48 protein-coding genes, 1 tRNA gene, 2 pseudogenes and 1 riboswitch are annotated in these 56,817 nt (G+C 35.3%); of the genes and pseudogenes, 11 read left to right on the top strand and 40 right to left on the bottom strand.

Translation table 11 applies throughout. From position 1 onward, the window contains the following. Positions 1-953: 953 nt before the first annotated feature. Positions 954-2,869: pseudogene (locus BM212_RS04890) on the top strand (heavy metal translocating P-type ATPase). A gap of 62 nt (positions 2,870-2,931) precedes the next feature. Here the strand turns inward: BM212_RS04890 and BM212_RS04885 are convergent. The 8 genes and pseudogenes from BM212_RS04885 to BM212_RS04850 form a co-directional block, all read right to left on the bottom strand. Continuing rightward, positions 2,932-3,243, bottom strand: coding sequence for an ArsR/SmtB family transcription factor (locus tag BM212_RS04885; protein ID WP_072695267.1), 312 nt, complete (start codon positions 3,241-3,243; stop codon positions 2,932-2,934). A gap of 269 nt (positions 3,244-3,512) precedes the next feature. Beyond that, a complete protein-coding gene (locus BM212_RS04880; protein ID WP_091896833.1) occupies positions 3,513-4,928 on the bottom strand; it encodes a glycoside hydrolase family 1 protein in 1,416 nt (471 codons plus the stop codon). A gap of 51 nt (positions 4,929-4,979) precedes the next feature. After that, a pseudogene (locus tag BM212_RS04875) lies at positions 4,980-6,317 on the bottom strand (PTS sugar transporter subunit IIC). Between the two features lie 166 nt (positions 6,318-6,483). Next, a complete protein-coding gene (locus tag BM212_RS04870; RefSeq protein WP_091896830.1) occupies positions 6,484-7,200 on the bottom strand; it encodes a GntR family transcriptional regulator in 717 nt (238 codons plus the stop codon). 226 nt (positions 7,201-7,426) lie between these two features. Then, positions 7,427-7,960 (bottom strand): metal-dependent hydrolase, encoded by a 534-nt coding sequence (locus BM212_RS04865; RefSeq protein ID WP_091896827.1) that lies wholly within the window; start codon positions 7,958-7,960, stop codon positions 7,427-7,429. A 39-nt stretch (positions 7,961-7,999) separates the two neighbouring features. Then, positions 8,000-9,067 (bottom strand): acyltransferase, encoded by a 1,068-nt coding sequence (locus tag BM212_RS04860; RefSeq protein WP_091896824.1) that lies wholly within the window; start codon positions 9,065-9,067, stop codon positions 8,000-8,002. Positions 9,068-9,263: 196 nt separating this feature from the next. Continuing rightward, complete coding sequence (map, locus tag BM212_RS04855; protein ID WP_072695277.1) at positions 9,264-10,019, bottom strand: type I methionyl aminopeptidase; 756 nt, start codon at positions 10,017-10,019, stop codon at positions 9,264-9,266. A gap of 110 nt (positions 10,020-10,129) precedes the next feature. Beyond that, positions 10,130-10,747, bottom strand: a complete 618-nt coding sequence (locus BM212_RS04850) for a hypothetical protein (protein WP_091896821.1) — start codon at positions 10,745-10,747, stop codon at positions 10,130-10,132. Positions 10,748-11,008: 261 nt separating this feature from the next. On the opposite strand from BM212_RS04850, the gene BM212_RS04845 reads away from it, so the two are divergent. From BM212_RS04845 to BM212_RS04830, 4 genes are all read left to right on the top strand, one after another. After that, entirely contained in the window at positions 11,009-11,947 is a 939-nt protein-coding gene (locus BM212_RS04845; RefSeq protein ID WP_091896817.1) for an NADP-dependent oxidoreductase, read from the top strand. An 862-nt stretch (positions 11,948-12,809) separates the two neighbouring features. After that, the gene (locus tag BM212_RS04840) at positions 12,810-13,064 is read left to right on the top strand and encodes a kinase to dihydroxyacetone kinase (protein WP_072695284.1); all 255 of its coding nucleotides are present in this window, start codon (positions 12,810-12,812) and stop codon (positions 13,062-13,064) included. 89 nt (positions 13,065-13,153) lie between these two features. Continuing rightward, positions 13,154-13,606 carry a flavodoxin gene (locus BM212_RS04835; RefSeq protein WP_177206330.1) on the top strand — a complete coding sequence of 151 codons (453 nt, stop codon included), beginning with the start codon at positions 13,154-13,156 and terminating at the stop codon, positions 13,604-13,606. Positions 13,607-13,724: 118 nt separating this feature from the next. Continuing rightward, positions 13,725-14,573: an aldo/keto reductase gene (locus tag BM212_RS04830; RefSeq protein WP_281244380.1), complete on the top strand. Its 849-nt coding sequence runs from the start codon at positions 13,725-13,727 to the stop codon at positions 14,571-14,573. Positions 14,574-14,626: 53 nt separating this feature from the next. Here the strand turns inward: BM212_RS04830 and BM212_RS04825 are convergent, their stop codons facing one another. From BM212_RS04825 to BM212_RS04805, 5 genes are all read right to left on the bottom strand, one after another. Next, a complete protein-coding gene (locus BM212_RS04825) occupies positions 14,627-17,350 on the bottom strand; it encodes a YfhO family protein (protein WP_177206328.1) in 2,724 nt (907 codons plus the stop codon). Next, the gene (locus tag BM212_RS04820; protein WP_083540568.1) at positions 17,343-17,774 is read right to left on the bottom strand and encodes a GtrA family protein; all 432 of its coding nucleotides are present in this window, start codon (positions 17,772-17,774) and stop codon (positions 17,343-17,345) included. The genes BM212_RS04825 and BM212_RS04820 overlap by 8 nt, the downstream gene beginning before the upstream one ends. Beyond that, positions 17,771-18,727 carry a glycosyltransferase family 2 protein gene (locus BM212_RS04815; RefSeq protein WP_072695290.1) on the bottom strand — a complete coding sequence of 319 codons (957 nt, stop codon included), beginning with the start codon at positions 18,725-18,727 and terminating at the stop codon, positions 17,771-17,773. The genes BM212_RS04820 and BM212_RS04815 overlap by 4 nt, the downstream gene beginning before the upstream one ends. Positions 18,728-18,761: 34 nt before the next feature. Further along, a complete protein-coding gene (locus tag BM212_RS04810) occupies positions 18,762-19,790 on the bottom strand; it encodes an NADH:flavin oxidoreductase/NADH oxidase (RefSeq protein ID WP_072695292.1) in 1,029 nt (342 codons plus the stop codon). Positions 19,791-19,980: 190 nt separating this feature from the next. Then, positions 19,981-20,532: a TetR/AcrR family transcriptional regulator gene (locus BM212_RS04805; RefSeq protein WP_072695294.1), complete on the bottom strand. Its 552-nt coding sequence runs from the start codon at positions 20,530-20,532 to the stop codon at positions 19,981-19,983. Positions 20,533-20,897: 365 nt separating this feature from the next. Here BM212_RS04805 and BM212_RS04800 point away from each other — a divergent pair, with 365 nt between their 5' ends. Beyond that, positions 20,898-22,136: an aminopeptidase gene (locus BM212_RS04800; RefSeq protein ID WP_072695296.1), complete on the top strand. Its 1,239-nt coding sequence runs from the start codon at positions 20,898-20,900 to the stop codon at positions 22,134-22,136. 102 nt (positions 22,137-22,238) lie between these two features. On the opposite strand, the gene BM212_RS04795 is transcribed toward BM212_RS04800, so the two are convergent. The 12 genes from BM212_RS04795 to BM212_RS04740 form a co-directional block, all read right to left on the bottom strand. After that, complete coding sequence (locus BM212_RS04795; protein ID WP_091896807.1) at positions 22,239-22,700, bottom strand: GNAT family N-acetyltransferase; 462 nt, start codon at positions 22,698-22,700, stop codon at positions 22,239-22,241. 203 nt (positions 22,701-22,903) lie between these two features. Beyond that, positions 22,904-24,523 (bottom strand): glycoside hydrolase family 13 protein, encoded by a 1,620-nt coding sequence (locus tag BM212_RS04790; protein ID WP_091896805.1) that lies wholly within the window; start codon positions 24,521-24,523, stop codon positions 22,904-22,906. 17 nt (positions 24,524-24,540) lie between these two features. Beyond that, on the bottom strand, positions 24,541-25,509 hold the full coding sequence (locus tag BM212_RS04785; RefSeq protein WP_091896802.1) for a LacI family DNA-binding transcriptional regulator: 969 nt from the start codon (positions 25,507-25,509) through the stop codon (positions 24,541-24,543). 110 nt (positions 25,510-25,619) lie between these two features. Further along, on the bottom strand, positions 25,620-27,086 hold the full coding sequence (locus BM212_RS04780; protein ID WP_091896800.1) for a sulfatase family protein: 1,467 nt from the start codon (positions 27,084-27,086) through the stop codon (positions 25,620-25,622). A gap of 68 nt (positions 27,087-27,154) precedes the next feature. After that, positions 27,155-30,514 (bottom strand): GH36-type glycosyl hydrolase domain-containing protein, encoded by a 3,360-nt coding sequence (locus BM212_RS04775; protein ID WP_218149687.1) that lies wholly within the window; start codon positions 30,512-30,514, stop codon positions 27,155-27,157. Positions 30,515-30,556: 42 nt separating this feature from the next. Continuing rightward, on the bottom strand, positions 30,557-32,707 hold the full coding sequence (locus tag BM212_RS04770) for a glycoside hydrolase family 3 N-terminal domain-containing protein (protein WP_091896797.1): 2,151 nt from the start codon (positions 32,705-32,707) through the stop codon (positions 30,557-30,559). Between the two features lie 25 nt (positions 32,708-32,732). Next, entirely contained in the window at positions 32,733-33,554 is an 822-nt protein-coding gene (locus tag BM212_RS04765) for a carbohydrate ABC transporter permease (RefSeq protein ID WP_072695310.1), read from the bottom strand. 15 nt (positions 33,555-33,569) lie between these two features. Further along, complete coding sequence (locus BM212_RS04760; protein WP_177206326.1) at positions 33,570-34,448, bottom strand: carbohydrate ABC transporter permease; 879 nt, start codon at positions 34,446-34,448, stop codon at positions 33,570-33,572. 77 nt (positions 34,449-34,525) lie between these two features. Then, positions 34,526-35,773, bottom strand: a complete 1,248-nt coding sequence (locus tag BM212_RS04755) for a sugar ABC transporter substrate-binding protein (protein ID WP_072695314.1) — start codon at positions 35,771-35,773, stop codon at positions 34,526-34,528. A 126-nt stretch (positions 35,774-35,899) separates the two neighbouring features. Further along, complete coding sequence (locus BM212_RS04750) at positions 35,900-36,640, bottom strand: alpha/beta hydrolase (protein ID WP_091896791.1); 741 nt, start codon at positions 36,638-36,640, stop codon at positions 35,900-35,902. 142 nt (positions 36,641-36,782) lie between these two features. Then, a complete protein-coding gene (locus BM212_RS04745; protein ID WP_091896788.1) occupies positions 36,783-37,562 on the bottom strand; it encodes an alpha/beta hydrolase in 780 nt (259 codons plus the stop codon). 174 nt (positions 37,563-37,736) lie between these two features. Further along, positions 37,737-38,159, bottom strand: coding sequence for an OsmC family protein (locus BM212_RS04740; RefSeq protein WP_072695322.1), 423 nt, complete (start codon positions 38,157-38,159; stop codon positions 37,737-37,739). Positions 38,160-38,340: 181 nt separating this feature from the next. Between BM212_RS04740 and BM212_RS04735 the strand changes: the two genes are divergently transcribed. Next, positions 38,341-38,856, top strand: coding sequence for a GNAT family N-acetyltransferase (locus BM212_RS04735; RefSeq protein ID WP_072695324.1), 516 nt, complete (start codon positions 38,341-38,343; stop codon positions 38,854-38,856). 63 nt (positions 38,857-38,919) lie between these two features. Beyond that, positions 38,920-38,993: transfer RNA gene (locus BM212_RS04730), tRNA-Arg, on the top strand. 69 nt (positions 38,994-39,062) lie between these two features. Here BM212_RS04730 and BM212_RS04725 read toward each other — a convergent pair. The 5 genes from BM212_RS04725 to BM212_RS04705 all read right to left on the bottom strand — a co-directional run bounded on the left by BM212_RS04725 (position 39,063) and on the right by BM212_RS04705 (position 45,439). Then, positions 39,063-40,820, bottom strand: coding sequence for an ABC transporter ATP-binding protein (locus BM212_RS04725; protein ID WP_072695326.1), 1,758 nt, complete (start codon positions 40,818-40,820; stop codon positions 39,063-39,065). After that, positions 40,820-42,580, bottom strand: coding sequence for an ABC transporter ATP-binding protein (locus BM212_RS04720; protein WP_177206324.1), 1,761 nt, complete (start codon positions 42,578-42,580; stop codon positions 40,820-40,822). Before BM212_RS04720 ends, BM212_RS04725 begins: the two co-directional genes overlap by 1 nt. 593 nt (positions 42,581-43,173) lie before the next feature. Continuing rightward, positions 43,174-43,503 (bottom strand): PTS sugar transporter subunit IIB, encoded by a 330-nt coding sequence (locus BM212_RS04715; protein ID WP_072695328.1) that lies wholly within the window; start codon positions 43,501-43,503, stop codon positions 43,174-43,176. Between the two features lie 57 nt (positions 43,504-43,560). Further along, positions 43,561-44,568 (bottom strand): Gfo/Idh/MocA family protein, encoded by a 1,008-nt coding sequence (locus BM212_RS04710; RefSeq protein WP_091896783.1) that lies wholly within the window; start codon positions 44,566-44,568, stop codon positions 43,561-43,563. 19 nt (positions 44,569-44,587) lie between these two features. Further along, a complete protein-coding gene (locus BM212_RS04705; RefSeq protein WP_072695332.1) occupies positions 44,588-45,439 on the bottom strand; it encodes a metallophosphoesterase in 852 nt (283 codons plus the stop codon). A 199-nt stretch (positions 45,440-45,638) separates the two neighbouring features. On the opposite strand from BM212_RS04705, the gene BM212_RS04700 reads away from it, so the two are divergent. After that, the gene (locus BM212_RS04700) at positions 45,639-45,845 is read left to right on the top strand and encodes a hypothetical protein (RefSeq protein ID WP_072695334.1); all 207 of its coding nucleotides are present in this window, start codon (positions 45,639-45,641) and stop codon (positions 45,843-45,845) included. Positions 45,846-46,022: 177 nt separating this feature from the next. Here the strand turns inward: BM212_RS04700 and BM212_RS04695 are convergent, their stop codons facing one another. Next, a complete protein-coding gene (locus BM212_RS04695) occupies positions 46,023-46,286 on the bottom strand; it encodes a hypothetical protein (protein ID WP_091896779.1) in 264 nt (87 codons plus the stop codon). A 666-nt stretch (positions 46,287-46,952) separates the two neighbouring features. Between BM212_RS04695 and BM212_RS04690 the strand changes: the two genes are divergently transcribed. Continuing rightward, a complete protein-coding gene (locus BM212_RS04690) occupies positions 46,953-48,281 on the top strand; it encodes a sodium-dependent transporter (RefSeq protein WP_091896776.1) in 1,329 nt (442 codons plus the stop codon). 91 nt (positions 48,282-48,372) lie between these two features. Here BM212_RS04690 and BM212_RS04685 read toward each other — a convergent pair whose 3' ends face one another. The 4 genes from BM212_RS04685 to BM212_RS04670 all read right to left on the bottom strand — a co-directional run bounded on the left by BM212_RS04685 (position 48,373) and on the right by BM212_RS04670 (position 51,615). Next, complete coding sequence (locus BM212_RS04685; RefSeq protein ID WP_091896773.1) at positions 48,373-49,626, bottom strand: mechanosensitive ion channel; 1,254 nt, start codon at positions 49,624-49,626, stop codon at positions 48,373-48,375. 143 nt (positions 49,627-49,769) lie between these two features. Continuing rightward, complete coding sequence (locus tag BM212_RS04680) at positions 49,770-50,651, bottom strand: DegV family protein (RefSeq protein ID WP_091896771.1); 882 nt, start codon at positions 50,649-50,651, stop codon at positions 49,770-49,772. 35 nt (positions 50,652-50,686) lie between these two features. Further along, positions 50,687-51,319, bottom strand: a complete 633-nt coding sequence (locus tag BM212_RS04675; protein WP_091896768.1) for a hypothetical protein — start codon at positions 51,317-51,319, stop codon at positions 50,687-50,689. Positions 51,320-51,333: 14 nt separating this feature from the next. Further along, positions 51,334-51,615 (bottom strand): DUF503 domain-containing protein, encoded by a 282-nt coding sequence (locus BM212_RS04670; RefSeq protein WP_072695343.1) that lies wholly within the window; start codon positions 51,613-51,615, stop codon positions 51,334-51,336. A 346-nt stretch (positions 51,616-51,961) separates the two neighbouring features. On the opposite strand from BM212_RS04670, the gene BM212_RS04665 reads away from it, so the two are divergent. Continuing rightward, positions 51,962-52,876 (top strand): DUF368 domain-containing protein, encoded by a 915-nt coding sequence (locus tag BM212_RS04665; RefSeq protein WP_091896765.1) that lies wholly within the window; start codon positions 51,962-51,964, stop codon positions 52,874-52,876. 62 nt (positions 52,877-52,938) lie between these two features. Here BM212_RS04665 and BM212_RS04660 read toward each other — a convergent pair whose 3' ends face one another. The 5 genes from BM212_RS04660 to BM212_RS04640 form a co-directional block, all read right to left on the bottom strand. Then, entirely contained in the window at positions 52,939-53,136 is a 198-nt protein-coding gene (locus BM212_RS04660) for a YwbE family protein (protein WP_091896762.1), read from the bottom strand. Between the two features lie 21 nt (positions 53,137-53,157). Beyond that, on the bottom strand, positions 53,158-53,664 hold the full coding sequence (locus BM212_RS04655; RefSeq protein WP_091896759.1) for a DUF305 domain-containing protein: 507 nt from the start codon (positions 53,662-53,664) through the stop codon (positions 53,158-53,160). A gap of 21 nt (positions 53,665-53,685) precedes the next feature. Further along, complete coding sequence (locus BM212_RS04650; protein WP_091896756.1) at positions 53,686-54,210, bottom strand: O-acetyl-ADP-ribose deacetylase; 525 nt, start codon at positions 54,208-54,210, stop codon at positions 53,686-53,688. A gap of 108 nt (positions 54,211-54,318) precedes the next feature. Beyond that, entirely contained in the window at positions 54,319-56,040 is a 1,722-nt protein-coding gene (locus BM212_RS04645; protein WP_091896753.1) for a Na+/H+ antiporter NhaC family protein, read from the bottom strand. Between the two features lie 120 nt (positions 56,041-56,160). Next, a riboswitch (Lysine riboswitch) is annotated at positions 56,161-56,334 on the bottom strand. 189 nt (positions 56,335-56,523) lie between these two features. Further along, the coding region (locus BM212_RS04640) for a transposase (RefSeq protein ID WP_177206322.1) at positions 56,524-56,817 on the bottom strand (294 nt) is incomplete at its 5' end.

Below are 56,817 nucleotides of genomic sequence, written 5' to 3'. Positions count from 1 at the left end.
TAGTACTCACTTTTTCAAAAGCAAAAAAACTCTCTAAATCCCTGAAAAATAAGGGGTTAGAGAGTTTTTGTTTTAATTAAGTGTCAAACTCGAGATTTAAACTTGTCAACGCATGAAAAATAACTTACTCCCCCCTAGTATACTTATTTATCTATAGCAAAATTGCCTATCAGACTCGTATTTAGAATAATTGTTTTAAAAGTAGATTTATTTGATTGTGCCTCCTAATTAAGTTACCGCCTAATAGCTATTCTCTTACGACTCATCTTGCTTTCTTGTTCCAGTTGATACATAAAGGTTGCCTCTCTTACCTCTTACCTAGTTTTTCTATTCCAGTTAGTACATAAACACTATTTCTCTTACGACTCACCTAGCCTTTCTATTCCAGTTGGTACATATACACTGTTTATCTTTCAACTGATCCAACTTCCCTGTTTCAGTTGATATATAAACATTGTTTCCCTTTCGACTCATCTAGCTTTTTCATGCCAGTTAGTACATTAGAGTCTGATTTACTGAAGGTTCAATGCATATAGTAACTATGAAGGGGTAAAAATTCACTTTTCCTTACCATCTCAATTCTGAAATGAGATCTTTTCTTTCTTTTTTCTTCTATAATAATAGATTTTCTTATTTAAGATATTGTCCGTTCATTTATCTATATTAATCAAACCGTTTTAATACGGGTATAGAAATTTTTCTACAATAAAGACCTATATAAGAGTCAGTTTCCCTTGTGATTCAATGCTTATTTATTGCTCCGCCATTATACGTTCACTGTATCTGAAAATGTAATAGGTACAGGTATTTTGAATCAATAAATTTCAATTAAAATCTAGAATTCTCTTGACAAATGAATGATGATTCATATATATACTCTAACCATACATATGAGCGGATATTCATTTGTTAAAAATGATTGATCTAAAAATTCAACTAAAGGGTGTTTTACTATGGAAACTCATCAACAGGCTAAAATAGCACATAATCATGCTGAACATGCGCATGATCACGGAAATATGCCGGTCTTTTTTTTTTCATTGGTTTAATTATCTATTTGATTGCACTGATAGGTTCTTTTAACTATATCTTGGAAGATATTTTCTTCGTCATTACTATGATTACTGCTGGTTACCATGTAATGATAGAGGGAGTAGGCGAAACGATTACCGAGTCGCTGCGCTTGAAAAGATTTCATCCTAATGTTCATATCCTAATGACGCTTGCCGCACTGGGTGCTGCGATCACCGGTAACTTTGACGAAGGTGCCTTGTTAATTTTGATTTTCGCTGGTGCCCATTTTCTTGAGGAATACGCAGAAGGTAAAAGCAAACGTGAAATTACTCATTTACTTGAAATGAACCCTACTGAAGCTAGGCTCATTCTTCCTACAGGAGAAACTAAATTAGTTAAAGTAGAAACCTTGACAATTGGGGATCATTTGCAGGTCTTACCAGGAGACAAGATTCCTACAGATGGTTCGATTATTGAAGGATCTAGTGATATTGATGAAGCTTCTATTAGCGGCGAAAGTATTCCTCGAGAAAAAATTACCGGCGATGAAGTATTCGGTAGTACGATAAATGGTAAAGGTTCTTTCAAAATGGAAGTTACTAAAAATAATGAAGATACCGTATTTTCTAAAATTATTGAACTTGTCAATCAGTCACAATCCAATCTTTCGAAAACAGCTACAACGATTAAAAAATTAGAACCAAAATATGTAACGATCGTAATGATTGTTGTTCCAGTATTTATCTTACTTACACCATTCTTAGTAGGATGGAGCTGGAATACTAGTTTTTACCGCGGAATGATTATGTTAATCTCTGCTTCACCTTGTGCTTTGGCTGCTAGTGCAGTACCAACAACCCTATCAGGTATCTCTAATTTAGCGAAACAAGGCGTTCTTTTCAAAGGCGGATCTTATCTTTCGAATTTAGCTAAAATCAAAGCCATTGCATTCGACAAAACGGGTACATTGACTGAAGGTAAACCCGCTGTTACTGACCACTATTTTGTCAACGAAGAAAATACTGAATACTGGAAAGATGTTATTGTAGCCATGGAAAAAAGTGCAAATCATCCGTTAGCTGATGCTATACTGGATGCCTTCACTTCTGCTTCTTCAATAAAAATGGATGCAGAAAATGAAATTGGCAAAGGCTTAGTTGCTGAACATCAAAATAAACAGTACCGTATTGGAAAACCTTCTACGTTTACGAATGTCCCAGCAGAAATCGAAAGACAAAATGAAACATTAGCCAAAGAAGGAAAAACCGTTGTGTATTTCAGTGAGAATGACAGCGTGGTGGGACTGATCGCAATGATGGACTTACCGAATAAAGATGCTAAAACTGTCATTCAATACTTTAAAGATCAAGGAATTCACACGGCTATGATTACTGGAGACTCAAAACTTACTGGAGAAGCTGTCGGTAAGCTAGTTGCGATTGACGAAGTCATTGGTAATGTACTGCCAGAAAACAAATCAGAAATTATTCATTCCACTCAAAAACAATATGGGGAAACCGTCATGCTTGGAGATGGGATCAATGATGCACCAGCTCTAGTGGCATCAGATATTGGTTTCGCTATGGGGAACGGAACGGATGTTGCAATTGATGTAGCAGATGCTGTGATTATGCAAAATGACTTAACTAAGTTCCAATATGCTCATAAAGTTTCTAAAAAAGTAGATAAAGTGGTCTGGCAGAATATTTTGTTCTCTATGTTCATTGTTTTACTTTTAAATGGATTAAATTTAGTAGGCAAGGTTGACATTGGTATCGGGGTATTAGCTCACGAAGGAAGTACACTGCTGGTTATTTTAAATGGTTTGAGATTGTTATTACCGGTCAAAGACTGATTCTATAGACACAATAAAACAAGCATGGAAAGCTGAGATTATTAAAGCTTTCCATGCTTGTTTTAGCATTCTTCTCTAGTATGTGTGATCACTTGATCTAGTATTTTCAGGACGTGATCATCATCCAGACTATAATAGACCGTTTTCCCACTTCTTCTTGGTTTGACTAGACGTTTCGCTTTTAAGGTACTCAGCTGATGTGAGATTGCAGACTGATTCATGTCGAGTGCTGTTGCTATATCGCCGACACTTAACTCTCTGTCATGTAACAGAAAGACGATGGAAATCCTGGTTGGATCGCTGATTGCTTTAAAAAACTGACTGACAAGCTGAATCGTATTTTTATCTACTGCCGATGTTAAGTTATCTTCCATTTCTTCTCTCCTCGATCCTTTATGTAAAGATTATTAAATGTAATAATCTTACGAATCATTTGCCTATTTTTGAGTAAACCATAATCTGTCCGATTTGTCAAAATAGCTACTCTATTTTAATTTGAATTTGAGTATAAATCAAGTGCTCTATTCCCAAGGATAGTAGGATTTGAATTTGATTATCCAAGTTTTGCGAGTCAAAAGGAAAGAATATAGAAAAACGATATCTCAACAAGCTTTAAATAACTTGTTGAGATATCGTATACTATTTATTTATATTGAATGTCTTCACTAACGAGCTCTCTCTGTTCGATAATCTGTTTATACCATTGACCAGATTTTTTAAGTGAACGGCCGCGGTCGTTTTCAAGATCAATTCTAACTAGGCCGTAACGATTTTTGAAAGCATTCATTGGTGAAACGCAATCTGTAAAGGCCCATAACATGTATCCCTCACAACTGGAACCTGCTTTAACAGCTTTCAGCAACCATGACAGATGTTCGCCGATAAAGTCGATTCTGTAGTCATCTTGGACCTCTCCTTTATCGTTCATGAAGCGTTCTTCTGCTTCTATTCCCATGCCATTTTCTGTAATGAGCCAAGGAATATTGTTGTATTCATCTTTGATACGCATAGCCATATCGTACATTAATTTCGGATAAATTTCCCATCCTCTGGATTTATTCATTCTACGTCCTGGTAATTCAAAAGCATCATAGTACATTTCCGGATGGAATGGAGCGTTCTCATTCCACGAATGTTTTGGTGCTTGTACTCTTTTCGGAAAATATAGATTAATGCCCAGGAAGTCGACGGTATTCTTTTTAATTATTTCCAGCTCGTTTTCATCATGTTCAAAAAGAATATCATGCTTTTTCAGTAAAGAAAGCAACTCCTTTGGATACTCTCCTTTAACAGCAGGATCTAAAAATACCCGATTGTAGAATAAGTCAAATATGTGTGCTGCTTTCTGATCAGCTTTTGAAGTCGAACGTGCATAAGTCACTTCTGGATTCAAAATCGTACCGATACGTCCATCAAATCCGCCATTTCGATAAGCAGCAACTACTTTAGCTGTAGCTAACACTTTATGATGATTCCACTGCATCCATTTCGCTGCATTTTGTTCATGGGGCCATCTGATCGCATCTAGATAAACTCTTGTTTGAACTACCACTGGTTCATTAAAAACAAACCAGCTCTTCACACGGTCTCCAAAACGATCAAAAGCGATTTTAGCATACTCGACAAACAATTCGACTACTTTCTTAGAACTCCAGCCATCATATTTTTCTAGTAAATAGGCAGGTAATTCATAATGTTCAAGACATAGCATCGGTTCTACATTCGCTTTGATCAAAGCATTGATTACATTATTTACATGCTCAACGTAATCTTCATCTACGACCAGTTCTTCGTAATCTGTAAAGAATCTTGACCAGTTGATGCTGGTGCGATAATGTGTTAAGCCGATTTCTTGCATGTGGTCAATATCATCTTGATATTTTTCCATAAAATTCGTTGCTACAGCTGGTCCGTATCCTTCGTGCCAGACAAAGTTTTCTTTCTTATACCAAGCGTCTAGATAGGAATCTTGTCCTTCTTTTTTTCCTTGCCAGCCTTCAGTCTGCCAAGCAGAAGATCCGGCTCCAAGTATGAAGTTTTCTGGAATTGTTTGTTTCATTTAATAAACCCCTTTTATACTTTTTAATTCTAATGATTCTTATAGTTCTAATTATCCGTTAACGACTTCTTCGCCGTATTCTTCTTTTTCAATATCTTCTACCTTCGCTTCTTTATTCGCTACTCTAATGAACGGTAGATAAATCAGCACTGCAACTGCTATACATATGATTTGAGTAACAACTGCTCCTAAGTCCCCTGCTGTTGCAATCCAGGCACTAATGATGGGCGGCGTTGTCCAAGGAATCATAACTACCGCTTTGCCTGCAAATCCAATTGCTGTTAAGAAATAAGCGATTGTTCCTGTTACTAAAGGTGTAAGAACAAAAGGAATTGCCATAATCGGATTTAATACAATCGGTAATCCAAAAATAACCGGCTCATTAACATTGAAGATTCCAGGTGGAAAAGAAAGCTTGCCAATCGAACGATAATCTTCTCTTTTACTTCCAATAAAGACTGCGATTAGTAGACCAAGCGTTAAGCCAGATCCGCCTACTGTCATATAGATATCCCAGAAAGGCATGTTTATAATATTAGGAATTTCTTCCCCTGCTTGAAAAGCTTGTGTATTTTCAGCTATAGCTACTAATAAAATTGGTTCGCGAATTGGCTTGATGATCTGGTTCCCGTGAATACCAATAACCCAGAATAATTGTGAAACCAGCATTAAAATCAATATACCCGGCAGTCCTTGTACAACATTTTCTAATGGAGCTTGAACCAGGTTGTAAATAATATCGTAAATATGCATGCCTGTTACAGCATTGATCAGAAATGCGATTGATGCAACGGCTACGATTGTGATGACAGTCGGTATTAATGCTGAAAATGATCTCGATACATTTGTCGGTACAGAATCAGGCATTTTTATTTTTAACTTGTCCTGATTTCCTAACCAAGTGTAAAGTTCAATTGATCCAATCGCCACGATCATACCTAAGAACAACCCGCTTGCTCCGGTGTATTCGCTGGAGATTACATCGCTGACATTTACGGTTTCCGTGTCAATTACTGCATCAATCGGTGTGGGAATTACTGCGATATAAGACAAGGCTGCTAATAGTCCCGGGAAATGGCCATCTAATTTATTCAGTTTACCCATTTCATTCCCGATGAGAAATACTGCACCTAACGCCATCATATCCATAGTAGCGTAATTGATCATCTGAGATAACGGTTTCAAATTCTCCAACCAGCTTAACTAGCTAATCTGAGCTAATCCATTGGTACTATCAAAAACCATACTTGAAAATAACGTTGCAAACGCACCAGTAATAATAATCGGTAATAATAGCGTAAAGGAATTTTTTATAGCAATAATATACTTGTAACTGTTAATTTTGTACGCTATTTGATTTAATGCATTGATGAATCGATTGTTTTCCATCCTACATCCTCCTTGTTCTTTCCGTTTTTGTAATTGCTTACATAAGAAGTTTACCTTTTTATTTTCTAAATGTAAAGTTAAATATAAAATTTGTATTTACAAATTTTATATTTAAAAAAGAACCCCATATCCAATGGGGTTAACCACCTTACATAACTATAATATTTTAAGAATCTTGATTGATAAAAGACATTTCTACCATGTCAAAACGATGATGCACTTTTGAATACTCAAATGGTGTTCCTGTTTTTAGAAACATAACTTTTTCCACTTCTAGGATAGGATCATCATCTTTACAATCAAGATATTTTTTATCTAGCTGATTAGGCTTGGCAGCACGGACTATTTGACGATTGTCTCCAAATACAATCCCCAGTTCTCTTCTTATATATCTATAAACGGAATCTTTAAGGACTTCTTCCGTTATACCGGGAATAATATGCACTGGGACTACTGTATTCTCTAAAGAATAAGGTTTTCCTCCAAGAATCCTTAAGCGCTGATAATGATAAACCGGTGTTTCTTTGTTGATCATTAACTGCTGCCTTTCTTGTTCATCTGGAAAACGCACATTGAATTTAATGATTTCGCTTTGTAATTCAACTTCATCTTGTACAGCTGTTGTCAGTCCTACATTATGTCCAATCTGAATACTGGATTGAGCTTGCAGAAGCGCATTTCTCTTCACGTATGTTCCTGAACCCTGAATCGTATAAACAAGACCTGCAGTCGTTAAAAGGTCTAAAGCTCTTTTAACCGTTACGCGACTTGTATTGAATTCATCAGCTAAAGAATTTTGATCAGGCAATTTTTCATCTACTGTATATGTATTATTTTTGATCCGCTCTCTAATCATCTCGGCAACCTTTTTATATTTAGGCATCTAATTTCCTCCTTTACTTCTGCTTTTATCTATTGTTTCCATAGTACTTTATCTTTTCATTTTAAATTAAAAAGCGTTTTATTACAAACTTTGTAATAAAATATCTTAAGTTTACCTTTATACGCTACTAAAAACGGAAGCCACATTATTTTCATGGCTCCCGTTGATCTCAGTCTATTTTTATTGCTATGATTCTGCAGTAAAGTTTCTATCCAAAGTTATGTGCTCAATGGAGAAACTGATTGATATATTCAAAAGAAAAGTCGCTAAAATTCAGCTGCAAAACTTCCTGAATCAAAATTAAAGTGGCTGTAACAAAGAGAATATTTTCGATTATTCCGCCAGTATTATAATAAATCCTATTGAATCCGGACTGAAACCGTTTCTTAGAAAGTGGCTGCAGCCAGGCAATTCCCTTTTTAGAAAAAGAGTCTTCTATTAAGTGGGCTAAATAGCCAAAAGCAAACCAGTGGACGAGTTCCAGAGGTAAACCAAATGTAGTATGCCCTAAATAAAAAATAAATGTTACTGCAATTAGCCCTGTTAGACTATGTGTAAGTCCGCGATGTCCAAAAACTACTTTCATGCTGTTACTAATTCCGATCATTCTACGTCCAATATAGGAGTGTGGTTCATCGATGTCTGGAAAGACGGCGCCTAAAGCTACAATAGATAAACTCTCCACTGAAAGAGAATCCGAGGTAACCATTAGCGGTAAAGAAATCGCTAATGTAGTTGCCAGATGTGTTCTATATCTCAATTCTTACTTCTCCTTCAATATAGAAAGCAAAAGAGTAGATCATGTTGCTTTCTGGTTTTTTTCATTAACTAAATTCATTATCCACTCCCAGACCTTCATTAGACCCCAGATAATAAAATAACTGATTCCACCAACAAGTAAAGCAATAAGTGGAATCGATAATAATGGAGTGAATAGTGTCGTATTCAAACCAAGATCCCAAAGCAGATCACGAATCAGCACATGGACAAGGTAAACACCAAATGAATATTTAGAAATATGGATAATCATTTTCTGAACTTTTTCAGATAAAGTTATATTCTGCATCGAATGTTTCACGAATACAAATGTCGCTAGACTTGCAAAAAAAACATTGGGTGTCAGATACTCATAAAATAATGAATACATTGCCCCATCTTGTGCCGACCTTAATGCTGTTCCAATAACCGTTACAGCAAAGCCTATAATGCCCAATCCATAAAGTGTTCTGCGCCAGTTTTTTGGCAAAGTATATCGGCTCAATAAATAACCGGCCATAAAATATCCGGCATAGCCGAGTGTAATATCTACATTAAGTCCATTGTCTGCGACTGTATCAGTAGATCTGACAGGGAACTGATTGATGGTGGGAATCAAAAACCCTACAACAAAGCTTATAAGTACAAAATAAATAGCTAAGTGCTTTTCTTTGGTCAATGGTCTTAAAAGTGGCACCATTACATAAATTTCAGTCAACCTATATAAGAACCAGAGGTGAAAGTACCCTTGAACGATCTGAAGGATTGTACGATCTACTTCTTCAGTAAGAGCAACTTCAGGCTGTTTGTATTGATCAAAAAATACATAGATAACTGACCAGACAAAAAACGCACGAACGAGCCGCCAGATATATTTCGTATACATCGTTTTAGGTTCTAGGTTTTTCTTTGGATCAAGAAAAAACATGCCACTTACCATAAACAATAAAGGTACACAGATTCTAGACATTCCATTGATGAAATTAAGCCATTGCCAGCCCATTGTATCTAGTTCATATCGATGAGTATCTTTAGATACGATATGAATCAATATAACCATGACAATTGCTAATATTCTCAATACATCTGCATACCATATTCGCTGCTTCATATTTTTTTAATCCTCTCAAATAACATAGTCACTGAATATCATATCAGAAACTGTTTTAAACGAGTATTCAGATGCTTATATGTGTTTACACCACTTCTGCTATCAACAAAAAAACTAGAAGGATGGAAAGAGAATTGGTAAAACTCAGTCTCTTTTCAACACTTCTAGATTGAATTGTTTAGTTTCCTAACATAAGTTACTCATCTTTTTGTTTAGTCAGGATTCTAGGACCGTCTTTTGTGATAGCGATGGTATGCTCGTACTGGCAGCTTAATCCACCGTCTTTTGTACGGGCTGTCCAGCCATTATCATCCATTTTCGACTTCCAGGTACCTGTATTAATCATGGGTTCAATGGTAATAACCATACCTTCTTTTAAGCGCATTCCTTTACCTGCTTGACCGTAGTGAGGTACACTTGGGCCTTCATGTAATGTAGGGCCGATACCATGTCCGACAAATTCACGGACAACACCGAAACCAAAAGGTTCAACATAGCTTTGGATCGCATGACCGATATCGCCGATTCTGTTTCCGATTTTTGCTGCGGCGATTCCTTTATATAAAGAAGTCAGTGTGACGTCCATGAGCTTTTTGACTTCATCAGTTGCCTCTCCTACTGAATAACTCCAGCAGGAATCAGATAATGCACCATTTAAATTGATGACCATATCAACTTTGATCAGATCCCCCTCTTTTAATTTCTCACTTCTAGGGAACCCATGACAAATTTCATCGTTTACACTGACACAAGTCGCATATTCGTAACCTTCGAATCCTTTTTGTTCGGCACTTGCGCCATGTTCGTCTATAAGTTTTTCTACATATTGATCGATATCTGATCCAGATATACCTGGTTTGATAAACCCACGTAATTTCTCATGGATATCAGCCAGCACTGCGCCGGATCGTTCCATAGCATCTATTTCTCTAGGTGATTTTAGCGTAATCACGTAATCAGTCTCCTTAAAGTATCAAATTATTATCTATTATACAGAAATTTTAATGATTCTGGAACCTTTACGAGGAAGGTTTAATAAATCAAAAGGTTCTTACTCATAAATTATTCAGACTTCTGAATCTTCAGGCTTATTCCCTGTTTTTGAAAGAAAACTATCGTTTCCGGGTTTCTGGTCGAATTTTTTGGTACTAACGCAATTAAACCGGAAGTCACTTCGTGTTCTGAAAAATATGGAATAGCATTTGATTCAATTCCGATTATCTTATTATCTTCTGGAACAGTAAAAAGATTTGAGCTTTCAATATCATCTACTTGTAAAACATCCATCGATTCACTATCGGCAAAGTTCTCAAAGGCCGTTTTGTCTACTAGTAATAGATCGTACTCCGCGGCTGCCAATTGGGCAAAAAACCGTTCCGCTCCTTGTCCTGCTTGAGTAACGGTCACTAGCATATCCCCTTTTTGATCTTCTGGATCTAATAATGCCTTCAAATCGTTCGATAAAATCTCCATTTGTTCTGTTGTCGTTTCAGGACCTAATACACCTATATGATAATCCACTTGTGGCCGGTTAAATAATTGTATCGTAAAGTAAATGGATAAGAGTAGCACGAGGATGATACCCATTAAGTGCCATTTATAATATTCCCATAGATAGGCAGCTTTTTCTTTGTTGGAATCATTTGATTGTAATACATTTTTCATTTGCGTTTTAGCCATTACATACTTCCTATTGATTTATTTGGTAGACTATTCTATTTTCTCCTTATCATAACATCTATTCGTTAAAAATATAAAAGAATAATGAGATGATTCAAATTTGATTTTGCACAATTTAATTTGTATAATACATTAGATTCTGATGGTCTAAAGTAAAGATGCAAATCTTTTGTTGATCACTATTTTTTTGATATGCTTATTTTGTAAAGTAAAGGTCAGAATAAGTCATCATTATTATTTAAATGAAAGAAGGACGAACAAATGAAAGCTATTGTTATAGAAGAATATGGGTCTGCTGATCAGTTAGTCGAAAGAGAAGTTCCTACACCGGAAATTAAAGATAATCAAGTTCTAGTAGAATTACATGCTACTTCTATTAATCCGGTAGATTGGAAAGTAAGAGAAGGTTATCTTAAAGATAACTTGCCTTTTCAGTTTCCTGTCATATTAGGATGGGATGCTGCAGGAATCATTAAAGAAGTGGGTGAAGCTGTAACTGGATTTTCTGTGGGAGACAACGTATTTGCTAGACCTGCTACTAATGCTTTCGGAACATATGCTGAATATACTGCTATTGATAGTAATCTGCTAGCACATATGCCAGAAAATGTATCCTTTGCAGAAGCAGCTTCTATTCCACTTGTCGGCGAAACCGCTTGGACTGCTTTAGTAGAAATCGCTAAAATCAAAGAGGGCGATAAAGTACTGATTCATGCAGGAGCTGGCGGAGTTGGTAGTTTAGCCATTCAGATTGCCAAAAGTTTTGGCGCAACTGTTGCTGCTACTGCAAGCTCTGATAATGATGATTATTTAAATGATTTAGGTGTAGATGTCTTTATTGATTACAAAAAACAAGACTTCGAATCAGAACTTAATGACTATGATATTGTTTTCGATACAATGGGTGGTGAGATTCAGGAAAAAAGCTTTAACGTATTGAAAAAAGGTGGCATAATTGTTTCCATTACGAATCCGCCAAGTGAAGAACTAGCTAAAACAAATGAAGTCAAAACAGGTTACTTTTTCTTAGAACCTGATGGTAAGCGTTTGGCCAAATTAGGTGAATTGATGAAAAATAATCAGCTTAAAGCCACTATAGGCAGTCAGTTCCCTTTTACTGAAAATGGTATGAGAGAAGCTCACCGTTTGAGTGAAACTCATCATGCTAAAGGCAAAATCGTTATTAATATTAAATCTTAAAATAAATGATTGAATCATTACAAAGCGGCAGGAACAAAAGTTTCTATTGAGCAATAATTTGAAGTGTATAACAACCAAAAACCCGTCAAATCAAGGAGTGAATTTCCTGGATTTGATGGGATTTTACATTCTATCTAGTTTTGTCCCAGTTTCTTTGATTTGTATCTGTTTGTTTTGGTTCTGGATTAATCTACATATGGCTTTTGTTTTTACACAGTTATATGAACTTTACCACATAAGAGTAGTTCATCACTTAACTTACTAAGAGATCTCCACTCAGTTACCAGATAAAAGCAGCATATCAAGCAACTCACTAAGAGATCTCCATTCAGTTTCCAGATAAAAGCAGCATATCAATCAACTCACTAAGAGATCTCCATTCAGTTGCCAGATAAAAGCAGCATATCAATCAACTCAATAAGAGATCTCCATTCAGTTGCCAGATAAAAGCAGTATATCAATCAACTCACTAAGAGATCTCCATTCAGTTTCCAGATAAGAGCAGTTCCTCACACCATTCAGCTCATCTCAGTCAGGTTTCTATACTCAAGCAAAGTATCTATTTTTAGAGAAATTGGCATGCGTAACAATAAAGATAGAGACTGAGAGCAAACGAGCTAGAAAGTAAAACGCCGTCAAATCAAAATAAAATCCTTGATTTTCCGATACTTCAAATTTTTAGACAATGAAGACTTTTGTCCCAGCTGCTTTGTTTTATATAAATTTCCTTAATTTCCTCTCATAAATCAAAGATAGCATTCCGATTTCAATTCAAACGATTGCTTATCTTCTGTATATCAGATATATTATATTCATATTTAAAAATCGTATACTATACGATTTACATTAAAGGAGAATTCTTATGGACAACGAATTTAGATATGACACTCAATTACTGATAGAAGGAGAAAATTTATCTGAAGATGCTATTTCTACTTACTTTAATCAACATTTTGCTGGTGATTGTCTTCTAGCAGTTGGAGATGAAAATTTGATTAAAATTCATTTTCATACTAACCAGCCTTGGGAGATTTTAGAATACTGTTCTACATTAGGTGAGATTTTTGATATTGTTGTGGAAGATATGTTCCGTCAGTCCAAAGGGTTAAAAGGCTAAAATGAAATATACTTCACACTACTTTTTTTGTTGTTCTTTCTTTGCTATACTGTCTTAATGAGATGAGTATACAGAAAGGATGGAAGTCCGTGCCTAAAGTAATGATCGTGTATGCCAGTCTGACTGGAAATACAGAACAATGTGCTGAAATCATTGAACAAGCTTTTAGAGAATTAGGGGCCGAAGTTGAACTGGTCGAGAGTTACTCAGCTGATCCAACAGACTTTGAAGATGTAGATATCGCAATAGTCGGAACTTACACATATGGTACCGATGCTAATCTTCCAGATGAGATTGTAGACTTTTATGAAGAATTAGAAGAACTCGATCTATCTGGAAAGATTTACGGTACATTTGGTTCAGGTGATACTTTTTATGAGAAATATTGTAAATCAGTCGATGACTTCAATGACCAATTTGATAAAACAGGCGCTATAAAAGGGGCTGAAAGCGTCAAAGTTGACCTTGATCCTGAAGAAGAGGACACTAAAAATCTTCAAGCATTCGCTAAGTCTTTGATCGAAGCATTTAATAAACAATAAAAAAACTGACATTCTATGAGAAATTTTCAAAGAATGTCAGTTTTTCGCTTCCTTTTATTCGCACTATTTGGATATATGATGTATAATTTTACTTATTAAAGATTAGGAAAGAGGGATTATTTTGTCATTAACAGATACGTATACTTTGAAAAATGGTGTCGAGATTCCAGTAGTTGGTTTCGGTACTTGGCAATCTACAGACGAAGAAGCTGAAAAGTCTGTACTTTGGGCTTTAGAAGCAGGCTATCGTCATATTGATACTGCGGCTGCTTATAAAAATGAAACAGGTGTTGGTCGCGGCATCAAAAAAAGTGGTTTGAATCGTGAAGAAATCTTCATTACTACTAAGCTCAGCAATCAGGAACATGGCTATGAAGAAGCTAAAAAAGCAATTCAAGACTCATTGGATAAACTAGATACTGACTATATTGACTTATATATTATCCATTGGCCAAATCCTATTAAATATAGAGATAATTGGAAAGAAGCAAATGCTCAGAGCTGGCGAGCTATGGAAGAAGCTGTTGAAGCTGGAAAAATTCGTGCAATAGGCGTATCAAACTTCCATCCACATCACTTAGAAGCATTAGCTGAAACAGCTAAAATCGAGCCTACTTTGAATCAGATCTTATTGAATCCTAGTGATATGCAGACAGAAGTCGTGAAGTATAACCAGGTTCATGATATTGTTTCTGAAGCTTATAGTCCTCTAGGAACAGGTAAAATCTTCGAGGTTGAAGAACTTAAAGAATTAGCTGCTAAATACAACAAATCAATTGCACAGTTAGTACTGCGCTGGAGTTTACAGCACGGATTCTTGCCTTTACCAAAATCTGTTCATGAAGAACGCGTTCATGAGAACGCAGATATTTTTGATTTTGAAATCGAAGAAGAAGATATGAAAAAAATCGATAGTCTAAAAGGTCGCGCAGGTTCTGCCCAAGATCCAGATCAGACTTCTTTCTAATTCTTAAACTAAAGACCCGTTCTGATTAATTTCAGAACGGGTCTATTATTTTTTTAGAGCTTATCTTTTTGTAAAATAAAGTGATTTACCCCAAGTAGTCCTAATCCTAGTAAAGTTACTAGACATCCAGTTAGTAGATAAGGTGTCCGATACGTTAGTGTCACATTATTATCCCCTTTGTTCAAAGGTAATCCCACAAAACCAAGATCCGCTTTTACAGGTTCAACGGCTTTTCCATTAATCTCAGCTTTCCAGCCTTCAGAATAAGGGATCGTCGTCACGAGCCATTCATCATTTGTGTCTTCAATTTCTCCTTTAATTATCTGATCAGCGAAGGTAGTAATTTTCAAAGCTTTTTCATCTCTGCTAGCAGCGGCTTCAGAAATCTGTGCTTCATCTATCGGCTTAGCATATAATTTTACTGAATCAATGGAGTATTTTCCAAAGCGATTAAAGTTGAGCGTAATCTGATCATTTATATCTTGATCCTGTTCTATATATCCAAGATTAATCAGCATGGAGTCTCTAGGGTAATACGAACTGAAACTATACCGATCTGCTTGATATACATTTTTTTCAATATCGCCATAAGCTGCAGTTAATGTATAGTTTGTTGGTTGTCTGAGTAGAATATTTTCTTCAATCGGATAATATTTTAATCCTTCTAATCTAACATATAATTCTGAACCAATTAATTCTTCTGGACGATCAATCGTTAGTTCCAAAGTCATTTGTTCTGATTTTGTCGTATACAAATGATTTTCTTGTGTCACTGGTGTTTCATCAGAAATATTTAGTTCAAACGATACTTCTTCTATTTCAGTTTGAAGGTCAGCTGGCAGTAGACTACTTTCTTTATATTCTTCATCTTCTAATATGATGTTATTAGCCAGTGCCGTTTCTCTTTCAAGAGCATTCAATTCCATAAAGGAAGAACGAGACATACCTTGATTTATAGTGTAGGCAAAAGGAAATTCATTTTCTGTTTCTGCTAGAATGAAGTCCTGATTCTCATCGGCATCTTCAATGACGTCATAACCAAATGGAATAAATGCTTCATTTTCTTTTTTTGTAATAATAGACTTAACTCCTAGAAAATTATTCACGCCGCTTCGATCATCCACTCCTCCTCTTAATGGCTGAATCGTCTGATAGGGACTGGTTTCGATAGCGCGCGCAAACTCTGACAAATTACCATTCGAGATGGATAAGTAAGAATTGAGCCCCATCGTATCCAAGTAAATGAACTGGTTTCGGATGCGATTATCTTTTGAAGTGACCCCTACTCTACTGATATCCTGACTTTCTATCGTCCTATTACTTTCAAGTCCACCTAATGCCTGTTGATATTTTTCTTCAACTGTCCCATAATCCAACACCTTAGAAATCATATTTCCTCCAAAGCTATAATAATAGCCAATACCATTTGAAACCATATTGAGTACAACCAACCCTAATATCATCTGACTTTTTTGGTTAGAGCCGCTGAAACGCTTTGTAAAGAGTACATACCACATCACCCAGCCAATAAAAACCGGGATCGTCATATAGACCGTTAGATAGCCCGGAATCAAAATAGAGATTACAGCAGCTATGGTATAAATAATCATGAGGAACATAGATTTATTCTTTGCAGTTTGCTTAAGATCACTTTTATGATCTACGAGATATCCCCCGGCTAATGCCAGATAAAATGCGAACACAAATGAGAATCGATTATAAGGACCTGATAGACCATTCATTAAGGAGCCAAAAAAAGGAAATAATAACAAAATCAATAACAAGCTTAAAGTGACTTTAATAAACTTGAACTTTGGTAAAGAATTCAGAGAAACTAAAGCGATAAATGAAAGTAAAGAAAATCCACCAATTGTCCAGAAGTAACTGCCAGGAACGACAGTATGATCAAATAAAGCATAATAATACTCTAATGGATAAATCCACATATTAATTTCGACTCCACCCGGCGTCCTGGAAGCATTCAAGAATCCATAAACGACTGGCAAAAATAATATGGCAGAAATCATTAAACCTATTAGATAGGGCACTGTAGTTTTCAGAAATAATTTTAGTAGAGACTCTTTCTGAGTTTTTTTATACACTATAAAATATCTAATTACAGCGTAGAAGAAAATCAGTATTGTCAACTTATAGAAAAAATAAAAATTGCTGAATGCACTTAGTGCTACGGCTACCGTAAATACTGTACTTCGTTCATTAAGAAAGATTTTTTCCATTCCAAGACAAAGCAAAGGGAACCAGATCATTGCAAGTATAAAAAAAGGATGTCTAGACATATTGAAGATTCCATAATTTGCAAAGGCATAAAGTATAGCACTGATCAGTCCAGCATAATGAGAAAAGTTCATTTTCTTTGCAAATAATAAAAAGCTGCCTCCAACCGCCCAGACCCGAAGAATAATGAGCAAGTGAAAAGCAATTTCTGTCATTGATTCTGGAAACAGTAATCCTAAGTATACGAAAGGATCTCCAATTACGTAATAGCCATATGATTGAATGACATCTGAACCCATACCGATCGACCAGTCCCACAATGGAAAACCAGATCCAGTAAAGAATCCTCGCAGTTTTTCAAGGTAATCATGAAAAATTAAGTAATGCTGCGTATATCCATCCGTTGTCCAAATAAAAGAAGCATTTGCAGCAAAAAAATAATATCCGAAAATCGCTGACATCATCAATACAAATAGTAAACTGTATAACCCTAATGTTTGTTTCGATATTATCCGCCTATCGATTTGTCCTGCACTAATCATTCTCTCCCTCTTCCTGCTTGAAAATGAAAACTTTACTGAACACATAATTCAATACCACTACTATAAACTGTGTAATAATTTTAGAAACATTGGTATCGATCGTTAAGAAATCTACTAGAATATACATACTGAGCATATCAAAAATCCCTGAAGTCAATCGAAAGCCTACAAAAAGATAGAATTCTCTAAAAGCCTCTCTTTTTGAAACCGTTTCAGATTTAAATACGTATTTTTTATTTGTAAAAAAAGCAAAAAGTATGGCCCCGATAATGGATAACCCATTTGCAAATAAATAAGGCGTTTGGAGTAAAGTATCAAAAATAAAGAAAATTACAATATTGACAACTGTTGCCAAGACTCCAAAAAATAAATAATTAATTACTTCCTCATATTTAGTATATTGATCTTTCAATAGTTTGATCATTCATTTTCTTCCTTTTCAGATTCATCAAATTCAGAAGATTCTCGGATAAAGTAAGCAGGTCTGCCTTTCGTTTCTACAAATACTCTTCCCAGATATTCTCCGATAACGCCCAGCGAGATCAATTGTATCCCACCTAAAAATAAGATAGCTGCTAGGAGTGTTGGATATCCAGCTGCATCTGTTCCAAATACGATTGTTTTAATCGTTTCAACTGCTAAGAAAATAAAAGCTAATACAGAAATCGTAAAGCCAATATATGACCATACTTTCAGGGGAACCGTGCTATAAGAAGTGATTCCATCAATAGCCAGTTTAAACAAATTACTCCATTTCCATTTTGTCTCACCAGCTGCACGTTCTTCTGCAAAGTAGGTGATTTCTTTCTTTTTAAAGCCGATCCATCCGTACATTCCTTTTGTATAACGTTCTTTTTCACGTAATTGTCTTAGCGCATAAATACACTTTTTATCTAAAAGTCTGAAATCTCCAGCTTGAGGAATAACTTTTTCCGGTGTCATTTTTTGTACGATCTTATAGTAAAGCTTGGAAGTCCATACTTTTAAGAAGGTTTCTCCTTCGCGTTTTTTTCTGACCGCATATACATCTTCGTATCCTTGTTCCCACCAGTTGATCATTTCTTCTATTACTTCTGGTGGATGCTGCAAATCTGCATCTAGAATCACGATTCCATCACCATTAGCATAGTCAAACCCAGCCAGCATTGCTGTTTCTTTTCCAAAATTTCTAGAAAGGTCTACATATTGCATTCTTTTATCTTTTTTATTCAGCTCTTTCAAGAGTTCTAGTGTATTATCAGAGCTCCCATCATTGATAAACAAGAACTGGAATTGATAGTTGCTTAAATGTTGACTCACTTCATTCAGTCTCTCAATTAATTGAGGAAGAACTTCTTCCTCGTTGTAAGCAGGAATAATTAAGGATAATTTTTTCATTTTTATTTCCTCACTTCTATTGTTTACATATTGACTACTCGTTGAATCCTCGCCCATAAGATGGATTATAGGATTCAAATTCTGTGTAACCAAGTTCTCTTGCCGCCATCATCGGCCAATTGGGATTCCTTAGTAAGGGTCTTCCAAGAGCAATCAGATCTGCTTGCTCAGTTTCAAGAATGTAGTTAGCTAAATTGGGATCACCTAATTTACCTACTGTTGATATCTTTAAGCTAGAATTTATTTTGAAATGTTCAGCGTATTGAGCCTGATAGCCAGGATAAATCCTGGTCGGTCTTTTAGGCAGCAAACCTCCTGTTGAAACATCCACAACATCTACTGAGAGATTTTTTAACCATTGATTCATTTGATCGAACTCTTTGATTGTTGTGCTTTCTTCATCATAATCAGTTGCAGAAAATCTAACCCAGATACTGCCTTTAAATACTTTTTGTACTTCTAGAATAATTTCTTTAAGTAACCGGAAACGATTTTCTAAAGACTGTGATCCATACTGATCCTCTCTAAGATTTGTTAAAGGGGATAAAAACTGGTTTATTAAATATCCATGGGCAGCATGAATTTGTATAACATCCATTCCCGCATCAGCTGCTCTCTGTGCTGATGCTTTAAAATCAGCAATCACTTTTTCTATTCCCTTAGAAGATAATTCTAATGGTGTCTGGTAACTATCGTTATAAGCAATTGCACTTGGTGCTGCTAGATTCCTTGCATCTTCAGCTTTTCTTCCAGCATGTGAGAGCTGGATACCTACTTGGCTTCCTAAATTATGGATTGTATTTGCTAAGGATTTTATTTTCAACATTTGATCATTATTCCATAAACCAAGATCTTGATCAGTGATTCGTCCTTCTTCAGAAACAGCCGTAGCCTCAAAAAAGATCAGCCCTACTCCGCCAATTGCTCGACTAGCATAATGTACATTATGAAAAGGGGTTAGTTCACCGTCCCTTTTTACTACTGAGTACATACACATGGGCGCCATAACGATTCTATTTTTTAATTTCAGTTTACCTAGTTGAATAGGTTCAAATAATTTCATATTCGTTAATCTCCCAATTTCAGTTTTCAATCAATATCTATTTTATCACGTAACTTAAAAATAGTATAAAGATATAACACATAACTAAATGAGAGTTTTTTCAAAAATAAAATAGAATTACATTATCTGTTGAAATAGTAAAAAGAAGACAGTCCGAATCAGGATCGGACTGCCTTCTTTTTAGGTCAGTTTAATATTGAGTTTCTTTACTTGCATGGATAATATCAGAAACTTTACGACTGACTTCTTCTTCGTTGTTGTACACTATTTTACCTTGGGCTACCAGCATCGCTACTCCATGAATAGCTGGCCATAATCTATCAAGATAGTCATTTATACTGCTCTCACTTCTAATTTCTTCGACATTTGCAATGATTTCGGTAACCTTATCATATGCAAAATCATGAAGTTGAACCGCTTCAAACTCCCGATCCATATAGATTGCAGAAAAAAGTGTTGGTTCATTTTTTGCGAAAAGTATATAATTTTTACATACTTCCATTAAAGGATCCCGAGACTCTTGAGTAGAATAAACTCGTTCTGTTAAATACTGTTTAACATAGTCAAGTAACCCTATTTTTAAGTCTTCCATGTTTTTAAACTCTTTATAAATCGGCTGAGTTGAAGAATTCATTTTGATTGCGATTTGTCTCGCCGTAAATTGTTTGAACCCACTCGTTCTTAACAATTCCATAGAAGCTCCTAAAATATTTTCTCTTAAAATCGTTCTTTGTCTTGGCACCTTCCAGTCTCCCTCAATTCCTTATTTTCTCCTTGATAATCCGATAATGCTTCTAAGTATAACATACTTAACATAACAATAAAAGAACAAATAATCACTACCATAAGAGTATATCAAAAAACAAAAGTTATTAAAACACCGATTAACCACATCTTTATAACGTTCGTTATATAAAATCAAATAGCTAAATTTGTCATAAACACAAAACATGTGTAGTTAAATAGTAACAAATTTAATGTTTATAACGCTAAAATCCGCCTAACCGGGTAGTATTTTATCGGATATAATCTGCCTTCTCGCACTAGATTCTAGAGTATGCTATTATATTAGAGAAGAGATTTTATACTTTTTAGGAGGATTATAAGATGGCAATTGCAAATTTTGATGAATTATTGAAAAAATACGCTGCTCTGATCGTATCGACTGGGGTCAACGTTCAAAGCGGACACACAGTAGTGCTGAATATTGATGTGGACCAGGCTCCACTGGCACGTTTGATTACAGAAGCTGCCTATCAAAAAGGCGCTAAAGAAGTAATCGTTAAATGGTCAGATGACAGCATTGATCGTTCTACATTTAAATACGCTTCTGAAGAAGTATTAACTAATATTCCGCAATATAAAATAGATGAAAGTTTGGATCATATCGAAAAAGGAGCCAGCCGTATCAGTGTTCGTTCATCTGACCCAGATTCATTGCAGGGATTGGATAGTTCAAAAATTGCTGCTGCGCAAGCTGCTTCAGGTAGAGCTTTTTCTGCTATGAGACGTGCAACTCAATCAAACAAAGTCAGCTGGCTAGTCGCTGCTGCTTCAGGCGAAAAATGGGCGGCTAAAGTCTTCCCAGATTTAGAAACAAAAGAAGAACAACAAGATGCTTTGTGGGATGCTATCTTTAAAGCAGTGAACATTTATGATGAAGATCCAATAAAAACCTGGGAAAATAAAGATACTACCTTAGATAGTAAAGCAGAAGAATTAAATAAAGAGCAATTCACTGCTGTTCATTTTACTGCACCAGGAACAGACCTGACAGTGGGCCTACCTAAAGGACATCGCTGGGAAGGTGCTGGAAGCAACAACTCACGCGGAGAAAGATTCATGGCCAATATGCCTACCGAGGAAGTCTTTACAGCTCCAGATGCAAATCATGTAGATGGTGTAGTTGTTTCCACAAAACCATTGAGCTATGCAGGTAATATTATCGAAGGTATGCAATTCCACTTTAAAGATGGAAAAGTAGAAAAAGTAACAGCAGAAAAAGGAGAAGACGTCATCAAGAAATTGATTGAGACAGATGAAGGTTCAGCTCGTTTAGGCGAAGTTGCTTTAGTGCCAGATGCTTCTCCAATTTCTCAATCTGGTTTAACTTTCTTCAATACTTTGTTTGACGAAAATGCTTCAAATCACTTAGCTTTAGGATCTGCATATGCTTTTAACTTAATTGGCGGAACAGAAATGTCAGAAGAAGAATTAAAAGCTGCAGGTTTAAATCGCTCTGATGTTCATGTTGATTTCATGTTTGGTTCGGATCAAATGGATGTTGACGGTATTCGTGAAGATGGTTCACGTGTTCCAATATTCCGTAAAGGTGCTTGGGTTTAAATTTCTTGAACAACCAATAAATCACAAAAACCAGAGACTTCTTAATCAGAAGTTTCTGGTTTTTATTGTTTTTATCTGATAGATCAAAGGATATCTTCCGTATTATTTTTTAACATTTAAAACCATAACCAACTCTCCATTTTCCTCATCGATTCTTCCAGTATCTATAAATCCAATTGTTTCATATAATTTTTTTGCTTGATTGTTTTCTTTCACTATGCTGAGCACAATATCTTTTACTTGCCATTTTAACTGAATATAATCCACTATCAATTGAAGAAATTTCTTTCCATATCCCTTTCCTTGAAATTGACCATCGATCATAAACCGATCTAACCAGATATACTCTTTTTCGGCATTAAAAGCTCCAATCATCGTAAATCCGATTGGGTATTCTTCTTTAAACAATCCAAAAACAGACCAGTTGTATCGTGTTTCGTAAAATGATTCTAGTAATGATTCAGCATTTGAGGTAATATATTTTTTCTGATCAGTTAGCGGTTTTAATTCCACTATTGCTCGCCAGTTATCTTCAGTAACAGGTCTTATATTCAATCCTTCCATTTACTTCTCCTCTTTCCTTTTGTCCTATAAAATCCTAACATAAAAGTATACGCAACTAAATAATTATTCAATCATAATATGTAATGAGCGGATAAAAAATATAAGTCTTTAACTATGAAAACAACTAACTAAACAAGGACTAATGGTTGAGGTGAAAATACACTTATTCCTTTTGTAAAGGAATAAGTGTATCTTAAAGATAGTTATTTCTCCACTACGAAAGTTTCATATGGGGATAGATTCAGTTCTTTTAAATTGTAAGCTTTTTTATCTGAATTAGAAATAATGACTTCCACAATTTGTTCTTTATCTGACAGTGACAGTTTGGTTTCCTGATCACTGAAATTAGCCACAATCAGCCAAGTAGTATCGGAATTTTGACGTTCATATGCAAAAATCTTCGGATGATCTAAAAGCATCATTTTAAATTCTCCATCAATAACTACAGTATGTTCTTTTCTTAACTGAATTAGTTTCTGATAAGTATAAAAAACGGAATTTTCATCCTTCAGGGCCTCTTCAACATTGATTTCTTGAATATTTGAATTGACTTTCATCCAAGGGGTCCCGGTTGTAAATCCTCCCTTCGCACTATCTGCCCACTGCATTGGTGTGCGTGCATTATCTCTTCCTTTGGTGTTGATTGCTTCAATAATTTGTTCTTCTGTCCAACCTTGAGCTAATTTTTCGTGATATAGTCGGTAGCTTTCAATATCTTGAACTTCTGAGATGTGATTAATTGCTAGATTTGTCATCCCGATTTCTTCCCCTTGATAAATATATGGTGTACCTTTCATCAAGTGAAGCAAAATAGCTAGCATCTTTGCACTCTCAACCCGATATTTCTTGTCGTTACCGTATCTTGACACGATTCTAGGGGTATCGTGATTATCCCAGAATAAACTGTTCCACGTAGTATCCGGTATCCCAGTTTGCCATTTGTTAAACACTTGTTTCAATTCTATTAAGTCTAACTTCTTTAAGTCCCATTTTGAAGTTTCGGGCAATTCATCAATCATCAGGTGTTCGAATTGAAACATCATATTTAATTCATTTCTGCCTTCGTCTGCAAAAAGCGGGGCTGTTTCAGGCGTCAGCACCCAGCTTTCTCCAACAGTCATGACATCATAGTTTCCAAAGGTCTTCTGGTGCATTTCTTTCAGAAAATCATGTAATTTTGGACCGTTCCCGGTTATTTTCTGATCAGGATCTTTTCCTAATAAATCAATAACATCCATTCTGAAACCGCCAATTCCTTTATCCAGCCAGAAATTCATCATCTTATAGATATCCTGACGCATTTCTTTATTTTCCCAATTTAGATCCGGTTGTTTCCTGCTGAAAATATGAAGATAGTATTGTCCAGATTTTTCATCATATTCCCATGCTGAACCTCCGAATGCTGATTTTAAATCGTTGGGTTCTCTCCCATTAACTGGGTCTCTCCAAATATAATAATCTCTATATTTGCTTGTTTTATCTCTAATCGCTTCTTGAAACCAGGGATGTTCATCAGAAGTATGATTCACTACTTGATCCATAATAATCCTAATATTTCTTTTATCGGCTTCAGCAATCAGATTATTCATATCATCCATCGTTCCGTATTCAGGATGTATCGCTTCATAGTTGCTGATGTCATAGCCATTATCATCGTTTGGAGATTCATAGACTGGACTCAGCCAAACTGCATTCACGCCCAATGTCTGCAGATAATCTAAACGCTTTATAATACCGGGAATATCCCCGATTCCATCCCCATTGGAATCCTGAAAACTTCTGGGATAGATTTGATAAACGACTAAATTTTTCCACCCTGTCATATATAGTTTCACCTCATTTATTGATTCGCCGAAAACTTCGTTGAAATCAGTGCATCTTTTCCTCTTTCTCCATTCAACATTTTGTATAGCGTATTCATACCTACCGCTCCCCATTCTCTTTTTGAGTAGGTTACACTATGCATTTTGGGATCTAGATAGCGACTGACGACAAGATTATCAAATCCAATGATTTTCACTTCAGTTTCCGTATTTAATGAAGAGTTTTTAAAATAATTATAAGCGCCGATTCCCATTTCATCATTTAATGCAATAATCTGGATTTTTTTTGCCTGCAGCCCAGATTGTTTCTTTGCTTCAGCTGCTATCTCTCGTGCCGCTAGATAGCCTGATTCTTCTGTAAATTCACCTTTATAAATACGGAATTTTTTCCCTAATTTGCTAATCTCTTGCGTTGCAGTCTTTAACCGTTCTTTGCTGTCAAAGTTGCCTTTTGGTCCGCCAATAATGTCAATGACTTCTACTGGAGAAGACTTTAATGATTGCACTGCTTGTTTCATTCCTTCTTGATTATCAAGCAGTACATGTCGAATATTCTCATGTTCTAATTGTCTATCTAAGACTACAATCGAATGACCTTCTTCAGCATATTTAAGCAACTGTTCATCTGGATAATACTGATCCAATACGATAATTCCATCAATCATTCCCTGTGGCAGAAACAGGCGAGACTTTTCTCCAGAACAAGCAATGATATCAAACCCTAGTTCTTTAGCCATATTATGAATACCATCTAGTAAATCACCATAAAAACTACCACTATAACTGGATAGATGAACACCAATGATTCTAGTTTGTTTCCTCCTCAAATTCTGTCCTGCTCTATTTGGGATATAATTCATTTCATCAGCAATCATCAGAATACGTTTTCTAGTTTTTTCACTGACCTTAGAACTATTATTCAATGCATAGGAGACAGTTGAAATAGACACATTCGCTTTTTTAGCTATATCTTTGATTCCAGTCATAAGAATCTACCTAACTTTCTATTACAATCTACTAACTCACATATTTCACTTTAACTATCTTGAATCGCTTTCGCAAGCTATTTTAAGAGAACTTATAAATTCAAGTTACATTATACCTTAAATTCATTTGGATACGCTTGCTTTAATTTCTCAACAGCTTCTGTTCTGCCTGTTGGAAGTAATCGCTGATTGATATACATTTCAAGATTACCTTTGGCGTGATAGGGTCCACCTTCATTCATCACCGTCCATAAAGGGTCTACTGGTTCTGTCATTTTAGCCATCATTTCGTCCTGCCATTCATTCAACAATTCTATTGCTTCTCTTACAATATCTTCTCTAGTTTCAGCCAGATTATGTTGTTCATAAGGATCTTCCTCTAAGTCAAATAGCATGTGCTTTTCAAATAGATGAAAGCCATCGTGATAAGTTCTTATATATAACCACTTATCAAATAAAACACTTCTCTGACAAACGTGAGAACATTGACTAATCACTAGAAACTTGCGGTCTTTATAGGACTGTCCACTTAATGCAGGTGCAAAACTTTTTGCGTCCCACTCAGGATCTGATTCCACGTTTAGCCATTCTGCAAGAGTCGGTAAGATGTCCATATTATAATGAAAGTTATCGTCAATCCTACTATCTTTCATTTCTGGAAGTGAAAGAATCATGGGTATGTTGCATGTACCTTTATCGGCTGTAGCATGCTCAGCATAAATTCCCAGCTCACCTAGGTTTTCGCCATGATCACCTGTTATGATTACCGCAACTTCATCTAAAATCCCTTGGTTATCCAATTCTTCAAAAATCTGTCCTAAATGGTCATCCATATAACGTATCCCCGTATCGTACCCATCAATTAATTTACGCATATCATCCATATCTTTTATTTCAGTCGGATATCTTGGATACTCAGGTAATGGTTTATTCCAATACATGTCAACTTCTCTAGCCGAATGCGGTCCAGCTAATTCTCTGTCTTTCTCAAGTTTTTCTTTAGTCAGCCAGTCAGGCAAAGGATCATTCCTGAATGGTTCTCCATAACTATCTGGTGTACGATAAGGAGTATGTGGATCCCAGTAATTTAGATATAAACACCAATTATCTTTATCAGTATTTGATTTTAACCATTTTAATGCAATCGGTGTGACTTCAGATGCTATTTCGTCTCCTAATTTACCGCAGTTAAAAATCTGATTCCATCCTGCTGCAAAATGCCATGCAGAATGTCTTTCATGAAAGGTACTGACTAAGACAGTTTCCAAGCCTTTTTGACGTAAAATACCTGGAAGACTGAAGGTTTCAAGACCATCTTTAAAATCTGAATTTTTCTCAGAATTCCTTAAATTAGTCGCTTTACCACCATGATCCACTACTCCTGTTCGTATACCAAACTTCCCAGTAGTAAATGCTGTTCTAGAGGGCTTGCAGGGAGCATCAGAAGCATAATATTTAGTAAATCTTATGCCTCTTTCTGCTATACGGTCAATATTTGGAGAAGTGTTTCGATGATAACCGTAACAACCTAAATGGTCTGGCCTTAATGAATCTACATCAATGAATAGTAGTTTCAAGATGATCTCTCCTAGAATATTTTTATACTGCTTTTATCCTACTGAATTTCATGTTTTCCAATTAGTGATTAATTATAAACCGGATAATACACATCAATAATATTTTTTTCTTGGTTCAAATGATTAATTAAATCTGAATTATCAAGAAGAACCCCGGCATTTCGGTAAGGATTTTCAATCATTTTATGTGAAACTTCCTGATTGTTTACTCTAACACTCAATTGGCTTTGTTCATTATAATGATATTTTATAATAAGCGGTTTATCGTCGTAGTAATACTCTACAGCTAATCCATCCATTTCTTTTGTTAAAACAGGGTCTAATACTAGATTCTTATCTTGAATTCGAATACCTAAGGCATTTGAGACCAGTTGATTCATGTAAATACCTGGCCCGCTTGAGTAAATTCTCCATCCACCTTTTACCTTTACATCCCCTTTTTTAACTAAATCAAACTGTTCTTGAGCTTCATAGCGATTAGAAAAATCAGCATCTGAACTACTGAAATACGTATTGCTCTGTCTTAGTTCTGCATTTTCTACAACTTGCTGAATATTAATTGGATTGATCGTCTCAAGACCTTTCCAGATTTCATTCGGCTTACCGATTTTAGCCATCGCTTCGATATATCTGATATGTGCATGTACATACATTAGGCCAATTTCACGACCAAAGTTTGCCGCTTGCTCTGCTCGCTTGAATTGGTGGCTGACTCCACCTCTATAGGTAGCTGGTCGATTCATCAGCCGAACGCCATCTGGTGTATTTAAGTGTTTTTGAATAATTTCATAATGTTTATCAACCTGTTCTTTTGTAAACAGTTCACTGATCATTCCTCTGATCATAGGAAGCAGACGATACTGGATTCCTGTTGTTGTATCTTCAGGATGAACCATTTTTACGATTTCATCTTCACTTGGCATATAGATAAATCCTGGTACGACTTCGTTTGATGAGACATACTTTCTGAAATCAGCTGCAATATTTTCTGATAATTTTCTAACCTCATCTGACCATCCATCTTGATTGTTTTTTAACCCCTTCGCAAATTTCTGTAAAGTCTGATAGGTCAAAGCGATCGTCCAACTGCTGGCCATATCTTTTTTGAGACTTTGATTATGCGGTTGCAGTGTATCATCCCAATCACCATCTCCATAAGAAGACAAGAAGGTATTACCTAAGAAATGATGTTGAATATAATTTAATTGCTTGGTTACATGATCTCTAATTGTTTCAGACTCTTGCGTTATTTCTTTTGTGATTTTATCAAAATAAGGTACTGAAGCTTCCAGAATGTCAAAATCACCAGTCGATTCAATATAGTCTGCCAACATCTTTAATGGCCAGACAATCACGTCTCCATGGCTTTCATCGGCTTGTACTTGAGTATAAGAATCGAACATGAACCACTGCGGCCAGTTTCCGTCCTGCACGTGTTGATGAGTATAGACTTTTTTTATAATCTCTTTTGTACTCTCATACTGCTGCATCGCCATTAAATATTCTGCCGGTCCCTGAGAGACATCTCTCGTTCCCCATGCTGCTCCACCAAATTGCTCTAGACCATGCGGTACAAGATAGTGAACGAGCATATTGTGCGTATACCACCAAGTCGTTAAATTCATTTTTTGAGAAATTCCAGTCAGTTGTTTAGGACCGTTAACCTTAAATCCATTACTTAATTGATCGAAATATGTTGAGAAAGCATCAACTTCTTGAGCAAACGACAATTTGACATCATCAAACTGGTTTCCATCAAGAGATCCTTGCATAATCAACTGGAACTGACTTGTTGCATCAACTTTAAAATTCAGCAACATAGCTGTTCCCTCGTCAATGCCATCCAGTATAAAATCTTCACCCACAACCGTTGAAGAGGCACCTTCTAGTTTGAATCGATAAGTGAGGTCAGGAAGCTTCTGGTGAGCAGCAGTCTGTTCATCAAATGTAAAATAGACTGCCTGATCTCTTTCTTCGTACCAGACTGGAACTTTATACTCGCGGCTATTCATTGTTAACTGATTGGTAACCAGATATTCATAACTTTTACCACTTTTGCTTTCTACTGACAATTGAATAGTGGATGTAGTCGCAGAAGAAAGGTTCGTTACAATAAACGTTTCTTCTTCCGTTTTATACAACCATTTTACGTAATTAGCCCCGATTTCCATCAATGAAGGCATCGTTAATAAGTGATAAGCATTTTCAAGCTTAACGTATACTCGCTGACCACTTGTTTTAAAATAGTTGATTGGATTTCGAGCGTTAGATAAAGCTTTATTCATGTCTGTATTCCCTAAAACCAGCTGAGCATTAAAAATTCCATAAATCCAGGAGGTTGTGCTCATAATGCTTTCATCAGTGACTGTCTTGTTATGCGTAAATAAGATATGTCCATGGGGACGTTCTAGTAGATACTCTTTTTCCTTTAGTGCCACATGAGCATTTTTATCTGTAAAGAAAGAGAGTAACGTTTCATCAACTACTTCTTCTTGTACTCTTTTTGGGTATAGTTCTTCTATTTCATCTTTTTGTATAGATACTGTTTGTAAAGGTTGTCCTAGATAATTTTTTTTACTTACAGATTTTTTTTCAGTCAACTCTTCATATATTATTTGATCGTAATTTGACTGTATCTTTTTTATTTCTTCTAACTTTTCAACAGCTTCAGGATGAGAATTTTTATAATAACTATAAAAAATAAACTTAGCAGTTCCGTCTAGTGATGTACGTTTAGATTTTAAAATACTGTAATCAAATTCAAACTGGATATTTTTATTTTCAAAATCCGGATAATAGATAACTTCTGGTTCATTTGTTTCTTTATAGGATTTACCGAAGAACTGAAATCCATCGGTCAAAAAACCATCTGCAATCGTTAGACTTCCTTGCTGCAGATAAGGATGTTGTCCATTCTGCGGTTGATTTTGTCTAGAGTTGATGGAGTATCCTAGATCTGTTTCAATAATCTTATGATCAACATATTGGGCGACATAGGCTTCATTTGCTTTTAATGCTGCCTCTTCTGCCAATCCAAGATCTTGTCCATACACAATATCAATATCCCTGTTTGAACAGTTAACTTCTACTTCCCAAAACCAAATAGAATCTTCAGATAAAATAAAACGAACAATGTATTCAATCCCTTCAAAAGATCCTTTCCAGCTTGCTTGCTTTTCTCCAACTGCAAATGTACTATCAGATTTAATTCCTAATAGAGGTTTGTAGCTTTGGACTTGTCCGTGCTGATCAAACAATCTCAGATAGATATTGTTCAATGAACCGTCGATCATATTTCCTTCAATTTGATTGATCATAATATCTTCATGCTTGAGCGTATACAAATCTCCTGTTTGAAGAAATGTAACCTTCGTCTTCCCCGATTCCAATATTTCCATATGCTTATTTTCCTGCTTTAATGTTTTCATGCCACTACTCCTTAAAACGAATACTTTTTTACAATACTTAAATCAGTTGATCAAATTGAATGAATGGGTTAATTCAATCGTGCTATCTGCTCCTATTCCAAGAAGGAATTCTCCTGCATCGCTCTTTACAGTATGATCTGCATGTGTATATCTTAATTGATCTTCTGATATGGTGAAGTTTACTATTCGGCTCTCACCAGCTTTTAGTCTGATTTGTTTAAAATCATGTAGTTCTTTTACTGGACGAACGACTTCTCCGACTTTATCACGAATATAGAGCTGAACGGTTTCTGTTCCTTCAGATAACCCAGTATTACGAACCGTCACTGAAGCTTCAATTGAATCAGCTGATGTTACTTCAGTTTTTGATAATCTTAAATTTGTATATTCAAAGGTTGTGTAAGATAATCCATATCCAAATGGATATAATGGGGTGTTCTCGCTGTCTAGATATTTAGATAAGTACTTATCAGCTGGTTTACCTTGCTCGCTGGGTCTACCGGTATTATCCTGGTTATAAAAAATCGGAATCTGGCCGACAGATCGTGGGAATGTCATAGATAACCTTCCTGACGGATTGATAACTCCGTATAATACGTTAACGATTGCATCAGCGCCTTTTGAACCTGGAAACCAAGCTTCAACCAGACCATCCACTAGTGGAGTCACTTCAGAAAGATCTAGTGGTCTTCCATTAAACAAGACCGCAACGACTTTTTTATTTAACTTTCTTAATTCTTTCAAAAGTTCGATTTGAATTTTAGGAAGTTGAATATTTGTACGACTTGTTGCTTCGCCGCTCATTTCAGAGGTTTCTCCTAAAGCTACTAAAACTGTATCTGCTTCTTGCAGTTCTGCTATTAAAAAGCTCTGGGCTCCGTTAAATATTTCTGTTTCATCAATCACTTTCACGGTATCTTTTCCTAAATGATTATCCATTGCCTCTTTGAGTGTAGGCGTTTTTGTTTTATCTCCTTTCCAAGACCATGCTCCCAGTAAATCATGAGAATTTTTCATAGGACCGGTTAACACTACCTTTTCAGATCGATCTAGTGGAAGTGCTTTTTTGTTTTCTAAGAGGACTAGTGATTTTTCTGCTGCTTTTAATGCTACCTCTTTGTTTTCCGAAGAGAAGATAGCTATTTTTTCAATTTCTGCATCCGCTCCACGATAAGGATTATCAAATAATCCCAGTTCTTCTTTTAATACCAGTATGTTCATTACAGTTTCATCTAATAAGGTCTCTAAACTTTTATCAGTTTTAACTAACTCTACTAAATGCTCACTATAAGCAGCTGACATCATTTCAATATCTACTCCTGCTTCTAAAGCTAATTCTGCAGCTTGTTTATTATCCTGCGCTACTCCATGAGGAACCAATTCTCCAATTGCTCCCCAGTCAGAAATCAAGACACCGTTAAAATTCATTTCTTTTCTCAGTATTTCTCTCATAAGACGCTTATTTCCTGTAGCCGGAATATTGTCGATTGTGTTAAAAGCTGTCATCACTAATTTGGCTCCGGCATCTATCCCTTCCTGATAGGCAGGAAGATAATGTTCTCTGAAAGTATTCTCGTTTAAATCAACTGAATTATAGTCTCGGCCGCCTCTTGGAGCTCCATATCCAGCAAAATGTTTTACACAAGCGGCTAATTTAGTTAAATCTTCTTTAAGATCCGCACCTTGATACCCTTCAACAAAAGCTCTCGCATAATGTTTATTTAAAGTCTTATCCTCTCCTGTAGATTCTAAGACTCTTCCCCATCTGGGATCTCTCACTAAGTCAACCATGGGAGAAAATGTCACGTGCAATCCTTGAGCAGCCGCTTCTTTCGCGGATATACTAGCTGCTTCTTTAATCATTTCCGGATCCCAAGTAGCACCTAGTCCAAGCGGAATCGGAAAAATGGTGTGATCGCCATGGATTACATCTGCCATAAATAATAATGGAATAGATAGTCGGTGCTTTTCCATATATTCTTTTTGTAACTTAATTGTTTTTTCAGCACCCGTAACACCCAGCACTGAACCAATCTGAAACTTTTTCTCTTCTGTCATTGCCATCTCATTCATTGGCCCGGTAATATCTTCTGTCTCTTCTGAAAAGAAATCAGCCGATAACTGAATCGTCTGTCCTACTTTTTCTTCAATTGTCATTTGGTTTAAAAGTTCTCTTAATTCTGTCGTTAGCATATTAATCTCCTTTAATTCCCTTTTTCTATTTACCACCTGAAATATTAAATCCGCTTAAAATGTATTTCTGGAAGATAATAAATATAATCAGGATCGGAATAACCATAAACGCAGCTCCTGCCATTTGCAGCGCATAGTTGGTTCCATGCTGACCTTGCAGTAATTGCAGCCCTACTGATAAAGTATAGAAACTTTGATCATTTGCTATAATCAATGGCCATAGGAATGAATTCCAGCCTGCTATAAATGTTAAAATTCCTTGGACTGCAATAATCGGTTTAGATAATGGTAGCGCTACTCTGAAAAATACGTAAAAGTCACTTGCACCATCGAGTCTTGCTGCTTCAAAAAATTCTTCTGAAATATTTGAGAAAAATTGTCTGAATAAAAATATCCCGAATGCTCCAGTAAGTCCTGGAAGTACGATTCCTAAATACGTATTTGTCAAACCCATTTGGTTTAAAAGTAAATATACTGGTATCATCGTTACTTGTCCTGGAATCATCATCGTAGCCAGCACTAATAGAAATAAGAAATTCTTAAACTTGAAATTATAATGCGCGAATGCAAATCCAGCCATAGCATTTAAAAATAAACCAATAAAGCCTAATGCTGTGATGATTGCCGTATTAATCAAATACACATCAAAATTCAAACGTTCAAATAATTCTCTGAAGTTGTCAAAAGTCCACTCTTGTGGAAATAAACTTGGTTGGATCGATACGATTTCTGGATTTGTTTTGAACGCTGATAGAATCATCCACAGGAAAGGAATAACTGTAATCAATCCCCAGAGACCCAAAACAATCCCAATCATAATTTTTAATTTTTTATCTATATTTATCATTAGTTTTCCCTCCTCTTAATCAGCTCGTCGTTGTAATCTTAATTGAAGCATTGTTGCTAAAATAATAACTATGAATAATAGCAACGATCCTGCAGCTGCATATCCAAACTGGTTATTTTGGAATCCATTACGATAAATAAACAAAGCCACACTAGTTGTACTGTTGAGTGGCCCGCCGTCAGTCATAACAAAAGGTTCTTCGAAGAACTGCAACCAGCCAATAATAGTGGTGATCGTCACAAAGAATGTTGAAAATTTTAACTGTGGAATAGTGATATACCAGATTTGTTCCCACCTAGTAGCGCCATCAAGTTCCGCAGCTTCGTACATCGTACGGGGAATATTCTGTAATGCTGCTGAAAAAATCAGCATGTTTATTCCGATTCCTCTCCAGACTGCTAAGATAATTAATGAAATTTTAGAAAATTCTGTACTTGTCAACCAGCCAATTGGTTCGATACCGACAGTTCCTAAAACTTGATTAATTAGTCCGATGCTTTCACTTGGATTGAAGAGGAAAGCCCAAACAATCGCAACCGCTACTATATTAGTAATAGAGGGAGAATAAAAAACCACTCTCATAAATGAAAAATATTTTGACTGACCCATGTTAATCAGAATGGCAATAGTCAATGAGAAAAGAATGACTAGCGGTACACCGAATACGACATAGAACAAGGTGTTTGTGATTGACTGTAAAAACACTCTATCTTGTAAAATATTCTGGTAGTTCTCGATTCCAAGGAAATTAATTCGAGAAAAATCAGCTAATCCTGCTAGACTCATATCTGTAAAACTAATTACTAAAGCAATCAGAATCGGAAATATCGAAAACATCAACAATAAAATGATTGCAGGTGCTATAAAAAAATATGGCGCTTTTTTGCTTTTCATGTAAAACATCCTCTCTAAAATCAAAATTCAGAGAATGAATAAAAATCTATTCGATTCTCTGAATATATGAACTTTTACTATTCTATGATTGTTTGAACTTCTTGATTCAAGTTATCTAGTGTTTCTTGAATATCTGCTCCACCAACCATAATTTCTTCAAAGCTTGATAGATAGGCTTGAGACATTCTATCCCATCCTTCAATCAAAGGCATGTGTTCTGAATTTTCAAGCTGTTCTCCAAATACGGCAATTTTTTCATCTTGGAACGGCTCTTCTTCCCATGCTTCTACTAATGCCGGTAATGAACTTGTTGTATCATAATATGTCATTAAGCTATCCACACTTACCATGTGTTCAATCAAGTCCATTGCTTCATCAGGATGATCTGAACTACTCCAGACAGCAAGGTTAGCTCCGCCCGTGTTTGATACATTGCTCACTGGTCCTTCAGGTAAAGTACGAATATCCCATTTACCTTCGATATCTGTTGTCTGATCTTCAATTGCTGTAATTGACCATGGACCACTGATGAACATCGGTACGATTCCATCTCCACCAAAACTTTGTGACATTTCAATTCCTAAATCTTGATTTGCTGTTGCTCCTGCTTCAACAAAACTGTGCAAGTATTCGATTGCTTCAACAAATTCTGGTTCATTCAATACTGCATTTCCATCTTCATCAATCAATTCCGATCCGTTCTGTTTAGCAAACATAGGTCCGAAAGTCTGCTCTTGAAGATTGATATCAAATCCGTACATATTATCTCCACGCTCAGATAATTTCACTGCTGCGTCATACAATTCGTCCCAATTACTTGGTCCTTCAGGATAGCCGACTTCTTCCAGCAAATCTGTTCTGTAGTATAGGGCACGTGTTTCTGTATACCAAGGAACACCGTAATAACTATCGTCAAACATTGTCGTTGCGACATTTCCTTCAAAAAAGTTGTCCGGAGAAAGTGCATCGTTTGATTCAATATAATCGCTGATGTCCAGCAATGCACCTGCATCAGTAAATTCAGCCATATATGTTGAACCCATCTGTACAACATCGGGACCCTCACCAGAAGCTACGGCAGTTAAAAGACGGTCATGGGCAGCAGACCAAGGGATACTCTGCAAATCTACTTCTATTCCTGTTTCTTCAGTATATGCATCAAAAATCGGTTGTACTGTTTCGTTTCCGTCTCCCATCATCCAAACGGATAAAGTATCTGATGATTCTTCAGAAGCGCTTTCTTCATCTCCATTACCACAAGCTGCTAATAAGCTTAAAGATAGTAAAGAAGTTGTTCCTAATAATAATTTATTCATTTTAACCATGATCAATTCCTCCTAATATTTGAGTCTTTCTGCAATAAAAAACTGAAAATTCCGTTCGAAACGTTTCGATAAATACTTAAAAAAATATTCTGCAACTTTTCACATTTAACAATGAGTAAAAATATGTTACGAAGTTAACCATTCAAGAGCTGGAATAATTTGCTGGTTCCAAAATCCCCAGTTATGGTCTCCTTCGTTTTCAATGTATTGATGTTCTACTTTTTGGTCTTTCAAGTAATGATGAAATTCCAGATTATCCTGATAAAGAAAATCACTCGTTCCGCAAGCCATATAAAGGGCTGGCTGAATTTTGTTTTCAGCAACCAGCTGATACAGGTCCATTGCGTCGGGCATATCATTCACATCATTAGAGCCAATTAGCACTTTCATAATTCTATCTGGATAAGTATGCTGATCATTTTTAAAATCTTTCCGCAAAATTCTGCTAGATAATGCTGCAATTTTCCCAAATGTTTTATTATAATACAATCCATTTCTTAAAGCACCATATCCACCCATTGATAATCCTGCGATCCACGTATCTTTTTGATCAGTAGATAAAGGAAAAAGACTTCTTGTTTCCTCTACTAATTCTTCTCCGATGAATCTACCATATTCCGCACCACTCGGATGATCGACATAATAACTATTTTCACCAGATGGAATAATTACAGCTATATTATATTCTTCCGCTAATTGTTCTATATTCCCTGCATAAAACCAATCCTTACGATCTCCGCTGTATCCATGCAGCAAGTATAAAGTTCTTAACGACTTTTCCTTCCTGCTTTTTTCAGGAATAATAGCAGAATAACTGACTTTCCTAGAAAGTTTATCTGAAAAGAATGTTGCGTCAATCGTTGTCATAACACTATGCACTTCCTTTCGAAACGTTTCGATAAATGAATTATATAAAACAAAAATATTTTTTGCAAGCCTTTTCTTTTTTTATGAGTGTTCTCTAATAAATAGATTTTAATCTCTATAATCAGTCCATCTATTCTTTAACTTATTGCACCATCCACTCAATCGCTTCTTCAATAGTTCGATCCCAAAAATTCCATTTATGTTCTCCGGGTGATGCTCTGTAAATATGATTGATTTGGTTATCTTTTAAAAATTTATGGAATTGTAAACTATCCTCATAAATAAAATCTTCTGTACCGCAAGCAATAAATAATTCCGGTATACTGCTTTGCAAAACTAGTTCATAGATATCCATATCCAAACTTAAGTCCTTGTAGGATTTACTGCCAATAATATATTGGAGATGCGCATTCATACGATCATCTATAGACAAATCATGATTAGGATCATTTTTCGTTAAAATTCTGCTTGAAAATGCAGCTATTTTTGAAAAAGTCTCACTGTAAGATAATCCATTTCTTAAAGCTCCATACCCTCCCATTGATAAACTAGCTATCCAAGTATCCTCTCTTTTTGTAGAGAGATTGAACAAATGTCTGGTTTCATTTACTAATTCTTGTCCAATAAATCGCCCATAGTAATCTCCGTTACTATGATCAACGTAAAAACTATTTTCTCCAGAAGGCATAATAACTGCCACACCTAACTTAGTTGCTAATTCTACTATACGTGTATTTTGTACCCAATCTTCATGATTCCCATCCCAGCCATGAAGTAAATAAAGTGTTTTAAAGGGACTTTTATTTATTGATTTTTCAGTCCGTGGGTCATAAATAGATTTTGTGCTCGAAGGAATAATTGCTGTAAAAGAAACTTTCCTCATTAACTCTTTGGATTGCATCGTACCTGTAAAAGTTGCCATAATTCTCCTCCAGAAATTTTTTTATTTTATTTGTCTAGTTTAATTATTTCAATTTGATAGCGCAACCATTTTTTTGTAAAAAAAAGAATGGATAAGCAAAAATGCTATCTCCATTCTTTCAATTTAGTTAAAGGCACTAAAAGATTACCCGTCTTACTTAAAAGTCATAATCCATTACGCTTGGCTTACTTCTTCTCCATTCAAGACTACTTTATAAGACAATTCTGCTTTTAATGAATTAGCCACGGAACAATATTTGTCGTTACTTAAGTTTACAGCGCGAAAGATTCGGCTTGCCGGTACGTCGCCATCAACATTTACCGTTACTTGTATTTTCTTAAAGTATTTCGGTGGCTCTTCATTACGTTCTCCGTCTGTTTCTAGTTCAATACGTTCAATCTTTTCCTGATAAGGCTTTAGAATCATAAATATGTCGATTCCCATACAACCTGCTAAACTGCCTAATAAAGCTTCCATCGGAGAAACTCCAGACCCTTTTCCACCTGCTGCTTTACCGGCGTCCATCGGTAGTATATGGCCTTGGCCGTTATCCATCGTAAACGCAAAATCACCTTGCCATTTTGTTGATACTTTCATCTTATTCACTCCATATTTTTTGTATATTTATTATAAATCAACTGGGCTTACTTTTCCATAGTTCAATTACCAGCTAAATATTTTGCCAATTAGAGCATAATTTCTGTTATAATTATAGAGTTGCTAAACTCTAAAATGTGTTTTGGATAAATTTCATTTCAACAGAAAGGTGACTAGAGCTATGTTTAGACTAGAACAAATCAGTATTGAACAAGTGCAGATCTTAAAAGATATTAGTATTGAAACTTTTACCGATACATTTGCAGAAGCAAACGATCCTACTCATATGAAGGAGTATATCAATAACCACTATACTTTAGAACAATTAACAAAAGAGCTCAGTCATCCTCATTCTGAGTTTTACTTTATTTCACAGGATTCCGTTATAGCTGGATACTTGAAGATTAATCGAGATACTGCTCAAACGGAACATACTCATATCAATAGTTTAGAAATTGAGAGAATATATATAAGAAACCCATTTAAAAGAATGGGGTTAGGTAAAAAGCTGATTCAAAAAGCTTCTGAAAGAGCTCATGATATGCATCTTGATTCTATCTGGCTTGGAGTATGGGAAGAAAATTTACAAGCACTGCATTTTTATAATAAAATGGGATTTAAACAATCAGGTTCACATTCCTTTTTCTTGGGGAGTGATGAACAAACTGACCTTATTTTAAAAAAAAGTTTAAATTAACCGATTCATTTAGTAATATAGTTATAAGAAGTATTCTTAAAATAAATTTTTTGAATTTATCCTGACTCTATAGCTCAGTAGGATAGAGCAAGTGCCTCCTAAGCACTAGGTCGTGGGTTCGATTCCCTCTAGAGTCGTTAATGATCTTTTTTCTATCAAATATTTTAAAGGGCTTATAAGCAATTAACTGCTTATAAGCCCCTTTATTATGCTCCCATTTTCTGTCCTTTTTTCTGCATTTGATACATTTCGGCATAAGCTCCGTCATGAGCAAGCAGCGTCATATGATCTCCTTCTTCGACAATTTCTCCTTGGTCTAATACGAGGATCTGGTTAGCATGTTGGATCGTCGACAAGCGATGCGCGATAATAAAAGTGGTTCTTCCTTCTTTTAAAACATCCATTGCATGTTGAATAATATCTTCTGTTTCCGTGTCGATCGAACTAGTTGCTTCATCTAAAATAAGGATTTTTGGATTGAAAGCTAAAGCTCTAGCAAATGAAATTAATTGACGTTGGCCGGAACTTAAAGTACTTCCTTTTTCTACTACCGGTTCATCTAATCCCTTTTCGAATTTGCTCAACATATCTTCTCCACCGACATCTCTTAATGCTTTCAGAGCTGTTTCTCTAGAAATGTTCGGATTATCCAATGTAATATTTGATAGTATCGTTCCTGTGAATAAAAATGGATCTTGTAAAACGATTCCCATCTGTTCGCGGACAGATTGCCTAGAGTAAAGTTTTGTGTTTTGACCATCGATCTCGATGATTCCTTCCTGAGGATCATAGAAACGGAATAGTAAATTCATAATTGAACTCTTACCTGAACCAGTATGACCCACTAAAGCAACTGTTTGCCCAGGTTCAGCTGTAAAGTGAATCTGCTTTAGCACTTTCTTTTCTTCTGTATATCCAAATCCTACATTTGAAAATTTAACTCGGCCATTTGTAACGGTCAATTTTTCTGTTGCGTTTTCCTCTGATGCTTGATCCATCAGTTCAAAAACTCTGTCTCCAGCTGCAATGGCTTGCTGTACGAATGTCATTTGCTGAATAGTTCCTTTGATTGGCTCATAAAGTCGAGTAATGTAATCACTGAACAGATAAAGCATCCCAACAGATATTCCCAATGTTCCATTAATATATTGTGTACTAAAGTAGACCATCAAGATCAATAAGGTAATTCTTCTTAAAAAGTCTGCAACTGTAAATTGCGAACTGGCATCCAAGATGACGTATTTCTTCATCACATCGTACCATTCATCATTGATTTTAGAGAATTCTTCATCCATTTTTTCTTCTTGTTCGAAAGCTTGAATGATCGACATCCCCTGAATCGATTCATTGAATTTTGCATTGATATCGGAATTCAGATCTCGTTCTCTGCGATTATACACACCGGCAAATTTTGTATAAAATTTGCTCCAGAAATACATAATCGGAATCAGCACTAAGAGAATCAATCCTAAAATTTGATTAAACAGCATGATTGCTATAAATGTACCTATTACATACATAACATTCATGAGTATCTGGCCAATTGCATTAACATAGAATTGCTGCCGCAAGGATTCAGTATCATTTGTAATTCTAGCAACAACCTTTCCTGCAGGTAAGTTGTCAAAATACTCCACAGGTAGCTTTTGAACTTTTTCATATACTTGGTCCCGTATGATTTTAACTGAACCATTGGCAGCTTTCATTCTGATAATTTGACTAAGATAACGAAAGACTGCGGTTGATAGCATAAGCACAGCATAAATAACAATCAATTGCATTAATGTATCTCCAAAAGCTACTCCATTAGCAGCAGCTGGTGTTATTACATCATCAATGATTCTCTGTGCAATGATTGGTGCACCTAAATCAGTCACAGTTGAAAATAATAATAAGGCAATCCCGATACCAAACTGCCACTTGAAGTATTTCATATATGAGAGGAGTCTTTTAACAGTTCTCATTATTTCACCTCTCCTTTTACATCTGTTTCATTTGATTTAATTTCTTGACGTAGAAACTGTTCATAATACCAGCCTTTTTGTCTGATTAATTCATCATGCGTTCCACGTTCTAAGATTTTCCCGTTATCCATTACAATAATCTCGTCGGCTTGCTTGACTGCCGAGAGTCTATGCGTAGTGATAATTGAGGTTTTGTTTTTTCGAACTTTCTGGATGTTTTCGATAATATTTTGTTCCGTTTTTGCATCTACTGCTGACAGTGAATCATCTAAGATTAATATCTGCGGATCTTTAATCAGAGCACGAGCGATAGAGATTCTCTGTTTCTGTCCACCAGAAATCGACATTCCTTTCTCACCAATCAATGTATCCAATCCGCGTTCCATTTTTTTCAGATCATCTTCAAAGGATGCATTTCGAATACTGGCCATAATTTCTTCATCAGTAGCTTCTTTTTTACCAAATGCAATATTTTCTCTCACACTTCGACTAAATAACACATGATCTTGAGGTACATATCCGATCATCCTTCTAAGCGCCGGGTCCTGATACTGCTGGTAAGCAAACTCTCCCATATCAAAGGATCCTGTACCAATTGGATATTGATTCAGCAGCTGCCTTATAAGTGTTGTTTTACCGGAACCTGTTTTACCAACAATTCCCAATAATTTTCCTTTCTCTAAATCCAGATCCAGGTTTTCTAGATTAACGGATTCGCTGGATCCATATCGAAAGTTGAATTGATTGAACTGAATGTCCTTCACTTCAGTAATGTCTTCTTGCCCATCAAGTACAAGCCCATCAGTAGCATCCATGATTTCTTCGACACGACGCATTGATGCACTACCTTGTCTAAGAATCAATATCAGCTCAGAAACAGCAATGATCGGCCATATTGTCATTCCCAGATATAACTGAAAAGCAATCATATTGCCCACCGTTAAAGTTCCTGAAGCAACTAGGAAACTACCGTAACTAAGTGCAACAACTACACTAAGTCCTTCAAATATTTTGACAGTCGGCCCGAATACTGCTCCGGTTTTAGCAACAAGATTATTTTTGTTGTAAAGATCTTCAGTTTGTTTTTTGAATTTTTTAATAAAATCTTCTTCTTTAACGTATGCTCTTATGACTCTAGTACCATCTACCATTTCGAGGACGTCTTCATTCACTTTCGAAAATGATTTTTGTGCTGTCTCATAACGTTCATCTATCTCAGCGCCTTTTTTTCTAAACACATAGATCATTGGAACTAATGGTAAAATTGTCGCAGCAGTTAGCGCCCAGCTCACAGTGATTCCCATCATAGTCACTAGTACACCAAGATAAACAGTAGAGGTCATCAAGACTTCCATCCCGTAACCTGCAGTATCGGCTAGTGTGCGAATATCCTGCGTTCCGCGAGCCATTAAATCTCCTGTTCTAAATCTTTCAAAATAAGGAGCTCGCATTCGCAGCAAATGGCGCATCATTTTACTGCGCATTTGTTTCTGAAGCTTATAGGCACCTGAAAACAAGCCAAATACCCATGAGAAATCCAATAGATACGTTAAAATAATAAGGGCTATAAAAACAATACTATACATTTGTAGTCTTTGGGTATTCATAATTCCATTTACAATATCATCTATGATCATCCCTACAATATATGGGATAAGTACTGCACAAAGATTGCCTAAGCCCAGTGCTATGAATGAAAAAGTATATTGTAATGCATTTTCTTTAAAGAAAAACTTTAATTTTTTTATAACATCAAACATGAATTTATCCTTTCTTTTCTTTTTCAATAATGAAAAGTAGTTCACTCTCATGATTTTTATACCTTTTTTTGAAACGCTTATAAATTTTTTAAAGGTATTTTATTTAAGAAAGCGTTTTTTACACATAAAAAAGCCACGGGCTACCCTCTTAAAGAGAAATAGACCGTGGTAACTATGTGTGTTTTTTGAGTTCCTACAATTGCACACTGACAATTGTTACTACAAAAAACTAATCTACCATTCTATTTTGAAAAAGGAGGTATTGGGTCGTAAAATATTAACATATAATAACATTAGACTTGACTGCACTTGAGCGATTATTAAATTTTTCATGATGCAGTTCCTCCTTTTCTATGTAATATGTAATGTCTCTAAATGCTTTCATAAAAGCAAAAAGAAAATAAATATCTTAACAAAATTTACTATACACAATATTAAATCTAAATACAAGCTTTTATCTTAAACTTTTTTTAAATAGTTAAATTTGTCCTTTTTAAAACTAGTTATAATATACATAAGTTCAATTTTCTGTAATGTAAAAAAGAACCTTTCCGGTTTAAAGTTAAACCGTGAAGGTTCTTCGCTTATACATATTAGTCATTCTTTATTTCTCTCAAGTTTAAAGCTTCCAATAATATCTTTTCTGCATTCATCATACCATAGTCTTTTGTTTCAATGACGTGTACTTCAATTTTCTTTTCTTTCACTTTTTTAAGGAATTTTGATTTCATGTAGCGAACCTGCGGACCTAAAAGCAGTATATCTATTTCTTGAGAAATTAATCGAGCGTCTGCTTCATTAGCAGAAACTGCTGTAATTGTTACTTCTAGATTATGATTCTTTGCTGCTTTTCTCATCTTTGATACCAGCATATTCGTACTCATACCAGTGGCACAAACTAACAGTATATGTGTATTTGACATCACTCATCTCCCCTTTTATTTTAATGATCCACTTGTCCTTTTCTTCTAATCTACGTATTAATGTCCATCATTGAAAGAAAGATCAGCGCTTTTTCTTAATTTATAGAGTGTACGGTTCACTGCTTTAGCAAGAGTAGTCCATTCTGACAATTTTTCTTTTGCTTCAGGTTCTTCTATATGATTGATTACTCCGGCGAATACTTTAGCTTCCTCATACAAAGTATTTTCTGCTGCTGGATGAATTTCCACTTCTTTAACTGTTGAATTTTTGGCATTGATTTCTTCTAATTTCTCAATTCCTACTACTGCGTTCAAACGTAATGTCTTCTCTAAACTATATACTTCAGTAGGTAGGGTAGAAGTGGCAGTTTTCCCAAATAACAAGGTTACATCAAAGTCTTTATAACGAAGAATTGCAGTTCCTTTTCCATCTACTCCTGTGCGAACTTTTTGTGCAAAATAATGCGCTTCTTCAGGCTCTCCAAACCAGCTCACAGCTGCATAAAGCGTATAGATCCCCAGGTCCATTAAAGCTCCTCCAGCAAATCTAGGAGAGAAGATGTTTGGCTCTTCTCCTTTAAGAACAAGATCATATCTAGAAGAATATTTCATATATGTCAAAGTAGCACCTTGAATTTCATTTAAATTACTGATTTCTTCTTTAACCTTTTTAAAATTATCTTCATGAATGTGTCTAGCAGCTTCCACAAGCACTAGGCCATTTTTTTCAGCTGTTTTGCTGGCTTCTTCCCATTGATCTGGATTAGTAAATGCTGGCTTTTCCACAATAACATGTTTTCCATTTTCTAATGCTTGAATGGTTTGTTCGTAATGTAAACTATTCGGAGATGCTATATAAATTACATCAAGATCTTTATGACTAATAAATGCAGAAAAATTATCGATTGCTTCTTTTGAATGGTATGGCTCTCCAAAAGACTCTGCTTTACTTAATGTTCTTGAGTATACAGCTCTTAATTCGTACTGCTCTGTTTCCAGAGCGGCTTCAACAAATACTTCGCTTATATTGCTTGTTCCGATAACGCCTAATTGTAATTTTGTCATTCCTATCATCTCTTTTCTATTAATTTAATGTAATCACTACTAATTCCGGTCTATTATTGATTCTAAATGGAAAGCTTGAATTACCAATTCCTCTGGTAATAATCATTCTTTTTGACTGATCTTCTTCATCTGAAAATATGCCGTAGTCATATTTTGGAAATACCCCTTGTCCCGGAGCGATTGCACCACCAATAAAGGGAATCCGCATTTGTCCTGCATGAGTATGTCCAGATAAAATCAAATCCGGAGCCTTTGTTTTATCATCCAGATATTCTTTAAAATGCTCGGGGCGATGAGCGAGTAAAATTTTCGGCTGATTGCTCATTTCAGAAGTTAATTCTATATATTTTAACCTAGGCTTTGGGCTATCTTCTTCGGCAGGTCGTTCGGCTAATCCCATCAAGACAATCCCACCTTCGTCTTCTTTAAAAGTTACCCACTCTGCTTCATCAAGCAGCAATTTAACTTTAGTAGTACTTAGTACATAAGTTAAGTCTTCAAACTTAGCTGTCTGAATATCATGGTTTCCTGTCACCATGTATGTCGGGGCGGTAGCGCTTAAGCCGTCACATAATTTCCGAATCGGTACATCAGCCAGATCGGGTAACCCTCCTTGTACTAAATCTCCCGTTATGACGATTAAATCCGGATTAATATCTTTAACCTTCTGAATAACATTTTCAATGTATCCTTTATTATATCGAGGTTTAAGATGCGTATCAGATAATTGAAGAATCTTTTTACCCTTTATATTTTTATGTAACTTAGGAATCGTTACTGTATAATCATCTACTTCCAAATAATAGTTCTGAAGATAGAGATAAACTAGTAAACCCACAACCAGTAAAATAATGACTAAAAACCATACCATCTTTCTTTCCTCCTATGCTACCAATAGTTTACCATATCTAATAACATTAGATAAAATAGACACATCGGTAGCATTTCTACATATTTTTTAAATGTTGATGTTTAAATTATTGTACCACAAAAGCTTATAGTAAGCGGTTTAATTTTGAAATGTTCTAATAAAATAGTAAACTATGGATAGGCAGAAAGGAGTGTTTCAAATGCCACACTTAAATGATCCGATTCCTAATGGTTCTCATCCAATAGTTGACCCGGACGCTATCAAGAAACAGGATCCAGAAAATCTTGATCAGGAACAACTCAAGCCAGATGAAGAGAAAACAAAACCAGAAGATTTTGAAGCGTTTAATGTAGATAAAGTAGATCAGTTAGAAAGAGAGAAAAAAGATTATAAGGACTCAGAATAAGAAATAGAGGCCATCATCTCAAATATGATGGCCTCTATTTCTTTGAACTTTTAAACTTTTATGTATACGTAATATCTTTGCTGAGTTGAATTTTTCCGCTACTTTTGTAAAAGAATCATAGTAAAAAGCTACAGTAAGTGTCTTTTGCAAGACATTCACTATAGCTTAAGCCAATCACTATTTATTTAACCTTAAGTTTTTAAAAGAAATGCTTCTGATTAATTTCCGGTCTGAACATTCCTGTTCAACTAATGAAACTGTTGCAACTTTCATTTCAAATAAATCTTCAAGTTTCATTTTATGTTTGCTGAGTACTGAATCTAAAGGAATGTCAATTTCCCCATCAGCATTCTCGATGACTTCATCTTCCTCGATACACAATTCTTTTGACTCAGTCTCTGTTTCAATAACATAGATAAACTTTTTGTGTTTAATCTGCATACCTTCATTCCCATCTTATGCTTCGTATACCCTTATGATTTTGTATATATTTAATATATAGAATACTTAATGCTTTTACGATAATGAAATTATACCTTACTCATTTCAAAAAGTCTGTGTCTTTTTTTCGACTTTATATATAATATTCTCTAACCGTCACTAAATTGTTGAAATTACAATATTTATATAATAATTTCAGTCTTTTCAATACCTTAATCTATTACTTTTACCACACTAATCTCATACCGGATTTATTTTATAGTTCATCTACATAATGATTTGCTCTAAAATTTACAATCTATCGGGCTATACATCGTTTTGATATTTCAATACCGTTTATCTTAATTTCGTTCTATTTCATTGAGTAGTTAAAGTAGTTATTTACTATCATGGTATTAGTTATTATTTTCAAATTTTATAAATGAGTATCTAAAGATAGAAGCTTAATTTTTGTAAAGTTTAAGAGGTTAACAGGTCAATTAAAACGCATACACCTTAAAATTATAAATAGTTATTAAATTTTTAGATTACTAGATTGATATCTCTCATATTTTAACGTAGACTGATTAGAAGTCAGTTTGCTTGCAATTATTTTATAATATTACTTATAACTATTAAGATCGCACTTTTGTAAAGCTGATTAAATTTTGATAAAGGAGTTTTTATATGAATAAAGAACGGGAACACTGGGGATCTCGCTGGGGGTTTATTTTAGCCGCTATGGGATCAGCGGTAGGTCTTGGTAATATTTGGCGGTTTTCTTACGCTATGGGAGAAGGAGGCGGTTCTACTTTTCTGATTATTTACTTACTCAGTGTTATTTTAATTGGCTTTCCCGTTATGATGATTGAGTTTGCAATTGGCAGAAGGGCACAGACAGATGCTATTGATGCCTTTAAAAAACTTGCACCTAAATCTTTCTGGGTAATCGCCGGTGGTATGGGCGTACTTGCTGCTTTTATTATTCTTTCATTCTACGGAGTCATTGGTGGATGGTCATTGAAATATATCTTTTCCTATCTAACCGGAGGTGTTTCTGGCAATACAGAGACCTACTTTACAGAATTTGTCGGTTCTACTTTTGAACCTATTGGATGGCAATTCCTATTTATGGGTATTACTGTTGCAATTGTCATGTTAGGAGTCCAAAAGGGTATTGAAACTTCCTCAAAATGGATGATGCCGATTTTAAGTATTCTATTGATTGTTTTAGCTGGATATAGCTTAACTTTAGGTGGTGCTGGTGAAGCGTTAACCTTTATGTTTCATCCTGACTGGTCTGCTTTCACTGATCCTAGTGTTTATTTTGCAGCAGTTGGTCAAGCATTCTTCACATTAAGCCTTGGAATGGGTATCATGTTGACGTATGGTAGTTATTTGAGTCCTAATGAAAAACTTACCTCTTCAGCCGCTTATATAATCATTCTTGATACATTATTTGCTATTATTGCTGGACTAGTTGTTTTCCCTGCTTTATTCGCGTTTGATTTAGACCCTACTCAAGGAGCAGGGCTGGTATTCATTGTATTACCGACTATTTTTGAAGGAATCAGCGGTATAGGTCTAGTCGTTGGGGTAGCATTCTTTATTCTATTAGCATTAGCTGCTCTTTCTTCAGGAATTTCACTGTTAGAAGTGGTTGTTGCTTATTTAATACGCCGGCTTGGAGTATCACGTAAATTAGCAACCCTTGGCATCGGGTTCATAATTTTCTTAGTTGGAGTTCCGTCTTCTCTGAGTCAGGGGGCAGTTTCAATTGAAGTATTTGGAGATCCCTTCCTGGACTTTATGGATAAATTCTCAGGCAGTCTCTTACTCCCGCTTGGTGGATTAATTGTTGCAATCTATGGTACCTGGTCTTGGAAATCTGATGAACTATTAGAACACACTGATCTTAAAGGTGTTGCCTGGGCTCCAGCATTTTTGTTCTTTGCCAAGTTTGTTGCGCCAATAGCTATTTTAATTATTCTCGTATTTGGAATGTTAAGCTGGTAAGTATCAATACAATTAAAATAACCCTTCCTTGTAAAATCATAAGGAAGGGTTATTTATTTAAACTGATCATTCACGAAGCTAATTATTCTTATTATTGAATGTCTTTTGTATTTGATTTATTTGCTTCTTCATCAATCTTATTATCTAAACGTGATAATTGTTTCTTAGCAAATTCACGTCCACCAAGACCAAATGATAAGGCAAAGGCAACAGCTAATCCACCTATAATACAAATGAATGCTGCTTGAACGATAGCTGAAGCAAAGTTTAGTTGATCTAATGCCATAAAGATTGAAAATACAATCAGGATATATTTGATCAGCATTCCAGCTAACATACTACCTGTTGTATTTTTAATAGCTGATGACAACATTTGACCGCCAACAAATCCTAATCCAATAATAATCGCAGCAAACAGCACATTTGGAAGATATCCAATCACTACGCTTAGAATAGAATTTAGCATTTCAAGATTTAATGCATTTAAAGCTTCTACCAGGAAGAATAATCCAATCAATACTGCAACTGTCTGTCCAGCAATTTTAGCTAAATCCAAGTTCATGTTACTTGATTTTTTCAAGTAAGAAGAATACTTATTCAATCCTGCACTTTTCAGTAGATCAGTTAAAATCATTCCAGCAAACTTAGCAATCGCAAATCCTACAATTAACAATACAACTGCTACTAAAATATTTGGAATCGCTGATAATATCGTATTCAATACTGAGCTGATTGGTTCAGCAATTGAATTAATATTCAATACTTCAAGTGCTACCAAAATAATTGGAATAACAATTAAGAAATATACAATGTTTGCTAACACAGATGCTAATGTCCCTTTGTTCTTTTTAACTTCTGCATCATTTGTATCTCCACCTGTCAATTTAGCTAAGTGTTTATCTATATTCGCTGCTACAGCAACATTATACACTAGATTTTTGACAAGTTTAGCTGCGAATAATCCTAATATAAGAACAATTCCAGCTGCAATGATATTTGGAATAAATACCAGCACTGTATCGATCATGTTCATAATCGGTTGACCGATAGAATCTAATCCAAATGTAGAGAAGATACCTGGTAAAAACAATACCCAAACCAGATAATAAGCTACTTTACTTAATGTATCAATCAGAGCATGCGACTGCTCTTCGGTTTTCGTAGCGCCCCATTTTTGAAAATATTTACCAATTCCAATTGCTTTTAATCCTTTTGAAACTGCCTTGCCTACTAATGTCGCAACTATCCATGCAACTATAATAAGAACAATACCTAATAATAACTGCGGCAAGTAATCCACAAATGAATTAAATCCATTTTGAACTGAATTTCCTACGTTATCCATATAAAATCTCTCCTTTTTTTGTATTTAACTACTTATTTAGTATAGAGAGAGTCCTATCTATACAAACAATACGCATTAAATAAAGCTAGCCAACTGATAACACGCTGGCTAGCCTACAAAACTTGTATTCAAAAAGTAACTATCTAATTTTTGTTTATATACATGTAATGCTCTGGTTTTTCATCAAAATAAAAGACGCCTATTCCTCCAATACCCAAATGAGCTGCTAAGACGGCTCCTAAGTCTAAAATTTGAGTTGTTACCCTAGGTAAAGCAGTTTTTACCATATTTTCCAGTTTTTGTGCTGATTCTAAATCATTTACATGACTGATCGTAATAAGTTGATCATCGAATGTCCCAACACCATCAGTAACATCTTTGATGATTTTTTTATAGATGCGTTCTTGCCCGCGGACAAGCTTCTTGACGATTATACCTGTGTGATCTACTGTCAGATATGGCTTGATATTAAGTGCGGTCCCCGCAGCACCTGCTACTTTGGAGACTCTCCCACCTTTTACCAGCCAGTTCAAATTATTTAGAGTAAAATTATATTTAATATGTTTCGCATTTTTCCTAGTCTGTTCGACAATCGTTTCAAATGATAATCCATTTTTCACCATTTCCAGTGCCTGAATGGCCAGTAATGCTCCTCCACCTGCACCGCCTAATGAATCTATCACCTCCACCTTCATCTCTGGATGATTGGTTTTGTATTCACTGATTAGAGAATGCGCAACTTGAAAAGTACCAGAAATCTGACTATAAATAGAAATATAAATCACATCTTCATTTCTACTTCGACAATCATTCAGTATATCTAAAAGCGACTGAGGAGAAATTTGTGAAGTTTTAGGAAGAATACCTTGCTTCATATATTCATGCACCTGTTTTAAAGATATTTCTTTTTGGTCTAAGTAATCTTTATCCTTGATAATGACACTTAATGGCAAAAATTCATATTCATATTCTTTTTTCATAAAATCATTTTGATCGATTCCTGAATCAATAACTATTTTTATCATTTTTTACCCTACTTTCTTAAACAAATTTCCTAACTTCAACTCTTTAAGATCTCGTCTATTTCAGCAGTCGTCAATTTATTGACACTGTATCGGTTCCAAATTTCAGCTAAATGTTTTGAAGAAGCGTGTCCATATATTCTTACCGCTGTTTCTTTCCATTGCTTTAGTAAATTATAGTTACTAGAATTATTTTCATCTTTAGGGGGGCTAAGTATTTGATTAGTTTCTCTATTGCCGTTAAGTTTGATATTTACTTCCTGCATTTCAACATCACTATCTTCTTTTCCTTGCCAGATTTCATCGGGAATCACTAATACATAAAGATCTTTTTGTAGATATACATAAAAAAAACCTTTATTGATCAATGGCGCAATAATTTCAAGCTGTTTTAAATCCTGAAATCCAATTGCCTGTTCCATCTGATCTCCAAATTTTTCCAGCAACTCTACTACAACAGGTTTGTAGAACTGTTGAAATTGAATATATATACTTTCAAATAATTCCTGAACTAAGTGTTCTTTTTTCCAGCTTTTTCTTATAGATAAATTTAGATTTTCTGAAATTTCTATTAATTGTTTTTTTGTACAATTTTCTAAATTTTCTTCCAGTGAGGTCGAGATTACTTTTTTTATTATAGGAAAACTTACCTGTGATTCCAATTTTTTCATCCTCTTTTGTCCTTTTAATATTTATACCACTCTATTTCAGTGACTTCTACTTCATAATTGCTTTCAATAAACTGTATAACCTTCTGCAATACTTTTTCACAAAGTACTCCGTTATTACCTACTATGCCAACTCCAAGAACCGCTTTATTCCAAGTATCCATATCAGCTACTTCTGCTACACTTACATTATACTGATTTTTCACCTTATGAAGAATACTTTTAATGACACTTCTCTTATCTTTTAGAGAATAAGAATCAAAAATCAGAATCGTCAGTTCCATACCTATCAAAACCAATGTATATTCCACCTCAAATTCAAAATATATAATATAATTGTATCTAAATAAAGGTGCTTCATTCCTAATTGGAGAATTGTTTTAACTAATTAATCATACCATAATTTTCAAAATGGGTAAAAGTACACATAAGGCAACTTAGAATATAATTATGCCAGCTACTGGTCTATTTATAACTATTAATAAATCTATCGGTTATTAGTTTTATTAATTAATAGAGACACACAATCTGCTCTTCGGTTTATATGATTTCATAAAATAGTTTTTATATTTTTTTAGACTCTTTTCATTTTATTGTGATAAAATAGGGAAAGTAAAAATTAAAATATATTTAAAGGAGATCTTTATGCAGTACCTATGGATGATAGTTAAAGGAATGATCATTGGAATCACTAACGTGATACCTGGAGTTTCTGGGGGAACAATGGCTGTTTCATTTGGGATATATGATGATATTATACATGCTGTAACTCATGTCAAAAGTGAATTTAAAAAAAGTTCTAAGGTTTTAGGACCATTAGCTATCGGTGCTTTAATCGGTATTGCTGGTTTTTCATATTTTATTGAAGTATTACTTGATCAATATACACTAGCAACTGCTGTCGCGTTTATTGGATTAATACTTGGTGGATTACCAATTCTCTGGAATTCTTTCCAGAAAAGCAAATTACAAGAAAACCAATCGTTTAATTTTCTGCACGTACTTTTCTTCTTAATCTTCTTCGGTATCGTAGCTTGGATGTCTTTTGCAGATACTGTAGGAAACGGTGCTGAGTCGATTTCACTTAGTTTTGAAAATGTACTGGCGTTGTTTCTGGTAGGTGTTGCTTCTGCCGCAGCGATGGTTGTTCCCGGGGTAAGTGGTTCATTATTGATGCTGATTTTAGGATTCTACTACGCTGTTATTTATACGATTAATCAATTTAATGCTGCATTATCCAATTTTGATTTGGATACTTTACTTCCTTTTGGTACTTTATTAGCTGCTTATGCTATTGGAATGTTAGTAGGTATTATTCTCATCAGTAAAGTCATTGATTACTTTTTCCAGACTAAACCAACTTATACATACGCAAGTATTTTAGGTTTAGTAGTAGCTTCACCCATCGCTATTTTAACTAATACGAGTGCGATTGCTGATTTACAATCTGGTAGATCAATCTGGTATTATTTATTAACAATTTTACTTGGTGTCCTGTGTTTTGCTTTGACTTTTGTTTTAGGCAGAACTGAAGATACAGCCGATACAATTGAAGACTAAAAAAACTCTTACTATGATGAAGGATCGGTCAAAAACCGATCCTCCTCATTCAGTAAGAGTTTTTATTGAATAATCTCTTGTACTCTTCCTACTTGGTCTTGTTCTTCCAGCATTACTTTTATGCCATGCGGGTGTTGTGGACTATTTGTCAGGATTCTTTTCACATGCCCCCTAGTTAGTGTGCCCGATCTCTGATCTTTCTTTAATACAATATCGACTAAAGCACCTATTTTAATATTTGCTCTTTTCTTTCCATCCATTAGCTGTCCTGCTCTCTAATATTATTTAGCTGCTTCTAAATTCTCTTCTTCTTTTTGTGCAGCGTTTTGATCTTCATCATCTTGATTTTCTAAATCGTCAATTAAATTATTCATTAATCGGATTTCTTCTTTCTGTGTTTTAATTATACCATCAGCGAGCTCTCGAACTCTAGGGTCAGATATATTTGCGCGTTCGCTCGTTAAAATCGCAATGGAATGATGAGGAATCATAGCTTTCATATAAGCAGTATCATCAACGGTTATCTGACTTCTAACTAACCAAAGTGAAACACCAAAAACGACAATAGATGCTGCAAGAATAATACTGTTGATTTTCTTATTCTTATACATTTTCCACATAAACAGTATCATAATCAGTGCCATAAAAGCACCCATCATAATCGCCATATATACTCTCGTTTCACTAAACTTTACATCGGTAAATTCAAAGACATTCAAAAACATTAAAATATACATAATAACTGTTGACGTCAAAATCATGAGTCCAAATCTAATATATTGCTTCATTTTATTTTCCTCCAATAAATATTATTCTTCTGTATCAATATTTTTCAGTATTTTTCTATATAGATTTTCCGTTCTCTGATCGAACGCTACGAGTATTACTGTGATTTCACTTGTTTGTTTTTCTAAAAAATCTAAGATGGTATGGATTGCGATTTGAGCTGCTTCTTCAGCAGGATAGTGATAGATTCCTGTACTAATTGCTGGAAAAGCAATAGATTTCAAGTGATGTTTCTTAGCAATTCCCAATGAGCTTCTGTAACAACTTTCCAGCAATTTATCTTCTTCATGTTTTCCATCTCTATATACAGGTCCCACTGTATGGATAACATATTTAGCAGGTAAATTAAAACCTTCTGTTAACTTCGCTTCACCCGTTTCTGCTCCGCCTAGTTTCTTACATGCTTCTTTCAGTTCAGGACCAGCTGCTTGGTGAATTGCTCCATCTACCCCACCTCCGCCTAAAAGAGACTTATTTGCAGCATTAACGATAGCATCCACTTCAACCTGAGTGATATCCCCTTGCCAGATGCTGATTTTTTCTTCCATTCAATCCCTCCTTTTTATGAAAATCTATGTATCTATCGTATAATCTTCAGAAGGATTGAGCAAATAAAAGAGCCTAGTCATAGTAGACTGGCTCTTGAAAGGTGATTGCTATTCTATTTTACTCGGTATAGTTTCTACTTTTTTACCTAATAAGAACACCATTGCGATTATGGCTATAAATGTAATAGGTAAAGTAATCCAAATATTAATACCCATTGCTGAAGGAAGATATCCAAACACTATAGAAATTGTTCCTACTGCCAATGCATAAGGAAGTTGTGTTTTAACGTGATCAATCAAATTAGATCCAGCTCCCATCGAAGACAAGATAGTTGTATCAGAAATCGGTGAGCTGTGATCCCCAAATATTGCTCCTGTTAGAACTGCTCCTGCAGACATAATTACAAATTCTGAATTACCAGGATCCAGTGCTGTTGCCAAAGGAATTGCCAGGGGCATTAAAATACCCATTGTCCCGTAAGAAGTTCCTGTAGAAAAGGATATAATTGCTCCTAAGATAAAGATAATAGTTGGAAGCAAGACTGGTGGCATCGTATCTCCTAAGAGAGATACTAGATAATCTGCTGTACCTAATTCATTCATTACAGTTGATAGTGACCAGGCAAGCAATAATACCACACCTGTTATCATTAGTGTTTTCATTCCTTTTATCCAAATATCTATACCTTTGCTGAACGTGAATAATTCTTGCGAAACGCCCATTACTAGTGCAATGATACTAGATATTAATGCAGCTTGGAACAGAACAACAGATGCATCTGAAGCCCCAAATGTCTCTCTTATTGTCGCAAAGGAGAATGGAGAATTGATCACTTCTTGTGCCAATAGGGTATTATCTCCACCTATAATAGCAGTTCTACCATTCATATAAAATCCTGCAAAACTAAATACAATTAAACTCCCGATTGGAATGAGTGCATTCCAAATGGTTGCTTTATTTTTATTCAACACTTCTTGCTCTTCTTCATCCGTTTCTACTTCAGAATTTTCAGCAATCAGCATTCCAGTGTCTCTTGCCCGTTCCTGTGCTTTTTTCATTGGACCGAATTCTCTCAAAGTAAGAGAAGTTACTACAACAAAAAGGAGCATCAGTATATTATAGAATCGGTAAGGTAACGTCTGCAGAAAAATTCCGTAAGCATTGACATCTTGGCCAATCGACTGATAAGCATCATTTATAAGCCCTACCTCATAGCCGATCCATGTTGAAACTAATGCGATTCCTGCAATAGGAGCAGCTGTCGCATCTATCACAAATGCTAATCTTTCTCTGGAAATTTTCATTTTATCTGTTACCGGACGCATGATGGGTCCAACAATCAAAGCATTCGCATAGTCATCAAAGAAAATCAGCACGCCAAGTGCCCATGTAATCAGTTGCGCACTTACCGGACCTTTTGCTCGTTTTGCCAGGCTTTCTGCGACTGCTTGTGCCCCCCCCATACTAGTGACCAGCGCGATCAATCCTCCGATCGTCATGACCTGCAGAATAATCCCTGCATTCCACGGATCTGCCAGTGATCCTAGAATATAATCCACAATATCAGTAAATCCATAAATAATTGCTAATAGTATATTGCTTCCATAATAAAACTGCATAATGATTGTGCCTGAAAAAATACCAACAAATAATGACATGACAACATTTTTGGTTATAAAGGCTAAAATAATTGCGATGATAGGCGGGATCAAAGTCATCCATCCAATTGATCCGGCTAAGCTTGTCTCTACTTCTTCAGCAAAAACGGGTGCTGGAATCAAGAATATAAGTGCGGTAAATAAGGTAATCCAACTAAACTTCTTTAACATTGTAAATCTCCAATCATTTTCTTTGATATCTCATAATAAATCTATGAAATTATTCACTTACTATTAAGTATAAAAAAAGCACTTAAGGCACTATCACCCTAAATGCTAGAAATTTGCATATAGTCTGATAGTGCTCCACGAAAATCTCGTGACAGTGCTCCGCTTATTAAACGAAACCCCAGCAGATAAATTATGACTGTTTTCATCTACTTCGGCAAAGAACCCTTTCGGACTCAATCAACGGGTGTCACCCTACTGAATCGTACTGATTTTCTTTGCGCCTCTATCTTTATTACAATTTAATATAAATCAGTTTACAAGGAATCAAAAAGAATTGCAAGTTGCATTTATAACTTTTAATATTTTCAGTATATATTTTGTTGTTAGAGTTACTATTAAAAGAGTCATTTTTATGATTTTATTTTAGTAAAAAAGAGAGCGTCAAGAAGTTTGTGTAAATAAAAAGTTCCTTCTGTAAAAAACTTATCTTTCTTCTAGTTCTCCAAACATTTCCCAAAGTTCTGCTTCAGCTTGTTGGAAACCGCGGTGGCTTCGAGTTAAAAATTTCTGATTGTACAGATCAAAATTTGAGACTAAAAAGCGATCCATAGATTCTTCATTTTGAAATTGCTCTTTACGCCGACTGTATTTTTTAATTTGTTTGTTAAAAGACTCAATCAAATTAGTGGAGTACAAGCTTCTTCGGATTGAAGCAGGAAAGTCATAAAAGGTCAGTAAGCTATCGTTCTCTAAAATAGATTTGGTTACTCTAGGGTA

It is taken from the genome of Marinilactibacillus piezotolerans (genome assembly GCF_900114235.1).
GTDB lineage: Bacteria > Bacillota > Bacilli > Lactobacillales > Carnobacteriaceae_A > Marinilactibacillus > Marinilactibacillus piezotolerans.
The sequence above is the reverse complement of the archived record's forward strand: the minus strand, read 5'-3'. Positions and strand labels throughout refer to the sequence as shown.

Bases quoted from the DNA above. Each gene is read 5' to 3' on its own strand.
- BM212_RS04885 (WP_072695267.1), bottom strand. From the start codon at position 3,243: ATGGAAGATAACTTAACATCGGCAGTAGATAAAAATACGATTCAGCTT.
- BM212_RS04880 (WP_091896833.1), bottom strand. From the start codon at position 4,928: ATGAAACAAACAATTCCAGAAAACTTCATACTTGGAGCCGGATCTTCT.
- BM212_RS04870 (WP_091896830.1), bottom strand. From the start codon at position 7,200: ATGCCTAAATATAAAAAGGTTGCCGAGATGATTAGAGAGCGGATCAAA.
- BM212_RS04860 (WP_091896824.1), bottom strand. From the start codon at position 9,067: ATGAAGCAGCGAATATGGTATGCAGATGTATTGAGAATATTAGCAATT.
- BM212_RS04850 (WP_091896821.1), bottom strand. From the start codon at position 10,747: ATGGCTAAAACGCAAATGAAAAATGTATTACAATCAAATGATTCCAAC.
- BM212_RS04845 (WP_091896817.1), top strand. From the start codon at position 11,009: ATGAAAGCTATTGTTATAGAAGAATATGGGTCTGCTGATCAGTTAGTC.
- BM212_RS04840 (WP_072695284.1), top strand. From the start codon at position 12,810: ATGGACAACGAATTTAGATATGACACTCAATTACTGATAGAAGGAGAA.
- BM212_RS04825 (WP_177206328.1), bottom strand. From the start codon at position 17,350: ATGATTAGTGCAGGACAAATCGATAGGCGGATAATATCGAAACAAACA.
- BM212_RS04820 (WP_083540568.1), bottom strand. From the start codon at position 17,774: ATGATCAAACTATTGAAAGATCAATATACTAAATATGAGGAAGTAATT.
- BM212_RS04815 (WP_072695290.1), bottom strand. From the start codon at position 18,727: ATGAAAAAATTATCCTTAATTATTCCTGCTTACAACGAGGAAGAAGTT.
- BM212_RS04810 (WP_072695292.1), bottom strand. From the start codon at position 19,790: ATGAAATTATTTGAACCTATTCAACTAGGTAAACTGAAATTAAAAAAT.
- BM212_RS04800 (WP_072695296.1), top strand. From the start codon at position 20,898: ATGGCAATTGCAAATTTTGATGAATTATTGAAAAAATACGCTGCTCTG.
- BM212_RS04795 (WP_091896807.1), bottom strand. From the start codon at position 22,700: ATGGAAGGATTGAATATAAGACCTGTTACTGAAGATAACTGGCGAGCA.
- BM212_RS04790 (WP_091896805.1), bottom strand. From the start codon at position 24,523: ATGACAGGGTGGAAAAATTTAGTCGTTTATCAAATCTATCCCAGAAGT.
- BM212_RS04785 (WP_091896802.1), bottom strand. From the start codon at position 25,509: ATGACTGGAATCAAAGATATAGCTAAAAAAGCGAATGTGTCTATTTCA.
- BM212_RS04775 (WP_218149687.1), bottom strand. From the start codon at position 30,514: ATGAAAACATTAAAGCAGGAAAATAAGCATATGGAAATATTGGAATCG.
- BM212_RS04770 (WP_091896797.1), bottom strand. From the start codon at position 32,707: ATGCTAACGACAGAATTAAGAGAACTTTTAAACCAAATGACAATTGAA.
- BM212_RS04765 (WP_072695310.1), bottom strand. From the start codon at position 33,554: ATGATAAATATAGATAAAAAATTAAAAATTATGATTGGGATTGTTTTG.
- BM212_RS04760 (WP_177206326.1), bottom strand. From the start codon at position 34,448: ATGAAAAGCAAAAAAGCGCCATATTTTTTTATAGCACCTGCAATCATT.
- BM212_RS04755 (WP_072695314.1), bottom strand. From the start codon at position 35,773: ATGGTTAAAATGAATAAATTATTATTAGGAACAACTTCTTTACTATCT.
- BM212_RS04750 (WP_091896791.1), bottom strand. From the start codon at position 36,640: ATGACAACGATTGACGCAACATTCTTTTCAGATAAACTTTCTAGGAAA.
- BM212_RS04745 (WP_091896788.1), bottom strand. From the start codon at position 37,562: ATGGCAACTTTTACAGGTACGATGCAATCCAAAGAGTTAATGAGGAAA.
- BM212_RS04740 (WP_072695322.1), bottom strand. From the start codon at position 38,159: ATGAAAGTATCAACAAAATGGCAAGGTGATTTTGCGTTTACGATGGAT.
- BM212_RS04735 (WP_072695324.1), top strand. From the start codon at position 38,341: ATGTTTAGACTAGAACAAATCAGTATTGAACAAGTGCAGATCTTAAAA.
- BM212_RS04725 (WP_072695326.1), bottom strand. From the start codon at position 40,820: ATGAGAACTGTTAAAAGACTCCTCTCATATATGAAATACTTCAAGTGG.
- BM212_RS04720 (WP_177206324.1), bottom strand. From the start codon at position 42,580: ATGTTTGATGTTATAAAAAAATTAAAGTTTTTCTTTAAAGAAAATGCA.
- BM212_RS04715 (WP_072695328.1), bottom strand. From the start codon at position 43,503: ATGTCAAATACACATATACTGTTAGTTTGTGCCACTGGTATGAGTACG.
- BM212_RS04710 (WP_091896783.1), bottom strand. From the start codon at position 44,568: ATGACAAAATTACAATTAGGCGTTATCGGAACAAGCAATATAAGCGAA.
- BM212_RS04705 (WP_072695332.1), bottom strand. From the start codon at position 45,439: ATGGTATGGTTTTTAGTCATTATTTTACTGGTTGTGGGTTTACTAGTT.
- BM212_RS04700 (WP_072695334.1), top strand. From the start codon at position 45,639: ATGCCACACTTAAATGATCCGATTCCTAATGGTTCTCATCCAATAGTT.
- BM212_RS04695 (WP_091896779.1), bottom strand. From the start codon at position 46,286: ATGCAGATTAAACACAAAAAGTTTATCTATGTTATTGAAACAGAGACT.
- BM212_RS04690 (WP_091896776.1), top strand. From the start codon at position 46,953: ATGAATAAAGAACGGGAACACTGGGGATCTCGCTGGGGGTTTATTTTA.
- BM212_RS04685 (WP_091896773.1), bottom strand. From the start codon at position 49,626: ATGGATAACGTAGGAAATTCAGTTCAAAATGGATTTAATTCATTTGTG.
- BM212_RS04680 (WP_091896771.1), bottom strand. From the start codon at position 50,651: ATGATAAAAATAGTTATTGATTCAGGAATCGATCAAAATGATTTTATG.
- BM212_RS04675 (WP_091896768.1), bottom strand. From the start codon at position 51,319: ATGAAAAAATTGGAATCACAGGTAAGTTTTCCTATAATAAAAAAAGTA.
- BM212_RS04665 (WP_091896765.1), top strand. From the start codon at position 51,962: ATGCAGTACCTATGGATGATAGTTAAAGGAATGATCATTGGAATCACT.
- BM212_RS04660 (WP_091896762.1), bottom strand. From the start codon at position 53,136: ATGGATGGAAAGAAAAGAGCAAATATTAAAATAGGTGCTTTAGTCGAT.
- BM212_RS04655 (WP_091896759.1), bottom strand. From the start codon at position 53,664: ATGAAGCAATATATTAGATTTGGACTCATGATTTTGACGTCAACAGTT.
- BM212_RS04650 (WP_091896756.1), bottom strand. From the start codon at position 54,210: ATGGAAGAAAAAATCAGCATCTGGCAAGGGGATATCACTCAGGTTGAA.
- BM212_RS04645 (WP_091896753.1), bottom strand. From the start codon at position 56,040: ATGTTAAAGAAGTTTAGTTGGATTACCTTATTTACCGCACTTATATTC.